The sequence below is a fragment of the Pelorhabdus sp. sgz311001 genome, from assembly GCF_055901755.1.
Window position 1 is genome coordinate 57,672 of sequence record NZ_JBVXUT010000002.1, and the last position, 57,671, is coordinate 115,342.

Annotated in this window: 52 protein-coding genes, 1 riboswitch and 2 other annotated features (2 of these 55 cut by a window edge); of the genes, 8 read left to right on the plus strand and 44 right to left on the minus strand. The window is 43.8% G+C overall.

The window, feature by feature from the left end:
* Positions 1 to 356 carry the end of a LysR family transcriptional regulator gene (locus AC0MXB_RS06365; protein ID WP_474038806.1) on the plus strand. 547 nt of this gene lie to the left of the window's left edge, so 356 of the gene's 903 nt are visible here — the last part of the coding sequence; its start codon lies beyond the left edge, outside the window; it ends in the stop codon at positions 354 to 356.
* On the opposite strand, the gene AC0MXB_RS06370 is transcribed toward AC0MXB_RS06365, so the two are convergent.
* From AC0MXB_RS06370 to AC0MXB_RS06385, 4 genes are all read right to left on the minus strand, one after another.
* On the minus strand, positions 351 to 2,129 hold the full coding sequence (locus AC0MXB_RS06370) for an HD domain-containing phosphohydrolase (protein ID WP_474038807.1): 1,779 nt from the start codon (positions 2,127 to 2,129) through the stop codon (positions 351 to 353). The two genes, AC0MXB_RS06365 and AC0MXB_RS06370, sit on opposite strands and share 6 nt — an antisense overlap.
* Positions 2,130 to 2,337: 208 nt before the next feature.
* On the minus strand, positions 2,338 to 2,781 hold the full coding sequence (locus tag AC0MXB_RS06375) for a universal stress protein (protein ID WP_474038808.1): 444 nt from the start codon (positions 2,779 to 2,781) through the stop codon (positions 2,338 to 2,340).
* A gap of 42 nt (positions 2,782 to 2,823) precedes the next feature.
* Positions 2,824 to 3,240 carry a MarR family winged helix-turn-helix transcriptional regulator gene (locus AC0MXB_RS06380; RefSeq protein ID WP_474038809.1) on the minus strand — a complete coding sequence of 139 codons (417 nt, stop codon included), beginning with the start codon at positions 3,238 to 3,240 and terminating at the stop codon, positions 2,824 to 2,826.
* Positions 3,241 to 3,402: 162 nt separating this feature from the next.
* A complete protein-coding gene (locus AC0MXB_RS06385) occupies positions 3,403 to 4,875 on the minus strand; it encodes an SLC13 family permease (RefSeq protein ID WP_474038810.1) in 1,473 nt (490 codons plus the stop codon).
* A gap of 291 nt (positions 4,876 to 5,166) precedes the next feature.
* On the opposite strand from AC0MXB_RS06385, the gene AC0MXB_RS06390 reads away from it, so the two are divergent.
* Together AC0MXB_RS06390 and AC0MXB_RS06395 are read left to right on the plus strand one after the other, a co-directional pair.
* Positions 5,167 to 6,069, plus strand: coding sequence for a fumarylacetoacetate hydrolase family protein (locus tag AC0MXB_RS06390; protein ID WP_474038811.1), 903 nt, complete (start codon positions 5,167 to 5,169; stop codon positions 6,067 to 6,069).
* 248 nt (positions 6,070 to 6,317) lie between these two features.
* The gene (locus AC0MXB_RS06395) at positions 6,318 to 7,727 is read left to right on the plus strand and encodes an amino acid permease (protein WP_474038812.1); all 1,410 of its coding nucleotides are present in this window, start codon (positions 6,318 to 6,320) and stop codon (positions 7,725 to 7,727) included.
* An 84-nt stretch (positions 7,728 to 7,811) separates the two neighbouring features.
* Here AC0MXB_RS06395 and AC0MXB_RS06400 read toward each other — a convergent pair whose 3' ends face one another.
* The 4 genes from AC0MXB_RS06400 to AC0MXB_RS06415 all read right to left on the minus strand — a co-directional run bounded on the left by AC0MXB_RS06400 (position 7,812) and on the right by AC0MXB_RS06415 (position 13,631).
* Positions 7,812 to 9,251 (minus strand): M20 family metallopeptidase, encoded by a 1,440-nt coding sequence (locus AC0MXB_RS06400; RefSeq protein WP_474038813.1) that lies wholly within the window; start codon positions 9,249 to 9,251, stop codon positions 7,812 to 7,814.
* An 18-nt stretch (positions 9,252 to 9,269) separates the two neighbouring features.
* A complete protein-coding gene (locus AC0MXB_RS06405) occupies positions 9,270 to 10,802 on the minus strand; it encodes an AbgT family transporter (protein ID WP_474038814.1) in 1,533 nt (510 codons plus the stop codon).
* A gap of 121 nt (positions 10,803 to 10,923) precedes the next feature.
* A complete protein-coding gene (locus tag AC0MXB_RS06410) occupies positions 10,924 to 12,105 on the minus strand; it encodes a M20 metallopeptidase family protein (protein WP_474038815.1) in 1,182 nt (393 codons plus the stop codon).
* A 188-nt stretch (positions 12,106 to 12,293) separates the two neighbouring features.
* A complete protein-coding gene (locus tag AC0MXB_RS06415; RefSeq protein WP_474038816.1) occupies positions 12,294 to 13,631 on the minus strand; it encodes a GTP cyclohydrolase in 1,338 nt (445 codons plus the stop codon).
* Positions 13,632 to 13,960: 329 nt separating this feature from the next.
* On the opposite strand from AC0MXB_RS06415, the gene AC0MXB_RS06420 reads away from it, so the two are divergent.
* The 3 genes from AC0MXB_RS06420 to AC0MXB_RS06430 all read left to right on the plus strand — a co-directional run bounded on the left by AC0MXB_RS06420 (position 13,961) and on the right by AC0MXB_RS06430 (position 17,245).
* Positions 13,961 to 15,007 carry a PocR ligand-binding domain-containing protein gene (locus tag AC0MXB_RS06420; RefSeq protein ID WP_474038817.1) on the plus strand — a complete coding sequence of 349 codons (1,047 nt, stop codon included), beginning with the start codon at positions 13,961 to 13,963 and terminating at the stop codon, positions 15,005 to 15,007.
* Between the two features lie 35 nt (positions 15,008 to 15,042).
* Positions 15,043 to 15,519 carry a chemotaxis protein CheW gene (locus tag AC0MXB_RS06425; protein WP_474038818.1) on the plus strand — a complete coding sequence of 159 codons (477 nt, stop codon included), beginning with the start codon at positions 15,043 to 15,045 and terminating at the stop codon, positions 15,517 to 15,519.
* Between the two features lie 178 nt (positions 15,520 to 15,697).
* Positions 15,698 to 15,893, plus strand: a binding site (T-box leader).
* 65 nt (positions 15,894 to 15,958) lie between these two features.
* Positions 15,959 to 17,245, plus strand: a complete 1,287-nt coding sequence (locus AC0MXB_RS06430) for an MFS transporter (protein ID WP_474038819.1) — start codon at positions 15,959 to 15,961, stop codon at positions 17,243 to 17,245.
* Between the two features lie 15 nt (positions 17,246 to 17,260).
* On the opposite strand, the gene AC0MXB_RS06435 is transcribed toward AC0MXB_RS06430, so the two are convergent.
* From AC0MXB_RS06435 to garD, 3 genes are all read right to left on the minus strand, one after another.
* Positions 17,261 to 18,442 carry an MFS transporter gene (locus AC0MXB_RS06435; RefSeq protein ID WP_474038820.1) on the minus strand — a complete coding sequence of 394 codons (1,182 nt, stop codon included), beginning with the start codon at positions 18,440 to 18,442 and terminating at the stop codon, positions 17,261 to 17,263.
* A 68-nt stretch (positions 18,443 to 18,510) separates the two neighbouring features.
* Positions 18,511 to 19,824, minus strand: coding sequence for an amidohydrolase (locus AC0MXB_RS06440; RefSeq protein WP_474038821.1), 1,314 nt, complete (start codon positions 19,822 to 19,824; stop codon positions 18,511 to 18,513).
* A 289-nt stretch (positions 19,825 to 20,113) separates the two neighbouring features.
* Positions 20,114 to 21,646 carry a galactarate dehydratase gene (gene garD, locus AC0MXB_RS06445; RefSeq protein WP_474038822.1) on the minus strand — a complete coding sequence of 511 codons (1,533 nt, stop codon included), beginning with the start codon at positions 21,644 to 21,646 and terminating at the stop codon, positions 20,114 to 20,116.
* Between the two features lie 247 nt (positions 21,647 to 21,893).
* Here garD and AC0MXB_RS06450 point away from each other — a divergent pair, with 247 nt between their 5' ends.
* Entirely contained in the window at positions 21,894 to 23,807 is a 1,914-nt protein-coding gene (locus AC0MXB_RS06450; protein WP_474038823.1) for a sigma 54-interacting transcriptional regulator, read from the plus strand.
* Positions 23,808 to 23,814: 7 nt separating this feature from the next.
* Here the strand turns inward: AC0MXB_RS06450 and AC0MXB_RS06455 are convergent, their stop codons facing one another.
* From AC0MXB_RS06455 to AC0MXB_RS06535, 17 genes are all read right to left on the minus strand, one after another.
* Complete coding sequence (locus AC0MXB_RS06455; RefSeq protein ID WP_474038824.1) at positions 23,815 to 25,092, minus strand: MFS transporter; 1,278 nt, start codon at positions 25,090 to 25,092, stop codon at positions 23,815 to 23,817.
* An 80-nt stretch (positions 25,093 to 25,172) separates the two neighbouring features.
* Positions 25,173 to 25,403 (minus strand) — a binding site (T-box leader).
* A gap of 75 nt (positions 25,404 to 25,478) precedes the next feature.
* Positions 25,479 to 25,901 carry a universal stress protein gene (locus tag AC0MXB_RS06460; protein WP_474038825.1) on the minus strand — a complete coding sequence of 141 codons (423 nt, stop codon included), beginning with the start codon at positions 25,899 to 25,901 and terminating at the stop codon, positions 25,479 to 25,481.
* A 141-nt stretch (positions 25,902 to 26,042) separates the two neighbouring features.
* Complete coding sequence (locus AC0MXB_RS06465; RefSeq protein ID WP_474038826.1) at positions 26,043 to 26,870, minus strand: hypothetical protein; 828 nt, start codon at positions 26,868 to 26,870, stop codon at positions 26,043 to 26,045.
* A gap of 71 nt (positions 26,871 to 26,941) precedes the next feature.
* The gene (locus AC0MXB_RS06470; protein WP_474038827.1) at positions 26,942 to 28,234 is read right to left on the minus strand and encodes a sensor histidine kinase; all 1,293 of its coding nucleotides are present in this window, start codon (positions 28,232 to 28,234) and stop codon (positions 26,942 to 26,944) included.
* Complete coding sequence (locus AC0MXB_RS06475) at positions 28,224 to 28,898, minus strand: response regulator transcription factor (protein WP_474038828.1); 675 nt, start codon at positions 28,896 to 28,898, stop codon at positions 28,224 to 28,226. Before AC0MXB_RS06475 ends, AC0MXB_RS06470 begins: the two co-directional genes overlap by 11 nt.
* Before the next feature lie 215 nt (positions 28,899 to 29,113).
* Positions 29,114 to 29,581, minus strand: coding sequence for a chemotaxis protein CheX (locus AC0MXB_RS06480; protein ID WP_474038829.1), 468 nt, complete (start codon positions 29,579 to 29,581; stop codon positions 29,114 to 29,116).
* The gene (locus tag AC0MXB_RS06485) at positions 29,572 to 30,432 is read right to left on the minus strand and encodes a response regulator (protein ID WP_474038830.1); all 861 of its coding nucleotides are present in this window, start codon (positions 30,430 to 30,432) and stop codon (positions 29,572 to 29,574) included. Before AC0MXB_RS06485 ends, AC0MXB_RS06480 begins: the two co-directional genes overlap by 10 nt.
* A 122-nt stretch (positions 30,433 to 30,554) precedes the next feature.
* A complete protein-coding gene (locus AC0MXB_RS06490) occupies positions 30,555 to 31,853 on the minus strand; it encodes a SpoVR family protein (protein ID WP_474038831.1) in 1,299 nt (432 codons plus the stop codon).
* The gene (gene yhbH / locus AC0MXB_RS06495) at positions 31,846 to 33,027 is read right to left on the minus strand and encodes a sporulation protein YhbH (RefSeq protein WP_474038832.1); all 1,182 of its coding nucleotides are present in this window, start codon (positions 33,025 to 33,027) and stop codon (positions 31,846 to 31,848) included. Before yhbH ends, AC0MXB_RS06490 begins: the two co-directional genes overlap by 8 nt.
* 38 nt (positions 33,028 to 33,065) lie before the next feature.
* On the minus strand, positions 33,066 to 34,994 hold the full coding sequence (locus tag AC0MXB_RS06500) for a serine protein kinase (RefSeq protein ID WP_474038833.1): 1,929 nt from the start codon (positions 34,992 to 34,994) through the stop codon (positions 33,066 to 33,068).
* 244 nt (positions 34,995 to 35,238) lie between these two features.
* Positions 35,239 to 35,799 carry a hypothetical protein gene (locus AC0MXB_RS06505; RefSeq protein ID WP_474038834.1) on the minus strand — a complete coding sequence of 187 codons (561 nt, stop codon included), beginning with the start codon at positions 35,797 to 35,799 and terminating at the stop codon, positions 35,239 to 35,241.
* 48 nt (positions 35,800 to 35,847) lie between these two features.
* Positions 35,848 to 36,114, minus strand: coding sequence for a hypothetical protein (locus tag AC0MXB_RS06510; RefSeq protein ID WP_474038835.1), 267 nt, complete (start codon positions 36,112 to 36,114; stop codon positions 35,848 to 35,850).
* Between the two features lie 152 nt (positions 36,115 to 36,266).
* Positions 36,267 to 36,521 (minus strand): hypothetical protein, encoded by a 255-nt coding sequence (locus tag AC0MXB_RS06515; RefSeq protein ID WP_474038836.1) that lies wholly within the window; start codon positions 36,519 to 36,521, stop codon positions 36,267 to 36,269.
* 60 nt (positions 36,522 to 36,581) lie between these two features.
* Positions 36,582 to 36,668: riboswitch (cyclic di-GMP riboswitch) on the minus strand.
* Between the two features lie 49 nt (positions 36,669 to 36,717).
* The gene (locus tag AC0MXB_RS06520; RefSeq protein ID WP_474038837.1) at positions 36,718 to 37,290 is read right to left on the minus strand and encodes an indolepyruvate oxidoreductase subunit beta; all 573 of its coding nucleotides are present in this window, start codon (positions 37,288 to 37,290) and stop codon (positions 36,718 to 36,720) included.
* A gap of 1 nt (position 37,291) precedes the next feature.
* On the minus strand, positions 37,292 to 39,070 hold the full coding sequence (gene iorA / locus AC0MXB_RS06525) for an indolepyruvate ferredoxin oxidoreductase subunit alpha (protein WP_474038838.1): 1,779 nt from the start codon (positions 39,068 to 39,070) through the stop codon (positions 37,292 to 37,294).
* A gap of 54 nt (positions 39,071 to 39,124) precedes the next feature.
* Positions 39,125 to 40,189, minus strand: a complete 1,065-nt coding sequence (gene buk / locus AC0MXB_RS06530) for a butyrate kinase (RefSeq protein WP_474038839.1) — start codon at positions 40,187 to 40,189, stop codon at positions 39,125 to 39,127.
* A gap of 87 nt (positions 40,190 to 40,276) precedes the next feature.
* Positions 40,277 to 41,050, minus strand: coding sequence for an IclR family transcriptional regulator (locus tag AC0MXB_RS06535; RefSeq protein WP_474038840.1), 774 nt, complete (start codon positions 41,048 to 41,050; stop codon positions 40,277 to 40,279).
* Positions 41,051 to 41,315: 265 nt separating this feature from the next.
* Between AC0MXB_RS06535 and AC0MXB_RS06540 the strand changes: the two genes are divergently transcribed.
* Positions 41,316 to 42,236 carry an AEC family transporter gene (locus tag AC0MXB_RS06540; protein WP_474038841.1) on the plus strand — a complete coding sequence of 307 codons (921 nt, stop codon included), beginning with the start codon at positions 41,316 to 41,318 and terminating at the stop codon, positions 42,234 to 42,236.
* A 99-nt stretch (positions 42,237 to 42,335) separates the two neighbouring features.
* Here the strand turns inward: AC0MXB_RS06540 and AC0MXB_RS06545 are convergent, their stop codons facing one another.
* The 16 genes from AC0MXB_RS06545 to AC0MXB_RS06620 form a co-directional block, all read right to left on the minus strand.
* Complete coding sequence (locus tag AC0MXB_RS06545; protein ID WP_474038842.1) at positions 42,336 to 43,319, minus strand: bile acid:sodium symporter family protein; 984 nt, start codon at positions 43,317 to 43,319, stop codon at positions 42,336 to 42,338.
* Between the two features lie 112 nt (positions 43,320 to 43,431).
* Positions 43,432 to 44,367, minus strand: a complete 936-nt coding sequence (locus tag AC0MXB_RS06550; RefSeq protein WP_474038843.1) for an AEC family transporter — start codon at positions 44,365 to 44,367, stop codon at positions 43,432 to 43,434.
* Between the two features lie 21 nt (positions 44,368 to 44,388).
* On the minus strand, positions 44,389 to 44,877 hold the full coding sequence (locus AC0MXB_RS06555) for a GNAT family N-acetyltransferase (RefSeq protein ID WP_474038844.1): 489 nt from the start codon (positions 44,875 to 44,877) through the stop codon (positions 44,389 to 44,391).
* 24 nt (positions 44,878 to 44,901) lie between these two features.
* On the minus strand, positions 44,902 to 45,357 hold the full coding sequence (locus AC0MXB_RS06560) for a MarR family winged helix-turn-helix transcriptional regulator (protein ID WP_474038845.1): 456 nt from the start codon (positions 45,355 to 45,357) through the stop codon (positions 44,902 to 44,904).
* Between the two features lie 118 nt (positions 45,358 to 45,475).
* On the minus strand, positions 45,476 to 46,432 hold the full coding sequence (gene metA / locus AC0MXB_RS06565) for a homoserine O-acetyltransferase MetA (protein ID WP_474038846.1): 957 nt from the start codon (positions 46,430 to 46,432) through the stop codon (positions 45,476 to 45,478).
* Positions 46,433 to 46,558: 126 nt separating this feature from the next.
* Positions 46,559 to 47,203 carry a nitrite reductase gene (locus AC0MXB_RS06570; RefSeq protein WP_474038847.1) on the minus strand — a complete coding sequence of 215 codons (645 nt, stop codon included), beginning with the start codon at positions 47,201 to 47,203 and terminating at the stop codon, positions 46,559 to 46,561.
* A gap of 66 nt (positions 47,204 to 47,269) precedes the next feature.
* Positions 47,270 to 47,830: an N-acetylmuramoyl-L-alanine amidase family protein gene (locus AC0MXB_RS06575; RefSeq protein ID WP_474038848.1), complete on the minus strand. Its 561-nt coding sequence runs from the start codon at positions 47,828 to 47,830 to the stop codon at positions 47,270 to 47,272.
* Positions 47,831 to 47,956: 126 nt separating this feature from the next.
* Positions 47,957 to 48,616 carry a 3-oxoacid CoA-transferase subunit B gene (locus AC0MXB_RS06580; protein ID WP_474038849.1) on the minus strand — a complete coding sequence of 220 codons (660 nt, stop codon included), beginning with the start codon at positions 48,614 to 48,616 and terminating at the stop codon, positions 47,957 to 47,959.
* 47 nt (positions 48,617 to 48,663) lie between these two features.
* Complete coding sequence (locus AC0MXB_RS06585; RefSeq protein WP_474038850.1) at positions 48,664 to 49,380, minus strand: CoA transferase subunit A; 717 nt, start codon at positions 49,378 to 49,380, stop codon at positions 48,664 to 48,666.
* A gap of 317 nt (positions 49,381 to 49,697) precedes the next feature.
* A complete protein-coding gene (locus AC0MXB_RS06590) occupies positions 49,698 to 51,326 on the minus strand; it encodes a bifunctional diguanylate cyclase/phosphohydrolase (protein ID WP_474038851.1) in 1,629 nt (542 codons plus the stop codon).
* Between the two features lie 11 nt (positions 51,327 to 51,337).
* On the minus strand, positions 51,338 to 53,131 hold the full coding sequence (locus AC0MXB_RS06595; RefSeq protein WP_474038852.1) for a SpoIIE family protein phosphatase: 1,794 nt from the start codon (positions 53,129 to 53,131) through the stop codon (positions 51,338 to 51,340).
* Positions 53,132 to 53,159: 28 nt separating this feature from the next.
* On the minus strand, positions 53,160 to 53,555 hold the full coding sequence (locus AC0MXB_RS06600; protein WP_474038853.1) for a DUF1987 domain-containing protein: 396 nt from the start codon (positions 53,553 to 53,555) through the stop codon (positions 53,160 to 53,162).
* A 10-nt stretch (positions 53,556 to 53,565) separates the two neighbouring features.
* Complete coding sequence (locus AC0MXB_RS06605; RefSeq protein WP_474038854.1) at positions 53,566 to 54,111, minus strand: SiaB family protein kinase; 546 nt, start codon at positions 54,109 to 54,111, stop codon at positions 53,566 to 53,568.
* A 146-nt stretch (positions 54,112 to 54,257) separates the two neighbouring features.
* Positions 54,258 to 55,661 carry an amino acid permease gene (locus AC0MXB_RS06610; RefSeq protein ID WP_474038855.1) on the minus strand — a complete coding sequence of 468 codons (1,404 nt, stop codon included), beginning with the start codon at positions 55,659 to 55,661 and terminating at the stop codon, positions 54,258 to 54,260.
* Between the two features lie 281 nt (positions 55,662 to 55,942).
* On the minus strand, positions 55,943 to 57,160 hold the full coding sequence (locus AC0MXB_RS06615) for an ABC transporter permease (protein WP_474038856.1): 1,218 nt from the start codon (positions 57,158 to 57,160) through the stop codon (positions 55,943 to 55,945).
* A protein-coding gene (locus AC0MXB_RS06620) for an ABC transporter ATP-binding protein (protein ID WP_474038857.1) crosses the window boundary here: on the minus strand, positions 57,153 to 57,671 show its 3' portion. 174 nt of this gene lie beyond the right edge of the window; the window shows 519 of its 693 coding nt (coding positions 175-693); its start codon lies off the right edge, out of view; it ends in the stop codon at positions 57,153 to 57,155. The genes AC0MXB_RS06615 and AC0MXB_RS06620 overlap by 8 nt, the downstream gene beginning before the upstream one ends.

Below are 57,671 nucleotides of genomic sequence, written 5' to 3' on the forward strand. Positions count from 1 at the left end.
TGTCTTTTCCCGACATAAATAAAGAACCCCTCATTCTCTACAATGAGGGATATCTCCTGCGAAAAATTATTTTAGACAATTATGCCCAAGCAGGTCTTGCACCAAACATTACCATATCGACAAATCAGTTCCAAACGATTAAAGCGCTCGTAGCTCAGGATGTAGGAATTTCTTTTCTGCCAGTCGATTGCATCAGCCAAGAGGATTCGTTGATTTCCCGTTCACTCGTTCCAGCGCTATATCTCACCATGGGACTGATTTGGCTTCCCGACACATCGCTGCCGCTAGCTGGCAAAACCTTTATCGATTTTACGCGCCGCTATACTCATGCTAGCGATAAAAAGAATGCCCTATGATATAGCAGCGCTTGACTGCTCGCCTTCTTGCTCAAGGACTTCACAAAAAGTCTTGACAATGTTCGGTGAAAATTGAATGCCCGCCTTAGACCGCAGTTCTGCACAAGCCTGTTCCCTTGATAAAGACTTACGATAAACCCTCAGACTGGTCATGGCATCGTAGGCATCAGCTACCGCTAAAATTTGCGCCATCGGGTGAATATCTCTGTCGCTAAGGCCTGACGGATACCCTTGACCATTAAACCATTCGTGATGCTGTACAACCGCTTCTCCTACCTCCCTTAGGTAGGAGATATTTTTTATAATTTTATAGCCAATCTGAGGATGCTGTTGAATGACACTATATTCATCAGCACTCAGCTTCCCTGGCTTGTTTAGTATTTTAAAGGGAATTCCAATTTTGCCGATGTCATGCAAAATAGCCGCGTAGCTCAAAAACTCCATTTGAGCTTCGCTTAGTTTCATTTTTTTGCCGATCATTAAAGAATACTCTAAAACACGCTCACTATGGCCGCGCGTATAAGAATCTTTGGCCTCTACGGCATCGGCTAACGCTTTAATCGTCGCAAGATTTGCCGCATCTTTCTCCTGAAAGGCTTTATTCAGTTCCGCATTCAAAGCAATCATCTGTTGATAAAGCGACTGGATTTCCTGTCTGTTGGCATTGGCCTCTTTTACCATTTCATCTTTTCCGTCAAGAAGAGATAAGATCTGATTTCGCATACTTTCCAGGCAAAGCGCCAAATTCTTTAATTCTGGTGTTTTCTGCGGCGAAAAAGCCACGTTCAGATTCCCGCCGCCCATGGTATGAGCGACTTGAGCCATTTCCTCTAAAGGTAAAACGATGCGCCGTACAAAAATAGAGGAAAAAATAAGCGCAAGTAAAATCGCCAAAACGGAAGCGCCAATCGCATACTGTTGCAACTGTCGACTTGCTTCATAAAAGACAGCTGAGGGAATCCTGGTCATAATGACCCAACCAGTTGAAGGAACATAAGTATGAAACACTTGATACCCCTGTCCTCCCGAATCATAAAGAAAGCCACTTTCCTGAGCAAACATAGTTTGCAGCGTCTTATAGCGAGTATCACGATCCGCCGCAATTAAAATAGATTCGTCCGGTGTCGCGGCAAAAATACCATCAGGGTCATAAATAACCTTGCCTTCTCGGCTAAAAAAAGCAATTTGCGCCAAAGGATGAAAGCGAATTTTATCCGCAATGGGCTTCAGTTCTTCGAGAAAAATATCAGTACTTAAAACAGCTGGTTCACTGAGTTCTTTTACTGGGACAGCCAAAGTAACAACTTGTCTACCAGAAAAAAAATCGTTGTAAGGTTCTGTGATGATGGTCCGCCGCTGTTCTAAAGCTTGCTGATACCACGGTCGAACCGTCGGATCAAACGCGGCTAGTTGTTGCTGCGAACGATTCACGATTGACACAAGCTGATGATTCGCAAAACCGATAAACAGACTATTAGCAAAACGATCCGAAAAACGCCGGGAAAAAGAGAGCATATTTTCTCTCAACTCAGGTGATTTTTGATCTAATTTATGACGTTCCAATTCGCTAGCGAAAGCTTCTAAGGATAGCGACCTTTCCCGAAACCAAAAGTCAATCGTCATCGCTGCCTGTCTTGTCTTACTATCCATAGTCTGCGTTACATCTTCCAGAACTCTTTTTTCGACTTGATGCGTAATAGCCAAAGAAAAAAGCCAGATAAAAAGAACCAACGTGACTGCCGTTGTCAAAAACAGTTTTATTCGAAGACTCATTATGAACTCCCTCTTTCATCGCAAGGATCATTCATTTGCTGCACAGCTCGGCAATCATAAAATTCACATTTTTCCTATTTTTACAATTATTTTCGCTTTTGACAAAAATTCTCCTTCTAAAAAATCTCCCACTAAAGTCCTAAATCGCAGATAAAACTACAAAATAGAACTCTAGACGTTTTTACCGACCAGAATCCTATTCATAGAGTTACTCTGCTGTTTTTTCCTGATCCTTAATAATCATAGTTGGACAAGGGGCATGCTGTACTACATGATTGCTGACACTGCCTAAGAAAAAAGCCGTCACATTGCTCAGCCCTCGCCGCCCCATAATAATCAGGGAAAAGTGGTGGTCTAAAGCAATTTCAGTAATCACTCTTCCTGGCGGTCCATACTCCAGACGCTGATAGACTCGACCATCATAGTCGGCAAAGTAAGCTGCAGCCTGTGCCAAAACCGTATTTCCAGTTTCATCAAGCTTCGCTAAAACTGTATCAGGCATCGGTACCGCTCCAGGAACAACTGCCACATTCGGAATCACATGAAGCAAAGTAACAGCACTGCTAAATTTCCCCGCCAGCTTCCGAGCATATTTTACCGCAAGTAATGCGGTATCTGACCCGTCAACTGGGACTAAGATTTTATGAAACATACCCCTCTCTCCTTTGCGCCATCGCCCAAACTGCTGCACTATTTACTTGGCATGCTTTGCCATCGTCTGCAATAAGCGTCGCATCAAAGTCAACTGTTCTGCCGAAATATCCTGCAAAAACTGCCGTCGATGCTCACCGACAATCTGTTGCCACATTTCGTAAGATTCCTGCGCTTTTGCCGTTAATGAAATAATCTTTTCCCGCTTATCCTGGCCAACCTGCCTTACGACAAGTTCTTTTTTTTCTAACTTGACAAGCGTCTTAGAGATAGCCGCTGGTTCCACATTCAAATAATTGGCCAAAGCAATCTGCGTCAAGGCTTCCTGTTCTTTGAGAATCTTTAAAATAGTCCACTCCGAAGTATAAATTCCTGCCGGCTCTAAGCGCTGATTCAATCCTTTGGATATAGCGCGAGTCGTTTGATATAGCTGGTGAATCATCTGATCTTGTTCATCCATATTTCTAACCCCTACTCAATCAAAATAAGCAATTCTTCTAATTGCTCAATCACACCAAAAGATGCATTCTAAAATTTATTGATAGTGGATTATTTCTACAAAGAAAAGGCCTCTCCCTGCCGCAAAAAAAAGAAAGCGCCGCTCTTCAGCGGCGCTTAAAAATTAAACAAGACCGAGCCAATGCCAATAGGTGAAGATAAAGAGGGCCAAGACCCCCATAGAAATAATTGTCAGAGGTATACCGATCTTAGCCATATCTTTTACTTCAAAGGTATTAGTAGCGTAAGGAATCATGGATTGCGGCGAATTTACCGGAAGAATAAAGGCAAAATAAACGGTAAATGTCGCAATGAGCGTCATGCCCCACATCGGCAGCTCTGGATTATTCAGGCTTACAAGAAAACCAAGTACTGTCGGTACAAGCGCGGCTGTCGCCGAAGTGATACTAGCAAAGGCGAAGCGGATGATGAGCAGCGCTACGGCGATAATCACCATCATAACACCTGGCGATAAGGCGCCAAGACCCAGACCGCCCAGACACGTTTTGGCCATCCAAATAGCCGAACCCGATTTGAGCATCGATTCACCGAGAGAAATCCCAGCGCCAAACAGTAGAATTGTGCCCCAGTCAATTTTGCCAGCCACATCTTTCCAAGCGGCAACGCCGATACTCGGAAAGAGCATGAGGAAAACAGCTAAAACGGAAACTGTATTGGCATCAATTTTGTGAAAAGATTCTGTTGACCAAAGTAAAATGGTAATAAAGAAAATCACCGATATTTTCTTTTCGTTTTGACTCATGGGACCTAAGTCAGCAATCGCCTTGTTAATTGCTTCTTTGCCGCCAGGAATCTCAGAAAATTCAAAGGTGTTAAGCCGCGTAATTAACAAGTAGAGAACAACCATAAGCACAAGGCAGAAGGGCATGCCATAGAGCAGCCACTCGCCCCAGGAAATTGGATGTTTCAGCACACCGGAAATAAACGATAATGCCACAGGATTCGGCGCACCAGCTGTCAGTACGCCAATCCCAGAAATAGAGGCGGAAGCAGCGATGCAGACAAGCAAATTACGAGCAAATACACTTTTCGGATCCACTTGGAACGCCGCAATGAGTCCCATAGCAATAGGAGTCATTGTCGCAGCTCTTGCGGTAATCGAGGGAATAAGAAAATCGAGAACAAGCATTACAATCATCATGCCAGCAAAAACACGGTTTGTTTTTGTTCCGACAACCCGCAAAATATTTAAGGCAATCCGTTTTTCTAAGCCTGTCGATAAAATAGCTCCGGCTATAAATAAACCAGCAGCAACCAAAACCCAGCCCGAATTCACGAAACCGCTTAAGGCAATGGGAATTGCTTTTGCTGTGCCAAGAACAGGACCAGTTACACCTTGTACTGGTGAGAATCCAAGAAACAACAGCAAAAATAAAATAATGCCAATTGCACTGACCGGATAGGAAACAGCTTGCGTAACCCACATAATAACAGCGAAGGCTAAAACGCCGAGAACCCTTTGACCTGCCGTAGATAATCCCGCCGCCACTGGGGCGAAGGCAATTCCTAGCATTACAGCAAAGCCAAGAACAAGCCATAAAATTTGTTTACCAGTAATTTGACCGTTTTGCGCCATTACCAATCCCTCTTTTCTTCGTCTTTTTTACCATCTGGCCAAACCTTCTTTTCACCTCCTTCGCAAAATAACGGATTGGCAAAACATGTGATGTTTAGCCGTTAATACCACTGTTTCAATCTTCAAAATTTTCAATATAATTTTATGATAGCACTTCCTGATTATTTATTCTGCTTAAAATAGATAAATCCTTTAAAAAAATTCAGAAAAATTTATTTTTTTCGCTTTCTTTTCTGATATTTTCTTTTGTATACTAATAAGGTAATAACTTATCAGAAAGCAGGTGGCTTTATGTACTTTTTGACGTACCGTTACGGCGATGTAGAAACAATCGGGTTACTTTCTCAAGACGGTAAAAAAATTATTCCCCTATTAGCAGCAGAAGAGCGCTACTGTAAAACAGCAACACTGCCGCATACCCTCCTGGGCCTGATCGACCAAGGAGAACAAGCCTTAAGTACAGTAAAAAAGATTGCCACTGCTGCCGAAGCTGACCTAGAAGCATCTTGTTTACTCCCCTTGGCGGCAGTGAAAATCTTAGCACCGATTCCTCGCCCAAGAAAAAACATCTTTTGTATCGGTAAAAATTACGCAGCTCATGCCAAAGAATTTGATCCTGGCGCTGATGTTCCCCTCTATCCTGTCGTGTTTACCAAAGCGCCCACAACCGTCATCGGCCCTGATGAACCAATTCAAAGCCATAAGGAAATGACCCAGTCCTTGGATTATGAAGTAGAGCTTGCTGTCGTAATTGGCAAAACAGGTAAAAACATCACGAAAGAAACTGCTTGGGACTATGTTTTCGGCTATACAATTTTTAATGACGTAACAGCAAGAGATCTGCAAAAGCGGCATAATCAATGGTTCTTAGGAAAAAACCTTGATACTTCCGGCCCTATGGGACCTTACCTTGTTCACCAAAGCGCCATTGCCGACTTTAAATCCTTAACGATTCAATCGAAAGTAAATGGCGAAGTGCGTCAAGAAGCATCGCTCAGTGACCTTTTGTTTGATATCCCGACCCTCTTGGCAACCATTTCCGCTACAATGACACTGGAAGCAGGTGATATAATCGCTACAGGAACGCCTGCTGGCGTCGGAGCTGGATTTACACCGCCGAAGTTCTTGCAAAGCGGTGATACCCTGGAACTTTCGATTACTCATTTGGGAGTTTTAAAAAATACTATAGCCTAAGAATTCGCAGTTCATTGCAAAGAACAAACCTGCAGAAATGTATCGGCTTCCACCGCATAGCATTTCCTGGCAGGTTTGTTTTTTGTTTACCACAAAAAGACTTTTGTATTACTTTCCGTCTTATAAAAACTTTTCCTTGGTATCACCGCTGTACATGTGTTATATTATTACACATGTACACAGAAGGTTTACTGTTGAGAGTCATTACAGTAGCTTTGTGTAATTTTTTTTGAAAGAAGTGAACTGCTATGAATTTGTTTCGCACTAAAACCCTTTCTTCTCTGCAAGAGGCAAAAACTCACAACAAACTTGCCAAAAACATGACTGCTCTTGACATGGTCCTACTTGGCGTAGGCTGTATTATGGGTACAGGCATTTTTGTATTTACTGGTGTAGTTGCCGCAACCTATGCCGGACCTGGTATTATTATTTCACTCGTACTTTCGGCAATCGCCTGTGTCTTTTGCGCTCTCTGCTACTCAGAACTTGCTTCAACCGTTCCCGTGGCTGGCAGTGCCTATACGTATTCTTACACAGCCTTAGGCGAACTTTTCGCTTGGATTGTCGGCTGGAGCCTAATTTTAGAATATTCGCTAGCGGCCAGTCTGGTGGCTGCTGGTTGGTCCGCCTACGTAACTGGCCTATTTAAATCAGCTGGTGTCCTGCTACCAAAGACCTTCACAGCCGTAGCAGCTGATGGCGGCATTATCAATCTCCCAGCTGTCTTGATTCTGCTATTCTTAAGCCTCTTGCTGCTACGCGGCACGAAGGAAAGCGCTAAACTGAATAAAATTCTCGTTGCCGTAAAGTTAGGCGCCGTTTTTCTCTTTCTTCTTCTCGCTGGTCCCCAAGTCAATCCAGCAAACTGGTCTCCCTTTCTGCCTTTCGGCATGTCCGGTGTTGTCACTGGCGCTGCCGCCATGTTTTTGGCCTATATTGGCTTTGATTGCGTCGCTACAGCGGCGGAAGAATGTAAAAACCCGAATCGCGACTTACCCATTGGCATCATTGGTTCTTTGATTATCTGCGCTATTTTGTATATTGCCGTATCAGCTGTACTGACAGGCGTCGTCCCTTATGATCAGTTAAATAACGCTGAACCTGTCGCCTTCGCCCTGCGCGAAATCGGCTATAATATTGGTTCCGCTCTTGTCGGCACAGGTGCCATTGCCGGTCTTACGACAGTTCTGCTTGCCGTAATGTATGGACAGACTCGTATTTTCTTTGCCATGTCGCGCGATGGACTCATCCCTGCTGCCATCTGCAAAGTACATCCTAAATATGGCACGCCTCACATTATTACTACCTTGTCGGGAATTATTGTAGCAGTGATTGCTGGTTTTACTCCAGTAAATATTATGGCTGAATTGGTAAACATCGGCACACTTTTCGCCTTTTTGGCTACAGCTGTGGGCGTACTCGTCCTGCGCCGCACCGATCCCAAAGCCCATCGTCCTTTTCGCTGTCCCTATGCTCATGTGGTAGCCCCTTTAGCCATTATCTCTTGCCTGTATCTTATTTACAGCCTTCCCACAGAGACCTGGGTTCGCTATAGTATTTGGTTGGCTATTGGCTTATCCTTTTACGGACTCTATGGCTATCGTCATAGTATACTAGCTAAAAAGAAAGCGCCGCTAGCCTTAAAAGAAGTAGGTTAACGCGCGCCTTATAACACAATCATTTTCAACTAAAAAAGCAGTTCTTCGTCATTATGTCGTGACAAAGAACTGCTTTTTATGATTTTACTTCGCAGGTGAAGGTTTTATACCCGCAGGAATTGGGCATTTATAGTCTTCGCCGTCACGTTTTTCAATAAGTTCTTGCTTTGCTGTTGCTAGCAAATCCGTCGCTAAAAAGAGATCAACAGCCGTTTTTGCTAATACCTTAGCCGCTGTGAGCATGCCTTTATGGGCAATACTCGTCACTCCCTGCGACACAGTCTGCCAAGAATGACCTGGCGTACCAAAAGCTTGACAAGCGGTGCTAATCTGCGCTGTTGGCGTAATCCAGCTCACATCGCCCACATCGGTTGATCCGGTAAGCAGCATCGAATCATGCTGATAGGGCAAGATCTTATGGGCTAACGGCACTTGCTTCAACTCCGCTAGCAGCGCTTTATCCTGATTGCCCATAAGCGCCTTGGCTACATTCCAGTCGTTCTCTTTATCAGAATCAGCTAAAGTCGCCTGAATCTTTCGGGCCAAAGTCAGTTCCGCTTCTGACCACTGCGGCGCACCAACTGTAAGATAATTCTCATACAAAAGTTTTTCTAGCGTATCATTAGGCAGACAATCAGAACAGCCTTTATTAAAAACAATCTCACAATCGGTCCCAGTCATAAGCGCCGCGCCTTTGGCAACATTACAAACGCGATCATAGATTTCTTGAACCTGTTTTAACTTCGGCGCCCGTATTAAATAAAGAACCTCCGCTTCAGCCTGTACCACATTCGGCGCACTACCGCCCGTATTCGTTACGGCATAATGAAGTCTTGCTTCGGAAATAACATGTTCTCGAAGATAATTCACGCCTACATTCATCAATTCTACCGCATCCAAAGCACTGCGTCCCAGATGCGGCGCCGCGCCAGCATGGGCGCTTTTACCATGAAAGCGAAAATAAACCTGATAATTGGCCAAAGTGCGTACCGAATACACCGCATTATGACCATGAGGATGCCAAGTCAAAGCAGCATCCACATCGTCAAATACGCCTTCTCGCGCCATAAAGGCCTTGCCTGAGCCGCCTTCTTCACCGGGACAACCATAAAATCGAACCGTGCCAGAAACATGGTTCGCAGCAAGATATTCTTTTACGGCCATGGCGGCTGCTAAAGCGCCGACACCAAGCAAGTTATGACCGCAACCGTGGCCGCTATCGCCTGGCGTAATTGGCTTTTTTTCAGCGACATCGCCTTGCTGACTAAGACCCGAGAGAGCATCATATTCTCCCAAGAGTGCAATAACTGGCTTGCCTTGGCCAAACGACGCCTGAAAAGCCGTAGCTAGACCAGCGGTTCCTCGCTCAACAGTAAAACCCGCCTGCTCTAAACAATCAGCTAACAGCTTAGCTGATTGCACTTCTTCAAAGCGCGTTTCAGCATAGCCCCATACGAGATCACTGACTGCTGTAAATTCTTTCGTTTTACGGTCAAGCCATTCTTCCAAGCCTTGTTTATCCATAGGAAAACATCCTTTCTTTTACCACAAACGCTGCGGAATTCCCGGTCCGACCGGTAGCCCCATGAGATACCAGAAGATAAAGAGAGCATACCACATGACAAAGAAAGACAGGGCATAAGGCAGCATCAACGATAAATAGGTGCCAATCCCGCTTTCTTCTTTATATTTTTTCAGTGTTTCTAAAAATAGCGGCAAAAAGGGATTGACGACCTGAATCGTATTAAAAGCGCCATCACCGGCCCGGAAGGCCACTTGGATAAAGGCCGGATGGTAGCCAAGCAGCATAAACATCGGTATAAAGACAGGCGATAAGAGCGCCCAAATAGCCGAGCCGCTGGCAATAAACAGTCCCATAAACTGACCAAAAAGCATAAAACATAAAAGAGCTGGCAGTCCGGTCATACCAATATCTTTCAAGAACTCAGCGCCTGATGTAGCAATGAGGGTCGCAATATTTGTCCAGGTAAAGGCGGCAATAAACTGAGCAATCGCAAAAACCATGACAAGAAAGCCTGCAAGACCTTTCATACATTCGGTCATCATATGAACTACATCATCGCCTGTTTGAATCGTTCTGACTTTAATCCCGTAAGTAAGACCAACGGTTAAGAAAAACAGAAACAGCAGTGGTACAATCCCTTTGATAAAGGGTGATCCTGGAATCCCGCCTGTTTCGGGGTTCCGCAATAAAGCCCCTTCTGGTACAACAAGTAGCAGCAGAACAGCTACGAACAACACTGTCGCCAAACCAGTCAGGCGCAGCGCTTTACTTTGCGCAACCGTTGGCTTTTCTAAATTGACTGTCTGCTGACCATGGTAGACCCCCATACGCGGTTCCACAAATTTCTCGGTAACGATTGTCGTCAATATGGATAAGTAAAATACAGCAAAACACATAAAATACCAGTTATCAATTGGCGTTACTACCATGCTGGGATCAACAATTTTAGCGGCCTGCGTACTGATGCCTGATAACAGCACATCGGTGGTCACAATTAAAATATTCGCCGTAAAACCGGAGTAAATCGCGGCAAGCGAAGCAGCAAAGCCAACAAACGGGTGTCTCCCCATTGAATAGAAAACCATAGCAGCAATGGGCGGTACAACGACAATCGCCGCATCGGACGCCAAATGACTCATAAAACTCATAATAACAATCGTAAAAGTAATATAACGTTTCGGAATCGCATGAATAGCTGTCTTTAAAATGGTTTCCATAAGACCTGTTTTTTCTACAAGACCAATTCCTAAGGTTAAAACCATAATCATGCCAAGCGGCGGGAAATTAATATAGTTTTTAATCATATCTGTCATGATCCATTGCAAGCCCTCTTGACTGATCAGACTCTTTACAGCGATCGTCTTATGGGTCATAGGATGCAGCGCAGTTACATGATAGGCTGATAAAACAGCTGAAATAATTGCCAGGACAGCAATTAAAAGCAGAAAAAGAATTGCCGGATTCGGCAGTTTGTTACCAATGATCTCTAGCTTCCCTAAGAAACCTTTTGGTGTTTCCATCGTTTGCTGATTTGTTGACAAAGAACCCATATAGTCACTCTCCTCCAATATCTTTTTCTACTAGCTCCGCTTGCCTGCTAAACGAGAGTTGCTTAATGCCGCTTCACCTCCCGACGTTCTCCCATTAAACACGGATCATAAGACTTAGCCACTATTTATGATAAAAAGCCAAAGCTCGTAAGCCTGTTTCATATAAAATTTCTGCACCGATTGCCAAAGCCGCCTCATCCATATCAAAACGAGGACTATGGAGGCTATAGTTTTTTTCACCGCTTTTACCACATCCTAGCCAAAAAAAGGCGCCGGGATATTTCGTCAAATAGCGGCCAAAATCCTCTGCTGCCAAAACAGGCTTCACATTGGATTGCACATTTTGCTGACCGATTATGGTCTCAGCCGCTTCAGTAGCCAATCGAGTCGGCTCCGGCCAATTCATTAAAATCGGATAGCCTCGTTGATAATCCAAATGGTAAGACGCTCCCTGAGCTGCCGTGAATCCCGCTAGCAGTCGTTCTAACCGTTCGGGAATCTCCAAACGAACCGATTCGTCAAGTGTACGGACCGTTCCTTCTAAGGTTACCTTGCGGGCAATTACGTTATAACGCTCCCCACCTGATATTTTGCCAATAGAAATCGTAGCTGTTTCTAAAGGATTGAGCTGTCGACTCACGATTTGACTGATTCCCTGCATCACATCAGCAGCTACCATAATGGCATCAACACCATGATGCGGTTGTCCGGCATGAGCTCCCTGACCTTCAAGTTCAATGGTCAGCCTATCGGATGCAGCCATCAGCGCCCCCGGGCGCAAACCAATCTGTCCGCAGGGGAGATCGGGCCACATATGCAGTCCAAAAATAGCTGACACATCATCAAGAATACCGCTGGCCATAAAGAGCTCCGCTCCCCCCACCGGGGAGGCCTCCTCTGCCGGTTGAAATATAAATTTGACTGTTCCTGCCAAAGTATCTTTCGCTGCCGCAAACAGCTTCACAAGCCCCAACAAAATCGCCATATGACCATCATGGCCGCACGCATGCATGACTTGTGGCCGTAACGACCGATACTCTACTTCATTTTCTTCTTGAATTGGCAAGGCGTCCATGTCAGCCCGAAAAGCAATAACTGGGCCAGGAAGCGCTCCTATTATGGTGGCGCATAGACCAAAATGCTCTTGATAGGTTTGATAGGTAACCCCCATCTTGGTAAGCTCAGCTGCAATAAAATCAGCTGTCTGTTCTTCATGATTACTTATTTCCGGACTGCGGTGAAAACGCCGCCGCCAATCAATCAAATCTTTTGTTAACGCCTGCATCATTTGTGTCCTATCCATTGTATCACTCGCTCCTTTGCCCTTAAAGGGCGTTTACCCCTTTTTCCTTTCTTTTATCATAGCATATGTTTTGGGACATTTAAAAGACATTTCCGTAAATAAAAAAACAAAAAACTCCCGCTGTTAGCGAGAGCTTCGTTGCTCAAAAGATAATTCTATTTGTAGTTTAAAAAAAATTTGCCAATTTGTCAAGAGACAGTCATCACAGATTGCAGTAATTGACTGACTCTTACTTTATAAAGTTTACGTGGGCGCCCCTTTGCTAACAGCTCTTCACCAACCGTTTCGGCTAAACCGTGTTCCAACAACATAGCTAGCAACCGTCTGGCGCTTCTTGGCGTAATTGCCAAATAGACTGCCAAATCATCCGCCATAATCCTGTCACGATCTAGTTTATCCAGAGCCGCCAACAATTTGTTAACTGTAGTAACACTAATTTTCAAAGTATCAGCAAGCTTGCGGTAAGCAGCCTCATCGGCCCTGACCGAATATTTTAAATGAATGGCAGAACTTAACGGGCCAATTGCTTCGCCTTCATCCGTCACAGCCATCCACAACCCCTTGCCGCGCTGTTTCGCCGCACCGAGAGCACGAAAAGCATTCTCCTCGGCTGCATAAGCCGTATCGCCAAAACCAATTCCCCCGCTCACTTTCGCCCCGACGCTCCGGGTAATCGCTTCCAAAATAGGAATAATGGTAAAGCCTTCTGTCATTTCTTCCATAATGCCTCGTGTTGAGTATAATGTATACTGACCAGCGCCGCGAGTCACAATCGATCCTTGCAAGGCTTGCGCATAGCTTACCAAAATTTCATAGAGGCTGAGTTCAATTTTTTTCGCCGCATAACTGGAGCTAGCCCGCACAATATCATCATAATCGTCAAGGGAAATATGTTGAATCGCTACTTGCGCTCCCTTAAAGCGTTCAGCTTCAAAAGAATGGATCGCCACATCAAGCGTTGTCCGGATATTGCTTCGCGTTGGCCAAATTCGAAACGCGGGAACACCAAGTTTTCTTAGCTTTTTGTAAGTTGCCAGCATACAGGTCACGGCTATTTTCGTCTTGTGTTGCCGCCATAATTCATAATGATATTCCGTAAGCTCACTAGCTAGTACAATCCCCTGGTATTTATGAATATACATATTCGGCAAAGGAAAATCAATATCGCGAAAGGTTTCCGTGACTTCCTGCTCGCTAAAAGTATCAAAGCTGATACTATCAATAGCCAGTTTCTCCATATACGTAATCTGCAATAAGGCTCGATATAAGCTAGAACCATTATGGGGAACGTAAAACATCGGCTTAGTTAGCTTTAAAGCTAAAGCCCGCTCATAAGGCACAATGCCGGAAAACAGACATACATCAAAATCATCAGCATGGTCTTTTAAAATTTGTTCCACTTCTATGGCATCCTCATAAACAAAGGACAGCGGAATCAAGCAGTCAGTCCGCTCTAAAGCGACCTCATAGGCCATGGCGGCCGAATCAGATGGTCCAATAATAGCCATACGTATTTTATTCATCATGACCTCGCTTTCCGGCATAAACAGGATCTTTTTTTGATCATATTATACATATTATACATTGTTACATCATAAAATCCTACATTTTATCGTTTATGACTCACTAACCAGCAAAAAGTAGCATAATCAGTTATCAGCCCCGAAAGCATTCAAAATATTCTCACAAAAACATTTGACTTCCTTTCTTTCTTCTGTTATTATTCTATTGCAATATTTTTCTTTATTCAGCATTTTTCGACTTCAATGCATTTTTTTACCAGTTGTATATGAGACTCATCTGTCTTATATTAGTTTTGCCTTAAAAAATATATTATGAAGGTTGGAGGAAACATATGAAAACTACAATTGAAAACAATAATCTTTCCATCGATATCGCATCAATAAAGTTGACTGATGTAATCGACATTGATTTTCTGCAGAAATTCCAAGACGATTTTGCCACCGGAGTCGGATTGGCAAGTGTTACAGTTGATCCTGATGGCAATCCCGTTACAAGACCAAGTCGGTATATTAAACGCTGTGACATGACCCACTCTTCAGAAAGCGGCGACCAACGCTGTGCGATTTCGCATCGTAAAGGCGGCGAAGAGGCCGTGCGACTTGGTAAACCCTATGTGTTTGAATGTCATTCTGGGATGATTGATTTTGCCGCCCCGATCCTGTTAGAAGGTAGATTGATTGGCACAATTCTTGGCGGACAAGTACTGTTCTCTCCCATAGAAGAAGAAAAAAACCGAAAAGTAGCCCGCGAAATCGGTGTTGATGAAGATGAATACGTCAAAGTAACACAAGAAGCCAAGATTCTTACAAAAGAAGCGGTAGAAGCTGCGGCCAATGTTCTTTTTATTGTAGCAAATAGTATGTCTCAAGCAGCTTATCAACAGCTTCAATTAAAAGTTGCCGTCGACACCCTTTCTGACCAAGCTCACCAAATTTCGGCAACTATGGAAGAACTAGCCGCTTCGGCAACTTCCGTTAGCGAAAATCAATCTGATCTAAATAAGGAAATCAAAAATGTCAATACGGTCACTGGTAAAATTGATGAAGTTATGGAGTTTATTAAAGATATTGCTGATGAAACCCGTTTACTCGGTTTAAATGCAGCCATCGAAGCGGCCAGAGCCGGAGAAGCAGGCCTAGGTTTTAGTGTTGTGGCGCAAGAAATTCGAAATCTATCTGGCGACTCAAAACAAACAGTGGGAAAAATTAAAGAATTGACTGGAATTATTAAAGAATCTGTTGATAAGACAGTAAGTATGAGTAGTGAAACTACATCAACAATTGAACAACAAGCTGCTGCCATCGAACAAGTGACTGCAAGTGTTCAAGACATCACACTATTAATAGAAAAATTAACTGACCTTGCGCGTCATCGTTAACAATTAGTTTCGCCGATATGAAAGGGGGCAAAAAAGTGAGCGCTCAATTAGTTGTCTTTACTTTAGACGAGCACGAATACGGTCTTGATATTTCTGATGTGAACGGTATACTTCGATCCAAAAAATTTTCGATTCAAAAATTACCGGGAACCGACTCCGTACTAGAAGGAATGATAAATTTACGCGGTAATATCAGCTACATCTTTAATTTGCGAGCAAAATTCGGCTTAAATCACCGAGAACTTTCTGAAGATAGTAAATTTATTATGTTAAGTGCAAATCAAATAACAACGGGATTTGTCGTAGATGAAGTCACTGATATTGTTAAACTGGAAAATGATGATATTCAGCCACCACCAGGCTTTGTTACTGGCGTACATTCTAATTACATACGAGGAATTGGCAAAGTAAATGAACGACTCATTATCATACTAGATTCTTCTCTAATTCTATCGACTAATGATCATGATTTGCTAGAAAACATCGAGAAAAAATCTAGCGCTGTAAACTGAACTTAATTCCCTTAACGTAGGCCTTATGTAAAGTCAAGAATCGAATCTTTGCCAAAATAGAGTTGCTAAGTTATATATTTCTCTTGACAAACACCTTCTATTCGTGCAACAATAAGTTACACTATTACAGCATCGCTTGCAAGCCTGTATGGTTCTTTCCATTACGAATAGAATTTTGCTAAAAATAATGACTGGGAAAAAGTCAAAAGATCTTTGGTCACAGAGAACCGATGGTTGGTGTAAATCGGTACAAAGCTTCTTGGCAATTCTCCCCCAGGAATTCAACTGCTGAACTTTAGTAGGCGGTTGCGCTCTCTCGCGTTATAGGACTTGAGCCCAAGGTAGGGTGGTACCGCGAAATATTCGCCCCTATTGGCAAGTTAACGACTTGTCAATAGGGGCTTTTTGTATTTCTTAACAAAAAAAGGATGGTGTAATTATGAGAACTTCCCGTTTCCGCTGGATTCTGGCACTCATTATGTTTATCATTAGCTTCACTGCCTATATTGATCGTGTAATTTTATCAGCAGCAACCCCATCGCTTATGCAGGAATTCGGTTTCACGAAGGTAGATGTGGGACTGCTTCAAACTCTCTTCTTTGCAGGCTACGCCTTAATGCAAATTCCTGGCGGCATGCTGGCTGAATTTTTCCGTCATCGTCGGATTGTAGCGATAGCTACGCTGTGCATGTCCGTGTTCACAGTCTTTACCGGTTTGTGTCAAAACTTTTTTGCCTTTGCCTTAGTCCGCACCTTAGTTGGCATTGGCGAAGGTCCCTTATTCCCGGCTTTAAGTGTTTTTATTTCTCGCTGGTTTCACGACAGTGAAAAAGCTAAGGCTTCTGCTTTCATGAGCGGCGGCGCTTTCGTCGGGCCAATGCTTGGTTCAGCTTTTACGGTACTGCTCATCATGACGCTTGGCTGGCGCTCTGTTTTCTATATTTTAGGCGTTTTAGGCGTCGCCCTTTCTGTTCTCTGGTATCTGACAGCTTACAATCATCCAGCAGAAAGCCATTTTGCGAATGAAGCAGAAAAGAACTATATTATCGGCGGTAATCGCTCTTTAGGAAATAGTAACCGCGTCGCTCCCTGGAAGCATTTTTTAAAATCCCGCCAGTTTTGGGCGATTGGTATTCAATACTTTATTACAGCCTATATTATGTATGTCTACCTATCTTGGCTGCCTCTCTATCTAATGGAAGCACAACATTTCTCCCTGGCTCAAATGGGCATCGGCGCTTCCCTGCCTTGGGTTGCTCTATTCCTTGTTAATATGGGCTCAGCCTTCTGCAGTGATCATCTTGTCGCCAAAGGCATAGCCAAAAACAAATGTCGTTCTTGGTTTGCGATGACTGGCTTAGGCGGCTGTGCCATTTTTATGTATTTCGCTTCTCAAGCGGCAACGCCCTGGATCAACGTCTTATATCTCAGCTTATCTCTCGGTTCTTTAGGACTCACATTCTCCACTTCCTGGCCTGCTTGCATGGATTTAGGCGGCGTATATTCCGGCTCTGTGGCTGGCTGGATGAATTTTTGCGGCAATGTAGGCGGCGTCGTGGCGCCGATTGCTACAGCCTGGATTGCTACAAACTATGGTTGGCAATTTACCTTACTCGCCACAGCGGGATCAGCTGTAATCGGTATTTTGGCCTGGTTGGCTGTGGAACCTGATTTAGCGATTACCCCAGCGACTGACAAAAAAACCTATCAAGAGATTTTATCATAAAAATAGCGCCTTGTATTATACAAGGCGACTATTTTTTTCGGTAGAACGATCGGGTTCCTCAATAAACACAGTCAAAACAAAAGCAATGAGCGGCAACAGGGACAAAATCGTAAAAATGAGCGGCATGCCCCACGTATCAGCGACGCGTCCTAAAAAAAGAACGCCAAGCGTACCAAGTCCTACACTAAAACCAAGATTCAAGCCTGACGCCAAAGCAACATTGCCTGGCATCATTTTCTGAATAAGCACTAAACTGCTAGTGAAGGTAGCCGTCAATAAAATACTGACTAACCCTAGAATCACAAAAGGCCACCAATCACTCGAATAGGAAAAAAGATACATAAGCGGCGCGACTGGTAAAATGGAACAAAGCATTACCCGCTTACTACCATAACGATCACTCATAAATCCGCCAAAAACTGTTCCGAGCGCGCCAAAAATCATATAGACTGTCAACAGCGAGCTGGCATAAAAAGTGCTTCCTTGTAAATAAGAAACATAATACAAGGGAACAAAGGCGCTAATCCCCGAAGACACCGTCGCCCTAGCGGCAACCATCCCCAATAAAGCAAAAACCGGCCACTGAATCGCCGTTTTTACAGTAAGGGCCGCCCGTTTCTTCGTCGTAGCAAGCGGTGGCAAGGTTCGCGTTACCTGCATTAATAGTGCGCCACACAGCAAGACAGGAATTGCATAAATATAGAAGTAAGCCCTGTTTTGTTGTCCTAATAAAAAAGCCATTAAGAGCGTTCCAAGGGCGACACCGAAATTCCCCCAAACACTAAATAAGCTCGCCCCTTTGCCTAAAGAACGACCACTTAAGCGATTCACGATTTTCGCCGCTTCCGGGTGAAACGCCGCATTTCCTAAACCGCTTACAGCGGTACACACAAGCACAGCAAAATAATTCTCTACCAGCAAAGAAGCTAACAGTGCCAGTCCAGAAAGAATACAGCCTATCGGCATAATCCACGGACGGGATGTACGGTCCGAAAAATAGCCAAAAATAGGCTGTGATAAAGAAGCGGTTATATTTTGAATCAGCACAATCATGCTTGTTTCAGCATAAGTCAGCCCAAGCTGCGCTTTAAAAAACGGCAACGCTACATAAAGCGCCCCTGGTGATAAATCAGTAACGCCGTGGCCTAGAGCAATTGCCCAAATTTGCCGTGGCATACTGGAAAGCATTGCAAACATAAATTCTCCCCCATTTCCTGGTTATTATGCCATAAGGGAAGAAAAATAGCAATGAGATCCCGCTGCTTTTACTGTTTCTCTGATTGTAGTAATTGACAAACGGTCGTGCTCAAAAAAGCGGCAGCTCGCCATAAAGCCGCTTCGTTAAAATCAAATCTCCCATTATGATGCGGCGCCGCCAATTCGGTTCCGACCATAGTATAAACTGCTTGACCGCCGTGAGCCTGTACACCTTCCATGAAATAGGTAAAATCTTCACTGCCGCCGCCAGCATTCGCTGCGGTCACTTCGTCAAATAGACCAGTTGCTACAGCCGCTGTTTCCACCTGTTTCGCCAAGGCTTCATCATTACGGCAGCCAGCGGCACTGCCCATTTCTTTGTGCTCAACCGTAACACCTTGCATCATGGCCGCCCCTTCGAGTATATGCAAGACACGCTCCTTCATAAATTGATTGACTTCACTCGTCTCGCCACGTACTTCTAAGGCCAAAAAAGCCTGATCCGGAATTACATTGCGCCCACTGCCGCCGCTAAGCACCCCCACATTTACGCGGGAATCACCCTGACTATGCCGTGATAGCGCCTGAAGATTCAATAACGCTGTCGCTGCCGCTACAAGCGCATTAGCACCCTGTTCCGGCGCCCCGCCGGCATGAGCCGCTTTGCCTTGAAACAAAGCATCTATTTTCGTTGTAGCAAAAAAACCGTCCGTCTTATAACTGAGTTGTCCTAACTTTGTTAAAGAAACACCTAAATGCATCCCTAAAATAGAATCGACAGAATCAACAACGCCTGCTGCCACCATTGACTTAGCGCCTCTAACGCCCTCTTCACCTGGCTGGAAAATAAGCTTAACCTGTCCAGCGAGCTGACTGGCAAGCGATTTTAAAATTTCCGCTACAGCAAGACCGATAGCGCTATGTCCATCATGACCGCAACCATGCATAGCTCCCTGATGGATTGAAGCGAACCCTTCGGCATAGGGCCTATGGTCTAGCTCTGCTACTTCCGATAAATCATTGGCATCCATATCAAAACGCAGCGCCACCGTCGGACCAGGCTTTGCAAAAGACAAAGTGCCGACAACGCCTGTTTTACCGCCAGTCATTTTGGCAACCCATTGTTCTTTAGCGCCTTCCGCCAAAGCGCGCTGGCGGCAGCGCTCCAATTCTTCGGAAGATGGAACTCCCATCATCGCTGCTTCGTTCACCACTTCGGCGCCAACTTGTACTTCATAACCTAAATCCGTCAAAACATCAGCAATCAAAGCCGCTGTACGAAACTCCGTCCAAGCGGTTTCGGGGTATTTATGAAAATCACGCCGCCGCGCAATTGTTTTTTCCGATAAAGCTTTCGCTAATTCTACACAGGCCTGTCCCATAACAAAAATCCCTCTCCTTCAAGCGAATATATTCTCTTACAATGTACTCTCTTACTTCGTCAGGATCAAAAAATCTCCTGTTCCCTCGTTTTACTAGTTGCACAGTATCGCTATAAAGCAAAAACGCCGCACTAAGCTACTTAGTACGACGTTTTTTTGCTGTTATAAATACGCTTTATTTCAGATGATCAAATTCTACCCGCTTCATATCACCGACAATGAACAAATAAGAAAGAGCGCCTGCCGTATTCATGCAAAACGTCCTTTCATTCTCTTGTTTTAGAAAAAATCAGGTCACAGGAGCTGGATTAAACAAGCAGAGATCATTATAAAGCTCCCACTTTTGCGCCCAAGTTTGTTTTTCACCGCTGGCTACAGCTAAAATCAAACGGAAAATCTCCCAGCCCACTTCTTCAATTGTGGCCTCACAAGTAGCAATTCTGCCGGCATTCACATCAATCAAGTCAGGCCACTGCTCAGCTAAAAAGTTGCGTGTTCCCACTTTGGCAACAGGTACAAGCTGTAAGCCATATGGCGTTCCCCGTCCTGTCGTAAAAATTTGCATATGAATCCCTGAAGCCAGTTGCAGCGTACCGCACACAAAATCACTAGCAGGAGTCGCCGCATAAATTAAGCCTTTTTCTGTTACTTTTTCACCAGGCTTTAGAACACCGCAAATCGCACTACTACCTGATTTAGCAATAGAGCCTAAAGATTTTTCCACTACATTAGCTAAGCCGCCTTTTTTATTACCAGGCGCCGGATTTGCGCTGCGGTCGGCTTCGCCTAGCGCTAAATAATAATCATACCACTCCATCTCCGCCAAAAGAGCTCGTCCGACTTCTTCATTGACTGCTCTTGGCGTTAATAGGTGAATCGCGTCACGTACTTCCGTCACTTCCGAGAAAAGCACCGTAGCGCCAGCGCGCACTAAGAGATCAGAAGCATAGCCTACCGCCGGATTCGCTGTGACACCAGAAAAAGCGTCACTGCCGCCGCACTGCATACCAATAACCAAATCCGCCGCCGGGCAAGTCGTCCGCCGCCGTTCGTTGAGGATTGCTAATTTGGTTTCAGCCAAACGGACAATTTCCGCTACCATGGCGGCAAAGCCCTTCTGCTCCTGAAGAATAATCGTATCTGCCTCAGCGTCAGGCAGAACCCGCTCTGGCTGCAATTTTTCACAGCCGAGGCCGACTACAATCATTTGGCCGCCAAAATTAGGATGAGCGGCTAAATTTTGCAGTGTACGGATTGGCACAACAGCTTCAGGGGCATTAATCGCTACGCCGCAGCCGTAATTATGATTGATTACCATGACATCATCGACGTGAGGATACTTGGGCAACAGTTGGGCTTTAATCTGCTTTACAGCCTGGTTTACCACGCCAACAACACACTGAACGCTTGTAGCGATTCCTAAAATGTTTCTAGTACCAACCGATCCGTCAACATTCCGATAGCCTGCAAAAGTATAGCCTGTTAAAGCTGGCAAATCTTTCGGTACTTTATTAGCCAGAGGCAATTCACTGAGCAGAGGCGCTGTCGGCAGCTCTACTAGCGACTCTTCAATCCAGCTTCCTTGGACAATACTTTGCAGGGCATAGCCGATTACTTCGCCGTAGCGGATGATTTCATCGCCTTTGGCCAAATCCTTCAAAGCCACTTTGTGCCCTTGGGGAATTGCTTCTGTAAGTACAATGCCGCCAGGTAATTTTGTACCAGCTGGCAAGCCGCCGGAATTTACAATAATTGCAACATTATCATCATCATGAATCTTGATATACAAGGGTTTTTCTGTTGAACATACAAGTTCGGACATCTCTGTTCCTCTCCTTACTGGCAAGTATTCCATCGATTTTTCGCTGCACCCAACAAATAAATCGTCAGCACTTATTATTGCAAATCGCATGCCAATTTTAAAAATAGCGGAATGCAAGGCAATTTTACGAATTATCTTAAAAAGTTCTAAAATGTCCACAACAATCGCAGCAAACTATTGCTACAACTGTTGCACTCTATGCTATCTCGTTATACAATGAAGAAAAATCATAAGGGAGCCTCTTTCGATGTCTAAAATCGCTTTTATCGCCCCTGATAAACAGTTATTTCTCCAAGGGAAAAAAATCATCCGCGAACTCGCTTTAGAACAGGATGTCGATGTATATCTGGCTCGTTTGCGCCGCGGCATACGGCTAGCTAAGAAACTAGAAACAAGCGATGTTGATGTTATTGTCTGCCGCGGCGGTACTGCCAAAGTCATCATTGATTCGCACATCAACATTCCCGTTGCTGAAATCCCCATTACTGGCCAAGACTTAGCACAAGTTCTCTATGAGGCCAAAAAAATCACTGGCCTGACTCAGCCGAAAGTTGCTTTAGTCGCCTTTAGCAATATGTCCCATGATTTAGCAGGTCTGTCGCGTATTATTGGTATTAACCTGATCATTTACCCCTTAAGCGAAACAGACGATATCTCGGAAAAAATCGAAGCAGCCGCTAAGGATCAAGCTGATATTGTCGTTGGCGGCATTAAAACCGTACTATTAGCAAAAAAACAGGGACTCCCCTCCCTATTAGTTCGTTCTGGCAATTTTGCCTTAAAATCCGCCTTTATGGAAGCGCAAAAAATTCGCCAAGGCCGCAAAATTGAAAAAGAACGCGCTCAAGGCTTAAAAGTTTTAATTGACTATTCCGCTGAGGGCATTATTGGTATGAACAGTCACAATGAAATTACCGTATTTAATCCTACAGCCGAACGTCTGCTAAATATATCTGCCACCGAGGTTTTGGGACAAGACCTTAACAAGGTTGCTCAACTAGAACCTTTTCAGACGGCAGTCGCTGAAAATCAGGAACTAATCGGTCAGATTATCAAAATCGGGCCCGCCTGGATCAGCTTAAATGCAGCCCCTATTATTGTAGATCGTCAACTCACGGGGACAATCCTAACTTTTCAAGATATTACGCGAATCCAAGAGATGGAAGCTAAAATCCGCAATGAAGTTCTAGCCAAGCGACTGACTGCTAAGTACCACTTTGCCGCTATTTTAGGTAATTCCTCGGCCCTGTCAGAAATAAAGCGAATTGCCCAGGAAATGGCGCCAACCAGCGCCAGCGTACTCATCTCCGGTGAATCCGGAACAGGCAAAGAATTATTTGCACAAAGCATCCACAATCAAAGCCAAAGAAAAAACGGCCCCTTTGTGGCCGTAAATTGTGCCGGTCTGCCGCCAAATCTTTTAGAAAGCGAGCTTTTCGGCTATGTAGAAGGAGCCTTTACCGGCGCTACCAAGAAGGGCAAGCAAGGCCTCTTTGAAATGGCCCATAAAGGCACCATCTTCCTTGATGAAATATCCGAAATGGATCGTTATGGTCAAAGCCGGTTGCTGCGCGTCCTGCAGGAAAAACAAGTTATGCGTCTCGGCGATGATAAATACATCCCTGTAGATGTACGAATTATTGCGGCGACGAATAAAGATTTGCTCGCACTAGTACAGAAAGGCGAGTTTCGCCAAGACATTTATTATCGCCTGAAAGTCCTCACCCTAAAACTGCCGCCACTGCGTCGCCGTACGGGCGATATTAAAATCCTCGCGAAATATTTCCTAAACCGCTACAATCTCACTCATGGCAAACAGCTTATTATGACAACAGATGCCTATGAAACCTTAGAAAATTACACTTGGCCAGGCAATGTGCGCGAACTTATGCATTTCATTGAACGTCTTGTTATCATTTGCAATGAAGTAAATATATCAGGAAAAACCATTCAAAAATACTGGGAAGGACCAGAAGACATTCTTGTGCCAATCGCGCCGACAATCGCTCAAGCTCCCCTCAGTGAAAAAGAAAAAATCGAAGCGGCTCTACTGCAATGTCATTCCAACATCACGCAGGCCGCCGCCCTCTTACAAATAGACCGTAGTACCTTGTATCGTAAATTAAAAAACTATCGCATTGAAGTGATAAAAAACTACTAAGCAACGCCTAGTGTTCTAGCACTATGTTCACCTTTTCTTCTCGCTTTATTTTGCGGCTGCCTAGTATCTGCAATACCAAAAGCAGCACCGACGCCGTCACTAATCCGCCAGTCATAAACAAAAAGCCCCCCAAAAACGATCCTGTGGTCGACACAATAGCGCCGACAATAATTGGCGCTAAAAAGCCGCCGATCTGACCGCCAAAATTCACGAAACCGCTTAAAGTTGCCCGAAATTGTTCAGGGATATGATCAAGTACGACAGCCCAGAACGGACCAAAACCACCATAAAGAAAAAAACCGGCACAAGACAGAGCCATCAGACAATCCATGGCAGTTTCCTGAATAAAGGCTACATAAAGCGCAATTCCGGCAATCAAGTAGCTCACAGAAATCAAAGCAGCCCGATAGCGATAAAGCGGCTTACTGCCAAGCCAACCGAGAAAAAGCAAACCAAAGAAGCCAGCCATATACGGAAGCGATGCATAAATCCCCATAGATTTAAGAGCAATTTGACGACTCATACTCAAATAACTTGGCAGCCACAACATAAAGCCCCAAAAAGCAATATTGAAGGACATATAAGTAAAAAATATCAACCAGGTAGTAGGAAAAGCCAGTACGTCTTTCCAGGAAGCGCTGTTTTCTTTACTAGGCTCTGACGCCATATTTTCCGACATCTCCGCTGCCGGTACTGCTTCAGCCGGATTTTTCGGTGTAAAACGGTGAAATAAGTAGGCCATAAGGAGTCCGGGTATGGTAAAACAGAGAAAAAGTTCCCGCCAACCGAGAATCCCAATCAGATAGCTGGCCAAAGGTGCTACGAAAGCAGGGCCCATCGCCAAAGCCGTCAAAAACAAAGCATTGGCTGAAGATCGCTCCTTAGAAGAAAAAAAATCGCCTACTAACTTAAACTGAGCGCCAATGCCTAAGCCTTCACCAATACCAAAGAGCACCCGAACAGCAATTAAGGAAGTCACCGAAGAAACAAGTCCCGTAACGCCTGTAAAAATTGACCACCAGACAAGTGCAATCACAAGCATACGTTTAGCGCCAAATTTATCAGCTAAAAAACCACCGGGAATCTGTGTAAGAGCATAGCCAAAAGTAAAAGCCGATAAGACACTGCCAAAAACCAGCGGACTCATTCCTAGTTCTTTCATCATAGTCGGCCCGGCTACGGCAATATTGACACGATCTAAATAAGCCACAAAAAACATAAGCCACAATAAAAACAACATAATCCATTTTTGATTTTTGTCTGCTTTTCCACTCATTTCCTGCATAATTACATCCCTCTTTTCCTTGTTGTTAAGCACACTCTTTTCTAAAACTCCGTAAAGACGTCAAAAAGCCTCCGTCTCATTCTAGAGACGGAGGCTACTCGTGGTACCACTCTAATTGGCTCAAACAAACTGAACCCGCTTCTTCAACGGCTAACACCGTCTATCCCTATAACGGGGGAACCCCGGCTAACCCTACTAATTCGGGCAGCAGCTCACGGACGAGTTCAAGACAAGTAAGTTACCAGGTTTCACCACCCCCTGGCTCTCTGCAAACTCTTCTTCCCTTTACTATTTCCGTTCATTGCCTATTACAATATTACACACATTACAAGTGTTAATGATATTCTAGCTTTTCAAAGCAAAATTGTCAACACTAATTTATTGATCTATTTTACCACAAGCACAGGTATTGGCGAATAGGTAACTAAGCGATGCGCTACACTTCCTAGTAGCAGTTGGGCAAAACCGCCAAGACCTCGCGTACCTGTAATGATCAAATCGGCCTTTTGTCGACGAGCATATTTAATAATTTCATCAGCGGGATCGCCTTGCAAGACTTCTGTTGTTACAACAATTCCTTGTTCTTCACAAAACTTTTTACCTAAAGTCATTTTCTCTTCAAAAGCCTGTTCGCTTTCTTTAGCAAATTCGCTGTAGTAAGCGCCGTCAGCCAAGGCATAATGCACATCGTAGACCGACAAAATGTAAATTTCACTTGTTATTTCCTTGGCATAATCAACAGCCATTGTTAAGGCCTTCTTACTGTCAGTTGATCCATCATAAGCGACAATTAGTTTTTTTCCTGCCATCGCAGAACCCTCCCTTTTGCCTTTATGGGGATTGAAACAGTTTCTTCCCTCATTCTTATTATACAGCGAATTATTCTATTCGACAATTTTTTCCGTTTACAAATTCATAATAATTACAACAATTGAGGCAGGCAGTTTTCTTTAGGATTTCGCGTCAAACCCCTTCGAAGGATCAAAGTAATAACTATTTTGCAAGTAAGAATCAGAAATTTGGCTGCGCCAAGCCGCAAGCGTCGCCGAAGTAGCGTTAGTGGAAGAACTCAGAGTTGAGTCATCAGAAGAACTTGTACTCGAATCAGTAGCAGCTACTCCAGTAACGGCAGACTCTTGATCTTCTGGCGGCGGGGGCGGGGGAACCATATTCTGACCCGTTACATTCATTATAGTAGCAAGTTCACTTTGCATAGTACTAAGATCCGAATCTGTCACGGTTCCACTTTTTACTTTATCAAGAAAATCTTTTAAGGATAACGTAGTCGTGCTGGTACTACTTGAAGAATTGCTAGTCGTCGTTTGCAAAGTCGATTCACGATTAGAAGCTGGTGGCTCCGGCGGCATTGGCGGCATCAGACCATTGCCAGACTCTCCTTCAATAGCCGCAAGTTCACTTTGCATGGTACTAAGGTCCGAGTCTGTCACGGTTCCATTTTTCACTTTATCAAGAAAATCTTTTAAGGATAACGTAGTCGTGCTAGTACTACTTGAAGAAGTAGCGGCGACTACCGTAAGGGAATTGCTGTCAGTCGTTTCCGAGCTAGACGAATCACTCGCATTGATTGGCAAAATACTTTGACTCATCAGACTGGAAAAAAAAGCCTGCGCAGCTGTACTATCCTGGCTTGCAGTATTTGCGACACTTGTCGTACTACTCGTTGTATTGCTTGCCGCACTATCACTAGAATTCGCTGTTGTTTTGTGATGACGGCGATAATACAGACTCGCTGTATCGTTGACAGAAGAAATATTCATCAAAAAACCTCCTTATGTTGTAAAACAACCTGCCTCACCTATCTTTATCGAAACAGATTCTTAAAATCAAATTAAGAAGGAAGTTCGATGATAAATAAAGTTCCCTGCCCTAATTCACTATCAACCCAAATCTTACCGCCATGACTTGTCACAATCATTTTCGCAATAGCCAGACCTAATCCGGCGCCGCCAGCATTACGTGATGGATCGGCCTGATAAAAACGATCAAAAATTTTAGTAAGATGTTCCTCACCGATGCCCGTCCCAGTATCTTTGACTGTCAACCTCAATTGGTCCGCCTGTTTCTGCAAGGCAACTTGAATCGTTCCACCCGGCGGCGTATGGCGCAACGCATTATCAAGTAAAATGGTAATAACCTGTCGCAATCGCCCAGCGTCGCCATAGAAAGAAACTGCTTCCTCTGCCTGCAGCGAAAAAACAATTTCTTTTTCCGCTGCAAGCGTCTCAAAGGGCAGCACAGCACGCCGTACTGTCGCTTGTAAATCAAAGGAACGACAGTCTAGTATATTCTGATTAGCATCTGCTCTGGCTAAAAAAAGCAAGCCGTTCACAAGCTCCGCCATTGCGTCACACTCTGTTCGAATATGGCCAAACCATTTACTTTGGCTAGCAATCGTACAATCCTGATTTCTCGCCAAAATAGCTAAATTCGTTTGTATCACCGTCAAAGGTGTCCGGAGTTCATGAGATGCATCTGATAAAAAATCCCGCTGTTGCTGCCAAGCTTTCACAATAGGCACCATGGCCCGATTCGCCAAAAAAAAACTAGCCCCAAACGACAAGAGTGTACAAATCGCTCCCACAGACAAAAAAGTAATTAATATCATCTGCAACACATGTCGATCATGCGATAAATCATAAAATAAAAAAAGCTTTGCCTCTGGCGAAGCGCCATAAAGTGGAATGGACGCCTGCCAATAGGAATACATGGTCTGATCCAAAGAACACTGCCCAGTTACGAAAGCTTCCTGCTTTATTTTCCCAATTAATAGCAGCATCTTATCTTGCTCTAAGGCGCCAGAAGATTGAAATAAGAGCTCCCCTCCAGCCGCTTCTACGGCGAAGAAAAAATTTTTTCCTTGAGGCGGTCCCGGCGGCGGCGGACCTAATGGCGCTAACGGCGGCGGGGCACCTTCAAAATGTTCGGGCGGTCGTCGCTGGGAAAAATCATCCATCAAAACACCCGATTGAATATCATGGATCATATGACTGGCAACTTCATTGGTTCGTCGTTCCATATCCCATTGAACAAACAAATAGGCGCCAGCCATAAGTAGTAAAAACAAACTAAAAATAATAAAAGCATTAATGCAGGTCAACTTAAGACGAAGTCTATGAAACATCCCCCGCCTCCTGCAGACAATAGCCGACGCCGCGTATTGTCTTAATATTTTTCAAATGGAGTTTTTTGCGCAAAAAGTGAATATATACATCAATACTAGCTACATCAATTTCCGAATTATAGCCCCAAATTTTATCAATAATACATTCGCGGGTTACAACTTTCTTGTAGTTAACCATCAAAAGTTCTAGTAACGCTACTTCCTTGACCGTTAGTTGAAAAAATTGATCGCCTTTTCTCACTTCATTGCGCAAAGGATCTAGAATCAACCCCGCCACTTCAATCACTTCGCCAACAGCGCCCTTTCCTTTCCGCCTAGTTAACACGCGAAGTCTTGCGAGCAGCTCTTCCGTAAAAAAGGGCTTCACTAAATAATCATCAGCGCCAGCGTCAAGACCTTCTACCCGATCTTGCGGCGAATCCTTCGCTGTTAGAAATAAGACAGGCATATCTTTACCCCATTGCCGAATTTCCTTTAATAAAGCCAAGCCATCCATTTCAGGCAGCATACGATCAAGAACCATTACATCATAATCGCCAATTAAAGCCATTTCCGCTCCGATCTTCCCATTGCGAGCCAAATCAACAGAATAGCCTACTTCCCGCAAAAGATGTGCCAAAGCTTCTAACAAATTCTCATCATCTTCAACTAATAACAAATTCAATCGGGATACCTTCTTTTGTCCGCTACGTCCATGTAAAAATTTATCGTCCTGTTCTGTCTTCTTATAATTCTACTATTTTCATCTTTTTCCTGTCGCTGTAAATTATCAAAGCATAATAGACTACTGTCTAGGGGTAAATCATTCTGTAAAAAAACGCAAAAAAAGCGCTTAGTTTTTCTCACTAAGCGCTTTTATCTCATTGTAATCACACTATATTATTTTTCTAAACCTAAATGCATATTAATTTTAATCTCATCATCCACAACAAAATCAATTACAATGACTTTTGGTACCGATAAGGTAACCTGACCACTTTGACCGATCATCATCGTCGGGGGAGAAATATCCAAGCCTTCAATGCCAATCTTGGTATATTGCGTACAAGCATTGGCACAAACCATATTACCCATTTCCGATACAGCACTTTGCGCTAGTTTATCGAATTCAGGAACCGGCATTCCCATCATCATTTTCGAAGCAAACTTTTTAGCAGATTCAAGATCCATCCCGATCAAAATCACGCCTTTAATCGAACCAATAACGGCAATATTCAAAAGAACGCCTTCATAAGTAAAAGTGGAACCGACTAAAGAGATCCCTTTCTTCTCGACTTTTTGTAGGCCGATTTGCGGTAAAATCTCAGCAAATGCTGCTAAAATTGGATTGATTAAATTTACATCCATAATACCGACCCTTTCTTAAAGCCAATACCGAGAATCACTTTGCCATAATCGGTTTCGGCAATTACGATTTCCATATCTACGGTAGGACTGATAATCTCCGTATTATTGCCGTGGAACATACTAGGCGGCGAAACGCGAAGACCAAGGGCTTTTTCTTTCTTATTCAGCATGGAGCAACCGATACCCGCAATAATATTAGCAAGCTCGGCAACCATAGCCAATACTTCCTCTTTTCCCTTTGGTGGCCGTTTAAGAATTTTTTCAGCAATGGCCCCTGCCGTTGCCTCTGATATATCCATAATCATCGAACCAGAATATTGTCCGATAATCCCAATGACTGTTGTAATTCCCTGGGAAGAATATTGATTTTCTTTTCCTTCCTCTTTGGCAAACTGAACTGGACTTTTTGTCATGCGCGTAATATTTTGCGCCAAAGCCTCCTGGAAGGTTTCTAAAGCGCGTTCCTTTAATTGCAGAAAGAGTGAATCAGGCGATAAAATATTCGTTATTACTTTGGTTATTGCTTCTGCCTCAATTGGCTTTTGTACATAACCGGAAACACCAATTCGTTTCGCTTCGGTTTCCGTTTCTTCATCTTTCATTGAACTCAGTAAAACAATTTTCGCTTTCGGATCTTCGCGAAGCAGCGCCCGACTGCAATCAAAACCGTCATGTTCCGGCATGGCAATGTCCATTGTTACGATATCGGGTTTCTCTTCTGAATAAATTTTTAACAGTTCATCCAATGAATCTGCTTCGCCAACGACTTCATAGCCAGCATCTGTTAAAGTATCAGCAATAATCGTTCGTGAAAAAGGTGAATCATCTACAATTAATACTCTTACGGACATGACATCACTCCTCTAAAACTAATATAACAGTCCTTAATTGGAGTATACCGCGCTTAGGAAAAAGTGGCAATAGTTAACTATTAAAATTCGACAAAAAAGCACCAAATTAGAAATTATCAAAATCAAAAAACTTCCCTTTCGGCAATTTTTTGATCATCGGTACAAATAATCTCCCACTTTTTACCTGATAAAACAGTATGCAATGCAACCGAATTGCCCCAAAGTTCCACAATATGTTTTAAAGTTTGCCGCGCATAAGCTAGCTCAAGCTCACGACCATCAAAATCATGTTCTAAAATCAAAGTGCCTTTTTCGATATCGATAGGATAAATAAAGGGAATTCCGCTCATTCCCACTGAATGAACCAGCTGATCTCTCACGTTGCGCCAGCCTAGTTCATCAGCGACCTCACTTACGACAAAATTTTCACCTTTTGCCTCATAAGTAAAGAGGTGGAGATCACGGCATAATTCTTCATTTAAATAGCGCCGTAGAAAAGACTGATCACGCTCGTCCTGGCGAATCGCCATAAGTGACTCGCGTCCGTCCCGCTTATCAAGATATTCAAAGATCTTAAACCCCACAAAATAGGGGTTAATGCGCCCCTGATGGGGCCGAATCACTAAATTGTGGCGCTGTAAAAATTCCAGGTGGAGACTTTGCGGCAAATCCATTTCTTGCAAAATCTGATAATGCCAATAGCTGGCCCACCCTTCATTCATAATTTTTGTTTCAATCTGCGGCACAAAATACAACGCCTCTTCCCTTACAATGTGAACCAAATCTTTTTCCCATTCACTCAGTTTGCCTTTTTCGCCTAAAAAGCCCAGCAAATCATGGTGAAACGAATCTAAACCCGCTTTTTCCGCCGTTTCATCTTGTTGCTCTGGGGGGCGTTTGGGCAAAATAGTACGGGGAATTTGAAATTTCAGTGCATGAGCCGCATCTAAAATTCGCTCCACTTTTTGTGGGCCAATCGTGGGATCTTGAATATAGCTACGAATCCGATCCGCATGGGCCTTAAACATTTCAATCGTATATTCCGCCCTGGTATTTTGTCTAAATAGGCGATTATTTTTAAAAAAATCATTATGGCCATAAACATGCGCCATTGTAAGAATTTGCAAGAGCAGCGTATTATCACGCATGAGGTAGGCAATGCAGGGATCGGAATTAATAACCATCTCATAAGGTAGGCCCGTCAAATTATACTGATAAAACGTTCTTTGCCGTTCATAAGCTTTGCCAAAGCTCCAGTGGGGGTAGTGAGATGGCATCCCCACATAGGCTTCATAACAAAGCATATCCTCATAGCTACACAGTTCAAAGTGCTGCTCATAGGTATTCAGGCCGATTTTTCCAACAAGCTGCTCAATCCTCTCATTCCAGGTGGCAAGATCTGCTAAGGTATAATCATTCATAATCCTCCCCTCCTGCCTGTTCTTTTTCTAAAATTTTCTTAAAGGACGGCCAAATATCATCTTTAGTCAGCATAGATGTCATTACAAAATTCGGCGCTTTTACTTTCTTGGCAAAGTCGTCTTGAATCGTACTGCCCCACTGTGGCGCGCCCACATTGCCATACCCAAAGAGGTTGCAAATTTCACAAAGCTTGCTGGCCAAAGTAATCGCTTTTTCATTGTCTTCCGACCAATTGTCGCCATCGGAACAATGAAAGGCATAAATATTCCAGATCGATGGATTATAGCGTTGCTCAATAATCTCCAGAGCCTTGCTATAGCCACTGCTAATAAAAGTACCGCCTGACTCACCCTTGTGAAAGAATTCTGCTTCTGTGACTTCCTTAGCTTCGGTGGAATGAGAAATAAAAACAACTTCGACCTGTTCATATTTGTAGCGGACGAATTGATATAAGAGAAAATAAAAGCTTCTAGCAAGATATTTACGTGTCTGATCCATCGAGCCGGAAGTATCCATAATGCACAATACGACTGCATTAGAGTGATAATCAACATCCTCTTTAATACGGTAATATTTAAGATCTTCTTCCCGAAAGGGAATTCGCGGCCGTTCTTCTTCTCCTGCTGCAACGTCAGCTTCCCGTAAGCTTGTCTGCTGGCGCTTAATTTTTTCAATAAGCGTTCTTTTTTTAGCCAACCGCGGCGGAATTCCTTTTTTCTGAAAACCGGAACGTTTATGCTTATGGCGCGTTTCCAGTTGCGAAAACTTTTTCCGTTCTAAATCAGGCAACTGCAAATCTTCAAAAAGATAATTTGCTAACTCATCAAGAGTAATTTCTGTTTCAAAAATATCTTCCCCTGCATCGCTGCCGGCTGGGCCAGGGATCTTTTCTCCCTGACCCTCTTTTGTCTTACCAATCGACTGACCTCTCGCCTCACCGCCTGTGCCTGAACCAGTTCCTGGCGTATTTTTCCCGTAAATAAATTGATATTCTTTAATTCCCTTAATGGGAATTTTTATCTTTTTATTGCCGCTTTGACCAATAATACTCTCTTCGGCCACAATGCCGCCAAGATCTTTTTTGATCGCTTCTTCGACTAGTTCGCGATGTCGCTTGCGATCCCATTGGGAACGATCGGAACTAGCCTTGCTACCATCCTTAAAGACAGCCATGGCGCCCTTCCCCTCCCCTGTCATACAAATTCAAAAAATCAATCTTTCCAGAGATTATTTGCGGCATATTTTAAAATCACATTGCAACAATGATCGCAATAACCGCTTCGCTTCATTTCTTCGACCATCGCATCATACTTACCGTCTTGTTCTTTATCACGCACTTTGGCTTTGGTAATAACCCGCGATAACTCTTTTACCGAAGCCGTCAATTTCTTTTCAATCGCTTCTTTTAAAGGCTCATAACTTTTATATTCAATCTTGCCGCCATTTCGCAGCAGCGAAAACATATACGATGTTACGTCTTGGCGAAAACCGGCGGCAGCAGAACCGCTAATGCCGATCTGTTCTTCAATCGACTGCAGAAATTTCAAGTCAGGTTCTAGCTCTTCGCCAGTGTGAGGATCTTTGATCTTTGATGAATTAGCGAACGCCTCGGCATGATCGAGGTAATTATTGAAGAGGCTCTCAGCCTGTTCTTTATAGCCATGAATGAACGCCCGCGTCACTTCTTTTTCTAAGAGCTTATTGTATTCTTTTTTAATTGTGTCTTGGATGAAACCAAGATAGCGTTTTCGTTCTTCATCGCCAATAGCCATTTCTTTAACTGCTTTAATCAAAGTATCAATAATCGCAATCGGATTGATACAATTCGATTCAGATTCCGATAAAGTCGTATCAATCGCTTTCATGATAAAGCGAGTAGAAATGCCAGTCATGCCTTCCCGTTGCGCCTCATCTTTGAGTTCAAAAATATCGACCTTTTTGGTAGAGCCCTTCTCTACAATTTCTTCGCCATTATAAATCTTAAGCTTATTTAAGGGATCAATCTTGGCTGAAGGAGAGAGTCGGCTCAAAATGGCAAACATCGAAGCCATCTCAATGGTATGTGGCGCAATATGAGCAGAAAAAGCACTATTATTCAGCATTTTTCGGTAAATTTTCACTTCTTCGTCTAGTTCGAGGCAATAGGGCACTTCCACTTTGACAATCCGGTCCAAAATCGCTTCATTCGTATGATCTGACTTAAATTTATTCCATTCCGCTTCATTGGAGTGAGCTAAAATAATTCCGTCAAAATAAATCATCGAGCCTTTGCCTGGCGATGGAATTGATTTTTCCTGTGTCGCCGTAATCATCGTATGCAAATACTCTACATCATTTTTAAACACTTCAATAAACTCCACAATCCCGCGATTGCCCACATTAAAAGCACCATTTAAAGCCAGAACTCTCGGGTCGTCTTCCGAATATAAATCCATTTTTGATATATCGACAGAGCCAGATAACACCGACGTATCCTGATTGTTAGGATCAACCGGCGGTACAACACCAACGCCCTTGCGGGAACGGATGGAAAACTCAGCCACAGTTACAGGAAATCGTTCATATTCACCATGAAAATCATTTTTCAAACGATAACGGCATACTGGGCACAAATCCCCCTCTATTTTAACACCAAGAATTTCTTCAAATTGAGGTCGTAAATGTTTAGGAATTAGATGCAGCGGCTCTTCCCGCATCGGACAGCCTTCCAGAGTGTAAATCGGCGGACTCATCTCCAAGGCCCGTTTTAACGCTTCCATCAAAGAAGATTTTCCTGCACCTACAGGCCCTACTAAATATAAAACTTGCCGTGATTCCTCACCTTTCATAGCTGCAGAGTGGAAATAACGCATGATTTTCATAATACTTTTATCGATGCCAAAAAACTGATCCTCAAAAAAACGATAACGCCGCAGCGTATCATTGCCATGAATCCGTTTCAAGCGCGGATCTTCTTCTGTTCTTACAATATCAACGCCTGGCGCTGTTAATAGTTCATGCATGCGTTGATGAGCTAGCATGACTCCTTTCGGATTTTCTTTTACGATTTTCAGATAATCAAGCAGCGTGCCAGAAAAATGCTCGTGCTTTCTCTCTACCCGATCTTGTTTAATCAGACTGACGAAATCAAAATTTGCCATACTTTCTCCCCCTTCTTTGCATGCAATTATAATAAAAAAATGATAAGCCATCACACCAAAAGAATTTTTATCCCTTCAGAGAAGACACGGCTTACCATTTGATTTAATATAGCAGATTTTTTTATCGATGTCTATAACAAAATAACATGAATACTGATAAAGAAAATTTTAAATATACTAAAATATACTATGATAGCAAAACTAAATCATGCCTCAAACGTAAATAGCGCGAATCACCAATAAGTTAATGAAACCAAGACTTAGCAAAACGATACATCAGCCATGCCGTACCAAAAAAAGCGGTAAGGGCGATAAGGCCAAATAGAACTTTCTTCTTCTTCGTAAAACCGGCAGCTTGTTGACAATAATATTCTTTTTGTGTCTTTTTGCCGCATTCGTAGCAATAGTTATCTTCAGCAAAAACAGCCGTACCGCAAGAGTTACAAAAATAAACGACAGCAGGTTTTTTATGATCGGCGCTACCGCCAGACAATGCACCCACTTGCGGCGGTTTTGGCTCTGGTACTTGCTCTGATGCTTCGTCCGCTTTTTTCGCTGAGTCACCGCCTTCGCCTGACAACTCTTCAGCCGCCTTAGCAGCCGCTGCTACTTCGGCTTCTGTAATAACCAAACCCTCCGTCGCTGTAGTCTCTGGTACTGGTGAGGCGAGTTCTTCTGTGGGCGAAGCAGGAACGGCAGCTTTTGGCTGTTTATCTGATTGTGTTAGATAGGCCACATCCTTGCCACACTTGCCGCAAAAATTTCCTTCCACACTGATGGTCACACCGCATTGAGGACAATACATAGCTAATCTCCTCCGAAATATCCAATCTATACAGATTTGAAAGACTGCTTATTTTTTCGTTACAACAACAATAACAAAAGTTACTATGATAATTAGCCCGACAAAAGCGCCAACTCCAGCAATCACTAATTTTTTGGGCGAAGCCAAAAAAGCAGCCAGCCCAGTCGGCGGCGCTGGATCTGCCAACTCAGTTTCTACAGCTTCCGCTTCCGCCTCAGCCATTTCTTCCGTTTGATCTGGTTGTCGTTTGCCGCAGATCTGACAAAACAAAGCACTTTTCGGTATTTCTACACCGCAAAAAATACAATAGCGCATCCTGGCACCTCACTCATTACTTGCAGGCTGAAAATCTTTATTTTTATTCTTTTTCGCTAAAATCCGATCAAATCCTCTATTTAGAATAAAAAACCGCCGCAGTAAGCATTCATGTAGTCGTAAGCTTACTGCGGCGGTTTTTTATTCTTGTTCTATTTCTGCAAAAAATTAGTACAAGCAATACCAGCTCGTTCCAATTCATTCGCAGAATGAAATAAGGTGAATTTTTTTCCTGTAGCTAAAAACTCGCCTGAAACAGCTTGATTTAGGCCTTCACTCAGGCAGCTTTCACAATAATAATGCCCTTTGGACTTATTCTGCCCATCGTCATACATTTCAAGGCGCCGCGTAGCCTTACGGCCACAACATTCACAGCGGCCCAAGAGCCGGGCCAAATATTGTAACATGTAAAACCCTTCCTTATTTGCCTAAATTAAGCAACAAAAAACCAGGCTGCTCATCAAATTGATTGCAACCTGGCGCTCATAGACAGATCTGTCCTTAGATCCAAAGCTTTGCGTCCTTACCTTTCGATAAGTTTGCCGACGTTTTCTTTTGCTGACTCTTTCTTATGATACCATGCCCCTTAAGGCTTGGCAACTATCAGACTGTCTCTAACCCAGCTTGAAATGCGGCCTGATTGATTGAAACAAGCTGGGGCTTAATCTGTTCTTTCATTGCTTCGTCCCAATGGATTGTGGTAAGGTCCATCGCCTTGACTAAAGCACCGAATAAAACAACGTTCATACAGCGACCATTGCCCAGCGCAAGGGCTATCTTTTCTGCAGCTATGATCGTCGTTGCCGCTTTCTCCTGTAAAGTTTCTAAAATGCCTGTAGGATAATCGCACTTTCCATTTAAAATCGGCGCTGAGGGAATCTGATAATCATTGACAACGATTTTGCCATCAGGCTTTAAATAATCTAACCAGCGCAGCGCTTCCATCTGCTCAAACGATACGAGAATATCGGCTTCGCCTTTACCAATAATGGGTGAATAAACCTTTTCACCATAGCGAACCTGGGTACTCACACTGCCGCCGCGTTGGGCCATGCCATGTACTTCTGACATTTTTACGTCATAGCCGGCAGCCATAAGACCTGTAGATAAAATCTTGCTCACTAAAATGGTTCCCTGGCCGCCAACGCCTACTAATAAAATATTTTTCGTCGCCATCTTATTTCCCCTCCTTGGCAATCGCCTGTACCGGACAAACCTGCGCACAAACCTCGCAGCCCACACACTGCATCGCATGGATCGAACTCTTTTTCGCCGCCTTATCAAAACGAAGGGCTGGACAGCCTGTTTTGATACATTTTTTACAACCGATACATTTCGCTTGATCAATTTTGCATTTTGCCAAATAGTTGCCGAATTCTTCGTGATCTTGCGGCGATGCTTTCTTTAACACACAAGGCCACCGTGTAATAATGACCGAAGATTCGTCAAGGGCCAAGGCCCAATCGAGCGCTTCACTGACTTCATCAAGGCGCAAAGGATTAATGGTTTTGACATGATCCACGCCAATGGCTTTTACCACAGAAGCAATATCAAGCGCTTTCGTTGGCATCCCTTGCAGTGTATAACCAGTGCCAGGATGATCCTGATGGCCTGTCATACCAGTAATTCGATTATCAAGAATACAAGTAATTGTATTGCTGCGATTATAGACAATATCAATCAAGCTCATAAGACCAGTATGGAAAAAGGTAGAGTCGCCGATTGTAGAAATTACTCGCGTATCTTCCCCAAAATAGTGGAAAGTCTTTTGCAGACCATGCCCCACACTGGGAGCAGAGCCCATACAGTTGGCAGCGTCTTTGGCATTTAAGGGATCGCCGCCGCCCAAAGCGTAGCAGCCAATATCGCCCATAATCGCTACATTCTTACGTTTTCCCAGTTCATAAAAGAACCCGCGATGAGGACAGCCCGCGCAAAGAACCGGCGGACGCGCTACTACAACGGAAGCGTCATAAGAAATCATCTCGCGATGTTTACCAAGGAGCGCCTGTGCGACAATATCAGGATTTAATTCACCAGTATAAGGAATTTTCGCTTTACCAATGCAGGCAATGCCAGCTGCTTTGATCTGCTCTTCCAAATAAGGCTCAAGCTCTTCCACGACGTAGAGCATATCAACGGCAGTGGCAAAGGTGCGGATTTTTTCGAGCGGTAGCGGATAAGTAAAACCAAGTTTTAAGTATGAAGCATCTTCGCCAAAAACTTCCTTGGCATATTGAAAAGCAATCCCCGAGGAAATAATCCCGATTTTTTTACTGTGCCATTCGATATAGTTTAACGGCGTCTCTTCCGCGTAGCGTTGTAAAGTCCGCAGCCGTTCTTCCAAATTTACGCGCAGCTTTTTCGCTACAGCCGGGACCAAATCATATTTTGCGGGATTTTTAACATAGGCTTTTTTAACGACTTCACTCCGCTTTCCTAACGTCACGATGCTTTTACTATGGCAAACGCGCGTCGTCATACGGAATAGCACAGGAGTATCAAAGGTTTCACTAATCTCTAAAGCGGTTTTAACCATATCTTTTGCTTCCTGGCTATCGCTCGGCTCCACCATAGCCACCTTAGCAAACTTAGCATAATACCGATTATCTTGTTCATTTTGCGAAGAATGACAGCCAGGATCATCGCCACTAACAAGTACCATGCCGCCATTGACACCCGAATAGGCAAAACTAAAAAGCGGATCAGCTGCTACATTCACCCCGACCATCTTCATGGCCGCCAAGGTTCTCCCGCCGCCTAACGACGCGCCGATCGCATTTTCGAAGGCGACTTTTTCATTTGGCGCCCATTCCGCAATGATGTCCCCTCTAAACTGAGCAATATTTTCCAAAATCTCGGTACTAGGCGTACCGGGATAAGCGGCTGCGTAAACGACGCCCGCTTCATAAGCGCCTTGCGCCACCGCTTCATTGCCTGTTAGCAACTTTTTCACATAAATTCCTCCTGTCATTCTTAGCTTTTTATCAATAAAAAATGTCCTTACAAACTAGGCATAAATTTTAACTTTTTCCTCCCCATTCAGTACACGCAGAGCGCCGGAGGCAAGAGATTCCAATTCTTCCTCTCCTGGCATAACTGCTACGGGAGCAATAAATACAACGCGTTCGCTAATAGCGCCAACAACCGCTTCGGAATAAGCAATTCCGCCAGTCAAAATAATGCGATCTACATTGCCCTTCACCACCGACGCCAACGCCGCAATATCCTTGGCAACTTGATAAGTAAAGGCTTCTAAAATAAGTTGTGCTGTTTTATCGCCTGCTTTCGCCCGTTCTTCAGCAACACGCAGATCCTTCGTGCCAAGATAGGCATAAAAACCGCCCTTGCCAAATAAACGATCTCTGAGCGCTTCATAGGTATACTTGCCGCTATAGCAAAGCTTCACGAGCTGACTTGCCGGTAAACCGCCGCAACGGTCCGGTGCAAAAGCGCCTTCTTCTTTGCCATCGATAAAATCGATCATTCGTCCGTTATGATGAACTGACAAAGAAATCCCCGTTCCCAAATGGGCAATAACTAAATTTAACTCTTCATAAGGCTTAGCAAGGGACAAAGCGACTTTACGCGCTACCGCCTTCATATTTAGAGCGTGAGCCATGCTGACACGCTCCAAATCAGGAATTCCTGAAATACGCGCTACAGGCTCTAATTCATCGACTGTAACCGGATCGACGATGAAAGCGGGAATCTTTAATTCCTGAGCAAAACCATAAGCCAAAACACCACCCAGATTTGAAGCATGTTCGCCTCGCGCCGCCTGACGCAAATCTTCAACCATCGCTTCATTCACTTGGTAAGTCCCGCCTTCCAGCGGTTTTAACAATCCCCCACGTCCAACAACGGCCTCGATACTGCTTAGAGAAATTCCGTTTGCTTCTAGAGTTTTACGAATCAGCTCCATGCGATAAAGGTATTGATCAACCACACGTGAAAACGCTTCCATTTCCGGGCCATGATGTTCCATTGTCTCTTTAAAAATAGGCGTTTCATCATCAAAAACGGCTACCTTAGTCGAAGTCGCTCCAGGATTAATCGCTAAAATACGTTTCATATATATCCTCCTTATTCAAGTCCAGATTGCGTATAAATAATTTGTTCCGCATTACGATACAATGTTCCGGTTTTTTCCGAAAAAAAATTAGTCAATTTGCTGCGAAATTTTCTGAGCCGTCTCCTGCACCGCTGCAATTATTTCTGCTTGCGATGCTTGGATTCGGTAAGTCGGTCCCGAAAGACTGACGCCCCCAATAAGCAACCCATTTTTAGCAAGAATCGGCGCTGCAATACAGCTTAACCCCACTTCCAGTTCTTCATTATCTATGGCATAGCCCTGACGGCGAATGAAAGCAAGTTCCGCTAACAAGCTGGGCCAATCAATAATCGTCTTTTCCGTATAACGTGATAAGGCGGCGCCAGTAAAAGTCGCTACATACTCACTGGGAGTAAAGGCAAGTAGGCATTTCCCCAGACCAGAACAATGGCAAGGTGCGCCAAAACCAATCGAAGGAGTAATATTTAAAAACTGCTGAATTTGAATCTTATCAACAATAAGAAACCTGGGGTCTACACTGGCAGCTCGATCAAGAACGCCTAAGTGCACCACTTCATTAAACTGCTGCGACAAAGCCCGGATATAGGGCGAAGCCACGGCCTTAAGCGGCATATTTTCACTCACGGCCATACCTAAAGAATAGAGTTTTAAGCCTAACCAATATCGCCCATTCTCAGCGTCTTGCTGTACCATACCTCGTTGCTCCAAGGTTGCCAAAATTCGATGCACTGTACTCTTATTCATACCTAAAGTGCGACCAATTTCGGTGACTCCCATGGGCATTCCCTGCTGCTGCAGCAAACTTAGAATGTCTATTGCTTTATGTAATGATAAAATCGTTTCTCCCTTTTGTCGCTCCATAGTGATTGCTATAAAACCCCCATCCTCCCATTCGATATATAAGACTCATCTTAACAATAATATATTTTTTTATTCTTTGTAATTGATTATAACAAGCTCTGGTAAGACATTCAAGAAAATTCACAGTAAACTTACTTTAATAAATTCGAGCCTAAATCCATTGAAAAGACCGGATAAACATGCTAGAATGTAGCCAATCTAAGAACCTCAACGATGAGAAGCGGGACGCACCCGCTTATTTTATTGAAGAAATGAAGGGATTCTCATGTCAGATTCAGTAACCAGTCAACTATTTATTTCCCTGCTCGTCATCTTATTTGGTTATTTTTTAAAAACAGTGAAACTGATCCGCCAAAGCGACGGCGAAGCCTTGGCTCGTGTCGTCTTTAATGTGACTTTGCCAGCTTTAATTATTACGACGTTTAGTAAAGTGACGATTGACTATTCACTGCTCTCTCTCTCGGCTTTCAGCCTCATTTACGGCTGTCTTATGGCGCTGTTAGGTATTTTATTTTTTCAACGCGAGGCTCGTTCGACCCGGGGCATCATGTCGATGGTCCTTCCGGGCTTCAATATCGGCCTTTTTGCCTATCCACTTATTGAAGTAATTTGGGGTCAGGAAGGAATTACCTACTTTGGCATGTTTGATATTGGCAACGCTCTAGTTACCTTCGGGCTCTGTTACTTATTAGCTAATCACTATTCAGTTGCCGACAGTTCCCTTGACGTAAAAACAATTTTTACGCGCCTATCTAAGTCCGTGCCGCTTATGTCCTATCTTGCTGGCTTTTTTATTGCGCTGCTAGGAATTACGCTGCCGGAGCCTGTTGTTGCTTTCACCGGTCTAATCGCCAAAGCGAACGGTCCGCTGTCTCTCTTACTGTTGGGCGTCTACCTCAGTTTCTCATTTAGTCTCAGTCATATAAAACAAGCTGGCAAAGTTCTTGCTTTTCGCTATGTAATTGGATTAGCTGTGGGACTAGCCATCTTTTTTATTGCACCGTTTGGCGAACTATTCAAATACACCGTGTTAGTAGGCCTCATCCTGCCAATTGCTACAGCAGTGATCCCTTTTGCTATTGAATTTCATTATGATCAGAAATTTGTCGGCGCTGTTGCGAATATGACCATTGTAATCAGTTTCGCCCTTGTTTGGGTGATTACTGGAACAAGTCTTATTAATTAAAACTTTTAAATGGCAATAATAAATGAAAAAAGCTTTTTCGCTTGTGGCTCTAACTCGCCAAAAGTGAAAAAGCTTTTTTGTTAAATATAATATACTGGCTTAGGAATTAGCCTGAACTGGTTTTACCGTTTTTTCTGCCCCCAAACGTTTACTGAACGAAGAAATCAACGAAGCCAAGGGCTGCTGAAATAGGATCGAAAGCGTCATGGGAATCGCCACTGGCGGCGGAAAGTACGTTAAAGCCACAACAAGCCCGCAAGCATTATTGCGCATCCCCACACTATAGATCATGGTAAGCGTATATTGACGCGAGCGGTCTTTCAGTAAAAAAGAACCTAAAAAGCCTACGAAATAGCCAGTGGCTACTACAAGCAACGTAACTCCCATAGTTTTCACAATCGAAGCATCCCAGTGAATCTGTGGCATTACCATGGACGCATTAATAAAAGTTACAATAAACATGCCGATTTTCGCCGTCACACCACCAAAACTTTGAGAAAAGTTCACGACAGCCCCCTTGGTCCAGTCATGAATGACCATGGCAATAAGACTAGGAATCGTAACCATTAAGGCCAACTGGCCAATCATCTGTAAATAATCAATGGAAACAGTCTGACCAACGATCAGATTAAAGAACAGCGGTAATACAAAGGGAACAATAAAGGTATCTAACGTTACAGCAACAAGCGAAGTCGCCACATTCCCCTTTGCCAAGGCTGTCCAAATAATCGAAGTAACGCCAATCGGAATCGCCGCTCCCACTAAATAACCGAGACGAATCAGCGGCTCATCAGGATAAAAAACCGTACCGACAATCCAGGCTGTAACTGGCGCCATAACATGAACAAGAAATAGCACCCACAAGGGGACAAAGGGCTTACGAATAATACCAAGAAATTCCTTCAAACTCGTCCCTAACGCAGTCACAAAAGTCATATAGGCAAAAAGACCAATCACTACAGCACGTAAAGAAGCTGAATCAGCTATTGGTATAAATGTACCGGCAATTAGTCCGAAAAAAATAATAAACATCATATTTTTCCCTAGCAACTGATTGCAGCGCATAAAAAAATGATTTAACATACGTTTCCCTCCCAAAAAGCGAACTGCACGAAGCTTCATGTCAAGAAGTGTAGCACTCGCCCCCCTGTAAAGCAAGGCTTAGCCCAGAAAAAAATTTCCTGCCACTACCAACTTAGCTATGAAGCCCCCAAAACAATAAGGGGTAGACTAGAAATAAAAAAATCAATGTTGTCACAAAAAAAGCAGCCCCTGCCAATGGTAAATTCAAATCGTATAAGCGAGCTAAAATAATCGCATTAATCCCAGTGGGAACACTGGCGCCAATTAAAATAGATCCCAGTATAACAGAATCACTAAAAATCCCCTGCGCGAGTGCATAAGCAGCTAACGGCGTAAGAATAAATTTGATCGGGATAAGGCCTGTTGCTGTTTTATAATATTGCTGCATTTGAGAAAAACGAATGGAATAACCGGCTGGAATCAACGCCGCCCAGGTAGAAATATGAATCGTTGCTGCAAAAAAATCGCCCAGCAAAGGCGGACGCGGCACACTCACACCATATAAAACCATTCCTACTATAAGACCCGCAACAGGAAGTTGGTTCCAGTTCAAAAATAAGGAACGCCAAACGATGTCGCCCTTCTTCGCTTCACCATCATCACGGCGTCTAAAATAGTCGGCCATAGGAAAGCACACTAAAAAGAACACGAGGTTTTGAAATAAAGCCATAATTTGAATATAGGCAAAACCTTGTTCGCCATAGAGAAAGAAAGCGCATAAACCGCCAAGTAGGCCAATATTAGATAACATGGCGCAACCTAAGTAGCTGCCGCGAAAATGGCCTGTGGCAGTTCGTTTAAAGGGATAGGCCGCAGCTCCAGGAATCAAGCTCAGCAAAATTCCGAACAGCGGCAGCCACATTAACTGCCAATTCAGCGGTAAAGTCCAAAAACTTAGCACCGATAAAAGTGTCCCAAAGACAATTATATTAAACCGCACCAGCCAATTACAGGCCGTTTCACTCATTTTATGGCTTTTTCTTAGATAATACCCGACCAGTAAGGGCAAAAAAAAGTCACTGAGCACATAAAATAATTTTTCTGCCACAAAGCCAACTCCTTCGCTGCTTTACAGCGCCAATTGATAAAACCGTGTGTCTACTGCCATAATCGGAAAATTAGGCGGTAAATCCACTTTATCGATTTGCTGAAATTGATTTTTCTCATAAAACCGATGAGCTGCTAAAAACTTCTCTGTTGTGCCAAGGTAGATCTCACGCAGTCCTTGCTGCTTGGCCCAAGCATGCAGATGATCAAGTAGCGCCTGCGCAACGCCGACGGCCTTGCCTCTGGCTTCCTTCTGTACAAACATCTTCCGCAAAGCGCCTTGTCCCTGTCCAATATCGATTAAGGCAATCGTGCCAATCACCTGGTCTTCGTGCAAGGCGATCCAAAAACCGCCTTTGTTTTGTTGATATACCTCCGGAACATTTTCTAAATCAGGCTGATCAGCCCGACTAATGGGGATCTGATACTCCTTTTGCTGAATCGCCAAAATTAACGCAATGATTCTTTCTTTATAAGCTGCTTCATAAGGTACTATAACAAATTTATTCATAAAAATCGCTCCCTTTACTAAGAACTATTCTTTACCACATTTCAGCTGCAGCCAATCGACTTCAATGTTTTGGCGCATTCTCGCCAAAAGAAGACAAACCAGCTCTTCTTCAGCCTTAGTAAAACCGTTAAAGCAGCTAGCAATATGCTGATTTTCCTCGGCCATAATCAAAGGATAGTTTTTTAGCGCAGCTTCGCTCGGATACAAATGCCAAATCCGCTTATCCTGATCATCGCGCCGTCTTTCAACATAGCCTTCTTTCATTAACTTTTGTACGGCTTTTGTCGTCGTTGCTTTATCGACTTTTAAGATCTGCGATAATTCCGCAAAGTGAATGCCCGGATTTTCGCAGATACGTGTTAAAAACACGAATTGACCTCGTTGTAAATTCAAATCACGAAAACGAATATCGCTAATTGACTGAATGCACCGTGCTAACGCGCCTACTTCCCGTAAAACAGGACTGTCTAGTTTGACCATAGTAGCCCTCCTTTTAGGTTTTATTTTATAACAAAGTAGTTGAAATTTCAACTACTTTGTTATAAAAAAAACTGCCTCACTAACTTGCAGCGTGACAGAAATGCCAAAGTAACCCTACTTAAATTCCTTCACCATCCAAACCGCTGAATGCTTCAAGGTGCGGCAGCCGATTTAGATCATAGGGAGTGGCTTGATATACATAATAATTCAGCCAGTTCGCAAAAAGCAAGTTTGCCGCACTGCGCCAACGCACAATCGGTTCCTGCGTCGGATCATCGCCAGGATAATAATTGGCAGGCACCTGAATGGAAAGGCCTTGTGTAATATCACGATCATATTCGGCCTTTAAGGTCAACGGATCATACTCCGAATGGCCCGTAATAAATAAGCGGCGATAGGTTTTGTCAATTACAGCATAAACACCCGCTTCGTCTGATTCAGACAGAATCGAGAGCTGCGGAACCTTTAGAATATCTTCTTTGCGCACTTCCGTATGTCGGGAATGAGGTACATAAAAAATATCATCAAAACCGCGAAACAACATTTTTTCTTTTTGATTGACCTTATGCGGAAAAACGCCGAAAAGCTTCTGGTCTAACAAGTATTTAGGAATCCCATAATGGTAGTATAGGGCAGCCTGAGCTCCCCAGCAAACATGGAGCGTTGTATAGACATTGCGTTTGCTCCACTCCATAATTTTGCAAAGTTCCTCCCAGTATTCTACCGATTCAAAGGGAATTTGTTCCACAGGAGCTCCGGTAATAATCATGCCATCATACTTACGATGCTGGATCGACTCAAAGGTCTCATAGAATTTGACAAGATGCTCATGGGGTGTATTGCGTGGTTCGTAAGTCGCTGTATATAAAAAGTCAAATTCAACTTGCAGCGGCGTATTGCCTAGTAAGCGCAAAAATTGAGTTTCTGTAACGATCTTCGTTGGCATAAGATTGAGCAGCAAAATCTTTAACGGACGAATATCCTGACTATAGGCTCGATCTTCATCCATAGCAAAAATATTTTCTTTTTCTAAAATGGGGACAGCCGGCAAATTATTAGGTATTTTTATTGGCACAGTTCTCGCTCCCTTCTGCTACGTTACACCTGCGGATATCCAAAAGGCTTTATCTGCCAGTTAAGCAAATAAAGCCTTTTGGATTTTTATTTTATTCGACGAGAACCTACGATCTCCTGCTACCCTCTATTTTGCTAATACGGGCATTTGAAAAGCTTTAGGAATTACAGCAAAAGCAACTTCTTCTAAGCCAATTCGCTCAATCATAGCGCCAAGTCGCTCTTTGTCACGACCATAGCGGCGATAATAATCCAAAATGGCTTGAATGACTTCAGGAACCTCTTCGCCCGGCAAATTTAAAGCAATCACTTTGCCTGCCTGAACTCGGTTTCCCGCTTGACCGCCAATCGCCAGCATAAAGCCTTTGGGCGCCCCAAACAAGCCAATATCTTTTACTAGAGGCTCGGAACAGCAATTAGAACAGCCACTAAGACCAATGCGAATCTTAGCTGGCGTAGGCTGTCCAAAAAATCGTTCATCCAATGCCAAGCCTAACGTCATTGTTTCTTGCTGCCCTCGCGGGCAAGAAGGTTTTCCTGTACACATGGCAATCGCCCGAACCGCTTTAGCCATAAAAGATTCTAAGGGCATCTTTAATTCCTCCACAGCAGCTTCGCGATCCTGAGGATCGATCCCGCTTAATACAATCGTACTGGCTGTTAAGCGCAGTGAAGCACCGTATTTTTCAGCTATGCCAACTACGTGCTTCATTTGTTCTGCCGTAATTCGCCCGCCTGGCAAATGCGGCGCCAAGGAAATCTTGCGATTCATAATCTAATCGCCTCCGCTACTTCGTATCCCCAAGGAAACTTTTTGTAGTCAGTATAGCAAATTTAGCTATCTTTGACCGTGATATATATCACAATCCGTCACACCCCTGGCAATGGCTCTGGCAAAAGCATCCTGCTGCTGAGCTTCCCGTAATAATACCTCATCTTGTGAGTTGGAAATAAAGGCAAGTTCAACAAGGCAGGCGGGCATTGCTGTATTTGTCAGTACATATAAGCCATTTTCGCCAGGAGTCGCTTCCTTCATCCCACGATCAACTAAGGGTAACGCAGCTAGAATTTCTCTTTTTATACAATCGCCAAGCTGCTCTCCGGCCAACGAACCGCTGCAGTACCACACTTCCGTCCCTGTCGCCGCCGTACTTTCGGCGCTATTGCAATGAATACTGATAAAGAAATCAGCCTGCCAGTCATTCGCTGCCATGACGATGGCGCTTAGATCATCAAGTTGTAATACTGTCACCTCGCAGTCAGCTGCTCTGAGATAAGTAGCAGCACCTTCGCCTACCGCTAAGGCTACGTCACATTCGCGCAGCCCTGTAACAGCATTGACGGCCCCTGGATCAGGGTTACCGTCTGGAGCATGGCCTGGATTAATAAAAATACGCATCTTGCTTCGCCTCCTACTCTTGTCATTCTTTAATATCTATTTTTGAAAGAGGTCCAAAAGAATTTCAACAAAAAAATAAAACTGCCTTACGAATACGAATCGTAAGGCAGCTGCAACTCAATAAAATTATAGTTGGTAAGGCTTCATTTCCGCCGCTACAGAAAACTCAGCTTCTGTACAAGCTTTTATTTCATCAACCGTAACACCCTCGGCTAGTTCTACAAGCAACAGGCCTGCGTCCGTTACTTCAAACACGCATTTTTCCGTAATAATCTTAGATACGCAGCCTTTCCCCGTCAAAGGCAAAGTGCATTTTTTCAAAATCTTCGGCGATCCTTTTACAGTATGAATCATCGTAACAATAACTTTTTTGGCTCCTGTTACAAGATCCATGGCCCCCCCCATACCCGGGCTCCATTTGCCAGGCGCCACCGGCGTTGCCCAGTTGGCAATACTTCCTTCCTGGTCCACTTCTAAAGCGCCTAAGATCGTCGTTCCTACATGGCCGCCACGAATAATACAAAAAGATGTAGCAAGATCAAAACAAGAAGAGCCTGGTATCATTGTGATAGGCAAGCCGCCGGCGTTGCCTACATCAGAATCTTCTTCGCCTAATTTCGGCGCACCGCCAAAAACCAACGCGCCATTTTCCGATTCGAGCAGCACTTCCACGCCTTCAGGGATATAGTTTGCCACTGCTGTCGGAATACCAAAACCGAGATTAACCACTTCACCGTTTGATAATTCTTTTGCCGCTCTGCGCGCAATCATTTCTTTCCCGTCCATGATTTTAGCCTCCTCAAAAATAGGGTTCCGATTCTATGTTATTTCGCTTAACGAAGCTGACCTGTCCTCGACCATAAGTCACGGAAAGTAGTCGCTTGTTCCTCTAATGTTTTGCCTTGTACTACGGCGTGAACAAAGACAGCAGGAGTGCCGACACATTGTGGATCAAGCTTTCCGACAGGAACAATTTCATTGACTTCCGCTACTGTATAATCAGCTGCCATCGCGACAGTTGGATTCGTATTAATCGCAGCATAACGATACTGCACATTTCCCCATAAGTCCGCTTTATAGCCTTTGATAAAAGCCATATCAGCCCGTAAGGGTTTTTCTAAAATATACGCTTTGCCATCAACGACAATCTTTTCTTTGCCTTCTTCTACTAAAGAACCAAGGCCAGTACGAGTCAATACGCCACCAAGACCAGCGCCGCCAGCCCGAACTTTTTCAATCCAGCTGCCCATAGGATAATATTCAATATCAAGATTGCCATTTTTCAAAGCGCTGACTGCTTCTGGCGAAGTACCAGCATGAGCACAAATAAATTTTTTCACCTGTCCATTGCTAAAGAGCGGCGCTAAATCAAATTTACCGCCAGGATAGGTTGCCACTACCGACATAATGGTAAGATTTTTTACACCTTTGTCAGCAATTTTTTGGATGCAAGTTAAGGGAGCTCCTACACCACAGAAACCGCCAAATAAAAGAGTCATTCCATCTTGAACTTTGTCAATCACTTGATCTAGATCTGTTACCTTATTCATAGCTACACTCCTCCCAAAATAACATTCCTTCTATCGCAAAAACCTGGCCAGGCTTTTCGCTTCAAACAAAAAGATCGATAGACCGAGCAGATAAAACCTGCACTTATCTATCGATCGTAAATGAGCTAGTGGATTAAACTTGCAATTCATTTATCGAGAAAAATTATTTCTTAATTCATAGTTGCTCTTTAGTTATATTTTAGATGATTTTCATTATTCCGTCAATATTGTTAAAGTCTGTTATTTTATCATGACAGGCCTTCTCGACCCGTTTAGCCCATTGATGAAGGTTTTCGTCAAAAATTGCTATGAGAGTTTTATCGCTGATCTCCTTTCACAGCAAGAAAAGCTAAAAACTTTTCTGTCAGAAGTGGATCAAACTGCTGTCCGCCCGCAGCGGCAATCTGCAAAATCGCCTCTTGTTTACTCAAAGCCATTTGGTACGGCCGGTCATGAGTCATAATATCAAACACATCTACCAGTGAAAAAATCCGATCAAGTAAGGGAATCTCTTCTCCTTTCAGTCCATAAGGATAGCCGGCGCCATCCCACCGCTCATGTAGCGACAGAATCAAATCAGCTACCGCCGTTTCACCGATGGACTGGGCCATACGATAGCCAACATCACTATGAACTTTCACAATCGCCCACTCACTTTTACTTAAAGCGCTAGGCTTTCCTAGAATTTCCGAAGGGATAGCCACTTTCCCAATATCATGGAGTCTCGCCAAAAGTTTAAGCTGCTTTACCGCCTCACTGCGCGAACTGAAATTTAAAAATCTGGCAAAAGCAACGACTTGCTCGCCAACACGTTCATTATGTCCTTGATTTTCAAAACACCGTTCGTAAAGCCGCGCTTCGAGCGTAGCGACCATTTTTTTGCGTACAGTTTGGCCTCGTTGTACCTTATCACTATACATTCGACTTTCCGCTACGTTAAAAAGCTCAATGATTTGACCAAGCGGCGTTTCTTTCGTTGCCGCTCCGACAGCAGCGCTTAAGGGAACGACACAGTGATTGATTGCCAGACAGCCTTCGCGAATACTTTGACAAAGATGAGCACAAGCCATTTCGCCAGTTTGTGGCAAAAGCAGCAAAAACTCATCGCCGCCCCAGCGAGCAATAATATCACGAGGACGACAAAGACTGCGCAATAGGTCAGCCATAGCCAAAAGCAGATTATCGCCCTCTTGATGACCAAATACATCATTGGCCAATTTCAGCCCATTCATATCAATCACTATAATACTGACAGGCAGGGCTTCACTTTTTTCTAACTCAGGCAACGCTTCTTCTATATAAGCTCGATTATAAAGATTGGTCAATTTATCATGATAGCTCAAAAAAGAAATTTTTTGCTGCGCCGCAACTTCTTCCGTAACATCCGTTAGAATCAGCATAACGGTTGCCGCTTCTTCCTCATCGCTACTAGCAAGATACTTACACTCCACGCGAATGGTCTGCTGGTCCCGTTCTAACAAAAAGGGGAAATAGGCCAGACTTTCTTGCATTTTTGCGCTATCTTGCGTTATAAAAAAGCTCTGGAAAATTTGTTCCAACATTTCGTCGCCAAAAGGAGTTCGCTCTGATAGCAACTCGATAATACGCAGTCCCGCAATCTTCCGACCGAAGAGCCGCTCACATTCCGCACTATACTGAGGTTGAATTCGTAGATCCGCGCCAAAAGTCAAAAAGCCTTGGTTGGCATTATCCAATAAATTCTGCATTTCCCGCTGGCTACGCTGCAAGGCCTTTCCTTGCATATCACTAATTCGAAAAACCTTTCGAGTCAATTTCAGTAGACGATCATACTGACCTGTAAGCAGTCGATATCTTTCTAGCAGTGAATTCCCCCGATATTGCTCTGCTGCTAAATCAGCCATAGCTCCTTGTAATACCTGCTCTTCTGCTCCGAACAGTTGCTTATCGCAATCCCTCTCTGCCATAATTTCACCGCCTAATCTACATAATCTATCGAATCGAAAGAAAAGCCTATTACCGTAATATCATCACGCTGCGGCTGCCCCTGTGAATATTCAGCGAGAGCCTGAACAATAGCAGCTTTTTGTTCATCTATCGATTTCTCAGCTAGTGATGTAAGGAGTTGAACAAAACGTCTCTTGCCAAAAGAAAAGTCTTGTTTCCCTCCATTTTGGTCAAGGTAACCGTCTGTCGTCAAATAGAAGCGGTCGCCAGGCAAAATATCCCAACTATGTACTGTAAACGGAAAATCTTCCCGAGCTCGTTCATAGCCTAAACTTTGTCGATCTCCCGGCAAAGTTTGCACTTCTCCCCGACGATAAATATAGAGTGGCAAATGAGCTCCCGAAAACAGCAGCTTTTTGCCTGCTTCAATATAGCATAAAGCCATATCAAGACCGTCATCTGTCATTTTATTTTGTTTATTACGATGTAAAATTTCTCGCATGCGTTGATTTACCTGTTGCAAAATCAGCGCCGGGTTGATATTGTCCTGCTGCTGCGCTAGTTGAGTCAGAACAGAATTAACGGCCATTGTCATAAAGGCCCCCGGTACGCCATGGCCGGTACAATCAGCAATAGCAACGAGACTGCGCTTCGCATCAATCTGGCGAACCCAGTAAAAGTCACCGCCGACGAGATCACGTGGTTGCCACAAAATAAAATAATCTTTCAGCACTGTCTGTAATTCATCGGGCCGTGCCAAAATAGACTCTTGCAGTCGTTTCGCATAATCAATGCTGTCAAGGATCTTGGTATTTTGCTCCGATATTTCTTCCGTACGGTCGGCAATTTCCTGCTCCATAAGCTCTGTTAATGCGATAGCCCGCTTCAGTGGATCGGCTATTTTATGAGCCACAATATAAAATAAAAGAATCATGACCAACAGCGCCACACAGCTCGCGATGGCTCCATTCCATTTGATCGTATTTAAAAAGCCGATACTTTCTTCACGTGGTACTTGATACACAATGAGCCATTGGCCTGACTGAATTGCTTCACAAACAAGATCCGTAATTTGGCCATAACTATCTTGATAATCGAGAGCTCGTACTCTATCCTCATGCTGTAAAAGTTGCGCTAATATCTCAGGCGGTATAAAGTCATTTAAATAATAACCGTTTTGCTCAGCTTGATCGGAAAGCAGAATCTTTCCCTGGCGATCAATCAACCAGAGTCTTCCGGCGCTGCCTTCTTTATATTTTTGAAATTCAGCGGCAATATACTGGATACTAAGACCAACGCCAGCTACGCCGAGCGGCGAAGTTGCTTCACCGATCAGAGCATTTACAAACACAAAAGTTTCCTGGCGACCAATATTATAGTCAATATTCAAAGAAACAGGCTGCTGCGATTGCAACGCATCATAAAACCAGCGCGAATCAGGATCGTGAGGTTTCATAATTTGAAGCATTCTGTGTCGCTCCGCCCAATATTGTCCGGTTTGGCGACTCACAATAAACGAGTTAGCGTAATCATAGCGGCTGGCTATATCATCAAGCTTTTGCTTACTATACTCGCCAAGTTGTTCATTTCGTTCCGCGTCAACAAGCCAAGCCATAACCGCAGGGTCTTGGGCTAACAGTCTCGCTGTTTCTTTAGCCCGCTCCAAGCGGTCATCGACCTTACTGGCAATCGATTCGGCAATATAAATAAGATCGCGATTCTTTAGCTTATCTACAACGGCGCTACGTGTAACAAAATAACTAATACTCCCTGTCAACGTTACAGCAAGGACGAGAATAGCACAAGCCAGAAAAACGATTTTCATCGTGCCTCGATCATAGAATAAATTCTGTCTATTCATTGCTTTCCATAAGAGCGCAAATTTCAAAAGGCAACTCTAAATCTTCCTTAAATTCTTCAGCACATTCTAAAGCTGTATCATTATCCTGGTCATAATACCACTTTACTAAAACTTTACCACCAGCTTCATGGGCAGCCTCCATCTTATCAAGGAGCATCATGATGCATTTTGCACTGCTTGTATTGATATAAGGCATATGAAAATAAATTTCCAGCACCATTCGATCTTGGCTCGTGCTTAAATAATTCTCTAGCCACTTAAATATTGGTTCGTAAAATTTGAAAGCATTCTCAGGGTAAGACTGTCCCTCAATGCGCAACAAAGATTTCTCCTGATCAAAATAAATCTTCGGTGTTGATTTGGTTTGTTCCACATATAACTCTTCCATTTTAATCCTCCTAGACCTGTACCTTTAACGTAAAAAAGGAAAGTTGGTCATCGTGGGGCACAATCGAATAGTGAAGCGGCTTGCTGGCTTTGCGTGCCATATCAATTAGCCCCAGCCCCGCCCCTGCGGTTTGATCTCCTATGTCCCGCCTCAGTTGTTCTTTATACAATCGTTTTAGACCCGCCTTATCTAAACCAGCTAACTCATCTAGCCGCTTTGTCAACGACGCCACATCAGAAGCTGCTACTAAATTACCAGAAGATACAAAATAGCCCGCTTCATTTCTGCCAATCGCTACAATCCCTGAATTATCGATCCGATCACCTAAAGGATTTCCTTCATGCCTTGATCCATAATTTCTAATATTTTGGGTCTGCTCGATAAAGACAGAGAACACATTGTAAGTGGCATTTTGCGAGGTTGCTTCTGTATCCAAATAGTTTTTCACCGCCTCACCGAGTTCTTCAATAATCGCCTGTGTAAAGCGGCCTGAAAAGCTAATTAGTACACCATAATTTTGTAACAGCTTCTGTAAATCAAGCAAATTGATTTCCATGCAAAAATACCTCCTAATTTCTCATAGGCCTTAAGTACCACGATCCATTTCGACAAAGAGTTTCCGTTTCCCTCCAGCCATACCCATAAAAAGCCCCAAAAAAAGAAGCTGCCATAACATTCGCAGCTTCTTCGCCGAACAAAACATTAAGTTTTAGCAAGAACTTTCTGGGCATATTCTCGCATTTTATAGCAAAACATGGGAATGACAAGTAACGGAATCCCCACATAAAGCGATATACGCAACGTTTCATCGTAAGCGACAACGATCAAACAAGCAACTTGCGCCCAAATACCAAAGTACGTTACGTAAGGAAAGAAAGGGGTCCGGTAAAGAAGAGTTCGACTGTCTTCCCCGGAACTTTCCAGCCGCCGCCGGAAATTGAGTTGGCACCAGCAGATAGAAATCCAGGCAATCGCACCAGTAAAGCCAGATAACGCCAACATATAGGTATAAAAACTTTTCGTCGTATCAAGCGTGTAGGCAATAACAACTAACCAACAAGCGCCGATCGATAAGAGTGCAGCATTTTTTGGCACACCATTTTTATTTGTTTTACTGAGAAAAGCCGGGGCCATGCCCTCGCGTGATAAAGCATAGATGGCCCGAATACAACCGTACAAACCGGAATTCGAACAAGATATGGCCGCAGTAAGAACAACAAAAGAAAAGATTCCTCCGGCCCAGTGCAATCCATAGGAATTGAGCGCCGCCGCAAAAACGCTTTCTTCCAAACCGGCCTTTTGCCAAGGAAAAATCGTTACAAGCAGTAGCATTGGTACAAGGTAGAGTGAAATAATTCGCCAGGAAACATTACGAATCGCTGTAGGAATACTTTTTTCAGGATGTTTGCTTTCACTTGCTGCCAAACCAATAATTTCCGATCCCTGAAAGTTCACAAGTACGATAACCATTGTAAGTAGTACCGATAAAGCGCCATTAGGCGTAAAGCCGCCATCACTCAATAAAATTGTGCTTCCTAAATAACCTTGATCACCAATAACTCCTAAAAAGATTAGCGCTGCCAGAATTACAAACATAACTAAAGCAGCAATTTTAATCAAAGCAAGCCAAAATTCGATTTCGCCGAACGAATCGACTTGCGCCAAATTAATAAAAGTAATCAAGAGACCGAAGAGAATCGCCCACCACATGGCGCTGACCTCAGGAAAATAAAAATTCATAATCATACCGCCGGCAATCATTTCCGATGGCACATAGGTTACCCAAGTCAACCAGTAAGACCACCCCACGCCACAAGCCCAAGTAGGCGAAATCAGTTCACGGGCGTAAGAAACAAAAGAGCCTGAAATTGGCATTGCCACAGACAATTCACCAAGGCACAGCATTACACAAAGCACAATCAAGCCGCCCAGTAAGTAAGATAAGAACGATGCTGGACCTGCTTGACTAATCACATAGCCTGTCCCTAAAAAATAGCCACTGCCAATAATACCGCCTAAAGCAATTAACTGGATATGACGCGACTTTAATTTGCGAAATAAGGCGCCATCGCCACTTCCTATTGTTTCCTCTTCCCGTTCTTTCACTCCCGTTACCCCCACCCTCATAAAAATAATAGTCATAAAGTTTCTTATTCTTTTATTCTGTAAAAAATACTAGATCAAGACATAGTATAACAAAAATTTCCGCGCTAGGCACACATTTTTATTCTTTTATAAAAAATTTTTATATCACTACCAAACAGCAATACTTCCATCAGTTCTAGGTTCCGTTGCGCCGCTCAGTCGACATATCAAATACGCCTTAAGGCTTCAGTTCAGAGACCTTCCTACACCTTGATGCGTAAGGATAATACAACGGCTACTACCTACTCATAACGCAGGGCTTCAATCGGATCTAACAGCGCTGCTTTTCGCGCCGGATAAATACCGAAAAAGAGTCCGACTGCTACAGAAAAGCCAAAAGAAACAAGAATCGATACTGGCGAAATGACTGTATGGAGCGCACCGGAAGCGGAAATAGCCAAAGCAGCTAAAATACCTAACATAATCCCGATCAAACCGCCAACAACGCCAATAACGATTGATTCAATGAGAAATTGCAGCATAATATCGCGATAGGTCGCCCCAATCGCTTTCCGAATCCCAATCTCTCGTGTCCGTTCCGTTACCGATACCATCATAATATTCATAATGCCGATACCGCCCACTAATAGAGAAATGGCGGCAATGCTGCCAAGTAGCAACGTAATCATTCCTGTTGTTTCAGCTGCCGTCTGCATCAGGCTTGTCAAATTTCTCACTGTAAAGTCATCTTGCTTATCACCCGTAATTTTATGCCGTTGGTGCAATAAAGTAGTTACAGCTTCTTGCACTTGATCCATTTCCTCCATGGTAGCAACTTGAATGCTGATTGAATGAAGATAAGTAATCCCCAAAAGACGTTCTTGCGCTGTTGTCAGCGGCACCATCACAATATCATCTTGATCCTGCCCCATCGAGGACTGCCCTTTACTATCTAAAACGCCAATAACCAGAAACGGCGTATTATTAATGCGCACATTTTTACCAACAGGATTGAGATCACCGAATAAGTTCTGAGCCACCGTTGCGCCAAGCACAGCCACACGACTGCGCGAAGCAAGATCATTTTGGGAAATAAAACTGCCGCTGCCTACTGTTAAACTGCGAATTGCCATATAATCCGGCGTAATTCCCTGCACGCTTGTCGTCCAGTTCTGATTTCCCGCCACAAGCTGATACTGTCGGCTTACGGATGGAGCAATATATAAAATACCTTTGACCGTCTTCTTTAAATACTCGGAATCCTCGAAGAGTAATGTAGTACTGCTGCCAGCCGCACCACGCCCGCCGCCCTGTGATGAGGCGGCGCCAGGACTTACAATCAAAAGATTACTGCCAAGGCTAGCAATTGAATCCTGCACCTTTTCTCTAACACCAAGGCCAATGGAAACCATCGCAATTACCGCGCTTACACCGATAATAATACCGAGCATCGTCAAAACAGAGCGAAGCTTATTGGCGAGCAAGGCCCGTAAGGCAATGATAACGCTTTCTTTAAACATAGCGAGACTCCTTTACCTCATCCTTTAGGATAAAGCCGTCCTTTACGGTAATAACTCGTTTGGCATACTCAGCAATGTCCGGTTCATGCGTAACAAGAATCACTGTCTTCCCCTGCTTATGCAAATTACCAAATAGATTCATTATTTCGATACTGGAACGACTGTCAAGATTGCCTGTCGGTTCATCGGCCATAATAATACTCGGCTCATTTACCAAGGCGCGCGCAATGGCTACTCGCTGCCGTTGTCCCCCTGACAATTCGTTAGGCAGATGCTGCGTCCGTGTTGCCAGGCCTACGGCTTCCAGTAAGGCTGTCGCCCGATTTCGCCGCTCCGTTTGCGGCACTCTAGCATACACCAGCGGCAACGCAACATTTTCTAAGGCAGTCACGCGCGATAACAGATTAAAATTTTGAAAAACAAAACCAATTTGCCGATTTCTCATTCCGGCCAAAGCATCATCATCAAGTTGGGCAACTTCCTGGCCCTCCAGAATGTAAGAACCGCTGCT

What these genes read in the sequence shown, in the direction of transcription:
- AC0MXB_RS06370 (WP_474038807.1), bottom strand. Translation starts at nt 2,129, where the DNA reads ATGAGTCTTCGAATAAAACTGTTTTTGACAACGGCAGTCACGTTGGTT.
- AC0MXB_RS06375 (WP_474038808.1), bottom strand. Translation starts at nt 2,781, where the DNA reads ATGTTTCATAAAATCTTAGTCCCAGTTGACGGGTCAGATACCGCATTA.
- AC0MXB_RS06380 (WP_474038809.1), bottom strand. Translation starts at nt 3,240, where the DNA reads ATGGATGAACAAGATCAGATGATTCACCAGCTATATCAAACGACTCGC.
- AC0MXB_RS06385 (WP_474038810.1), bottom strand. Translation starts at nt 4,875, where the DNA reads ATGGCGCAAAACGGTCAAATTACTGGTAAACAAATTTTATGGCTTGTT.
- AC0MXB_RS06390 (WP_474038811.1), top strand. Translation starts at nt 5,167, where the DNA reads ATGTACTTTTTGACGTACCGTTACGGCGATGTAGAAACAATCGGGTTA.
- AC0MXB_RS06395 (WP_474038812.1), top strand. Translation starts at nt 6,318, where the DNA reads ATGAATTTGTTTCGCACTAAAACCCTTTCTTCTCTGCAAGAGGCAAAA.
- AC0MXB_RS06400 (WP_474038813.1), bottom strand. Translation starts at nt 9,251, where the DNA reads ATGGATAAACAAGGCTTGGAAGAATGGCTTGACCGTAAAACGAAAGAA.
- AC0MXB_RS06405 (WP_474038814.1), bottom strand. Translation starts at nt 10,802, where the DNA reads ATGGGTTCTTTGTCAACAAATCAGCAAACGATGGAAACACCAAAAGGT.
- AC0MXB_RS06410 (WP_474038815.1), bottom strand. Translation starts at nt 12,105, where the DNA reads ATGGATAGGACACAAATGATGCAGGCGTTAACAAAAGATTTGATTGAT.
- AC0MXB_RS06415 (WP_474038816.1), bottom strand. Translation starts at nt 13,631, where the DNA reads ATGATGAATAAAATACGTATGGCTATTATTGGACCATCTGATTCGGCC.
- AC0MXB_RS06420 (WP_474038817.1), top strand. Translation starts at nt 13,961, where the DNA reads ATGAAAACTACAATTGAAAACAATAATCTTTCCATCGATATCGCATCA.
- AC0MXB_RS06430 (WP_474038819.1), top strand. Translation starts at nt 15,959, where the DNA reads ATGAGAACTTCCCGTTTCCGCTGGATTCTGGCACTCATTATGTTTATC.
- AC0MXB_RS06435 (WP_474038820.1), bottom strand. Translation starts at nt 18,442, where the DNA reads ATGTTTGCAATGCTTTCCAGTATGCCACGGCAAATTTGGGCAATTGCT.
- AC0MXB_RS06440 (WP_474038821.1), bottom strand. Translation starts at nt 19,824, where the DNA reads ATGGGACAGGCCTGTGTAGAATTAGCGAAAGCTTTATCGGAAAAAACA.
- garD (WP_474038822.1), bottom strand. Translation starts at nt 21,646, where the DNA reads ATGTCCGAACTTGTATGTTCAACAGAAAAACCCTTGTATATCAAGATT.
- AC0MXB_RS06450 (WP_474038823.1), top strand. Translation starts at nt 21,894, where the DNA reads ATGTCTAAAATCGCTTTTATCGCCCCTGATAAACAGTTATTTCTCCAA.
- AC0MXB_RS06455 (WP_474038824.1), bottom strand. Translation starts at nt 25,092, where the DNA reads ATGCAGGAAATGAGTGGAAAAGCAGACAAAAATCAAAAATGGATTATG.
- AC0MXB_RS06460 (WP_474038825.1), bottom strand. Translation starts at nt 25,901, where the DNA reads ATGGCAGGAAAAAAACTAATTGTCGCTTATGATGGATCAACTGACAGT.
- AC0MXB_RS06465 (WP_474038826.1), bottom strand. Translation starts at nt 26,870, where the DNA reads ATGAATATTTCTTCTGTCAACGATACAGCGAGTCTGTATTATCGCCGT.
- AC0MXB_RS06470 (WP_474038827.1), bottom strand. Translation starts at nt 28,234, where the DNA reads ATGTTTCATAGACTTCGTCTTAAGTTGACCTGCATTAATGCTTTTATT.
- AC0MXB_RS06480 (WP_474038829.1), bottom strand. Translation starts at nt 29,581, where the DNA reads ATGGATGTAAATTTAATCAATCCAATTTTAGCAGCATTTGCTGAGATT.
- AC0MXB_RS06485 (WP_474038830.1), bottom strand. Translation starts at nt 30,432, where the DNA reads ATGTCCGTAAGAGTATTAATTGTAGATGATTCACCTTTTTCACGAACG.
- AC0MXB_RS06490 (WP_474038831.1), bottom strand. Translation starts at nt 31,853, where the DNA reads ATGAATGATTATACCTTAGCAGATCTTGCCACCTGGAATGAGAGGATT.
- yhbH (WP_474038832.1), bottom strand. Translation starts at nt 33,027, where the DNA reads ATGGCTGTCTTTAAGGATGGTAGCAAGGCTAGTTCCGATCGTTCCCAA.
- AC0MXB_RS06500 (WP_474038833.1), bottom strand. Translation starts at nt 34,994, where the DNA reads ATGGCAAATTTTGATTTCGTCAGTCTGATTAAACAAGATCGGGTAGAG.
- AC0MXB_RS06505 (WP_474038834.1), bottom strand. Translation starts at nt 35,799, where the DNA reads ATGTATTGTCCTCAATGCGGTGTGACCATCAGTGTGGAAGGAAATTTT.
- AC0MXB_RS06510 (WP_474038835.1), bottom strand. Translation starts at nt 36,114, where the DNA reads ATGCGCTATTGTATTTTTTGCGGTGTAGAAATACCGAAAAGTGCTTTG.
- AC0MXB_RS06515 (WP_474038836.1), bottom strand. Translation starts at nt 36,521, where the DNA reads ATGTTACAATATTTGGCCCGGCTCTTGGGCCGCTGTGAATGTTGTGGC.
- AC0MXB_RS06520 (WP_474038837.1), bottom strand. Translation starts at nt 37,290, where the DNA reads ATGGCGACGAAAAATATTTTATTAGTAGGCGTTGGCGGCCAGGGAACC.
- buk (WP_474038839.1), bottom strand. Translation starts at nt 40,189, where the DNA reads ATGAAACGTATTTTAGCGATTAATCCTGGAGCGACTTCGACTAAGGTA.
- AC0MXB_RS06535 (WP_474038840.1), bottom strand. Translation starts at nt 41,050, where the DNA reads ATGGAGCGACAAAAGGGAGAAACGATTTTATCATTACATAAAGCAATA.
- AC0MXB_RS06540 (WP_474038841.1), top strand. Translation starts at nt 41,316, where the DNA reads ATGTCAGATTCAGTAACCAGTCAACTATTTATTTCCCTGCTCGTCATC.
- AC0MXB_RS06545 (WP_474038842.1), bottom strand. Translation starts at nt 43,319, where the DNA reads ATGTTAAATCATTTTTTTATGCGCTGCAATCAGTTGCTAGGGAAAAAT.
- AC0MXB_RS06555 (WP_474038844.1), bottom strand. Translation starts at nt 44,877, where the DNA reads ATGAATAAATTTGTTATAGTACCTTATGAAGCAGCTTATAAAGAAAGA.
- AC0MXB_RS06560 (WP_474038845.1), bottom strand. Translation starts at nt 45,357, where the DNA reads ATGGTCAAACTAGACAGTCCTGTTTTACGGGAAGTAGGCGCGTTAGCA.
- AC0MXB_RS06570 (WP_474038847.1), bottom strand. Translation starts at nt 47,203, where the DNA reads ATGAATCGCAAGATTTCCTTGGCGCCGCATTTGCCAGGCGGGCGAATT.
- AC0MXB_RS06575 (WP_474038848.1), bottom strand. Translation starts at nt 47,830, where the DNA reads ATGCGTATTTTTATTAATCCAGGCCATGCTCCAGACGGTAACCCTGAT.
- AC0MXB_RS06580 (WP_474038849.1), bottom strand. Translation starts at nt 48,616, where the DNA reads ATGGACGGGAAAGAAATGATTGCGCGCAGAGCGGCAAAAGAATTATCA.
- AC0MXB_RS06585 (WP_474038850.1), bottom strand. Translation starts at nt 49,380, where the DNA reads ATGAATAAGGTAACAGATCTAGATCAAGTGATTGACAAAGTTCAAGAT.
- AC0MXB_RS06590 (WP_474038851.1), bottom strand. Translation starts at nt 51,326, where the DNA reads ATGGCAGAGAGGGATTGCGATAAGCAACTGTTCGGAGCAGAAGAGCAG.
- AC0MXB_RS06595 (WP_474038852.1), bottom strand. Translation starts at nt 53,131, where the DNA reads ATGAAAATCGTTTTTCTGGCTTGTGCTATTCTCGTCCTTGCTGTAACG.
- AC0MXB_RS06600 (WP_474038853.1), bottom strand. Translation starts at nt 53,555, where the DNA reads ATGGAAGAGTTATATGTGGAACAAACCAAATCAACACCGAAGATTTAT.
- AC0MXB_RS06605 (WP_474038854.1), bottom strand. Translation starts at nt 54,111, where the DNA reads ATGGAAATCAATTTGCTTGATTTACAGAAGCTGTTACAAAATTATGGT.
- AC0MXB_RS06615 (WP_474038856.1), bottom strand. Translation starts at nt 57,160, where the DNA reads ATGTTTAAAGAAAGCGTTATCATTGCCTTACGGGCCTTGCTCGCCAAT.